At 67.1% G+C, this 57,671-nt stretch carries 16 protein-coding genes and 2 rRNA genes (2 of these 18 cut by a window edge); 13 read left to right on the top strand and 5 right to left on the bottom strand.

All coding sequences use genetic code 11. The annotated features are described in order from the left end of the window. From K5607_RS08080 to K5607_RS08055, 6 genes are all read left to right on the top strand, one after another. A protein-coding gene (locus K5607_RS08080) for an efflux RND transporter permease subunit (protein ID WP_221048757.1) crosses the window boundary here: on the top strand, window positions 1–1,991 show its 3' portion. Its footprint begins 1,159 nt before the window's first position; only the last 1,991 of its 3,150 coding nucleotides appear in the window; its start codon lies beyond the left edge, outside the window; its stop codon occupies window positions 1,989–1,991. After that, entirely contained in the window at window positions 1,992–3,419 is a 1,428-nt protein-coding gene (locus K5607_RS08075; protein WP_221048756.1) for an efflux transporter outer membrane subunit, read from the top strand. A 68-nt stretch (window positions 3,420–3,487) separates the two neighbouring features. Next, the gene (locus K5607_RS08070) at window positions 3,488–4,030 is read left to right on the top strand and encodes a YcjF family protein (RefSeq protein ID WP_082411635.1); all 543 of its coding nucleotides are present in this window, start codon (window positions 3,488–3,490) and stop codon (window positions 4,028–4,030) included. A gap of 191 nt (window positions 4,031–4,221) precedes the next feature. Further along, on the top strand, window positions 4,222–4,407 hold the full coding sequence (locus K5607_RS08065) for a hypothetical protein (protein WP_054774130.1): 186 nt from the start codon (window positions 4,222–4,224) through the stop codon (window positions 4,405–4,407). A gap of 52 nt (window positions 4,408–4,459) precedes the next feature. Beyond that, complete coding sequence (locus tag K5607_RS08060) at window positions 4,460–5,560, top strand: prohibitin family protein (RefSeq protein WP_221048755.1); 1,101 nt, start codon at window positions 4,460–4,462, stop codon at window positions 5,558–5,560. Next, on the top strand, window positions 5,557–6,336 hold the full coding sequence (locus K5607_RS08055) for a thioesterase II family protein (protein ID WP_221048754.1): 780 nt from the start codon (window positions 5,557–5,559) through the stop codon (window positions 6,334–6,336). Before K5607_RS08060 ends, K5607_RS08055 begins: the two co-directional genes overlap by 4 nt. Window positions 6,337–6,361: 25 nt before the next feature. Here K5607_RS08055 and K5607_RS08050 read toward each other — a convergent pair whose 3' ends face one another. Both K5607_RS08050 and K5607_RS08045 read right to left on the bottom strand, forming a co-directional pair. Then, window positions 6,362–8,002, bottom strand: coding sequence for a cyclic peptide export ABC transporter (locus tag K5607_RS08050; protein ID WP_054774778.1), 1,641 nt, complete (start codon window positions 8,000–8,002; stop codon window positions 6,362–6,364). Window positions 8,003–8,018: 16 nt separating this feature from the next. Next, window positions 8,019–8,999, bottom strand: coding sequence for a methyltransferase (locus K5607_RS08045; protein WP_221048753.1), 981 nt, complete (start codon window positions 8,997–8,999; stop codon window positions 8,019–8,021). A 152-nt stretch (window positions 9,000–9,151) separates the two neighbouring features. Between K5607_RS08045 and K5607_RS08040 the strand changes: the two genes are divergently transcribed. From K5607_RS08040 to K5607_RS08010, 7 genes are all read left to right on the top strand, one after another. Then, window positions 9,152–17,098 (top strand): SDR family NAD(P)-dependent oxidoreductase, encoded by a 7,947-nt coding sequence (locus K5607_RS08040; RefSeq protein WP_221048752.1) that lies wholly within the window; start codon window positions 9,152–9,154, stop codon window positions 17,096–17,098. A 91-nt stretch (window positions 17,099–17,189) separates the two neighbouring features. Next, window positions 17,190–22,697: a type I polyketide synthase gene (locus K5607_RS08035; protein WP_221048751.1), complete on the top strand. Its 5,508-nt coding sequence runs from the start codon at window positions 17,190–17,192 to the stop codon at window positions 22,695–22,697. Window positions 22,698–22,710: 13 nt separating this feature from the next. Further along, window positions 22,711–28,491, top strand: a complete 5,781-nt coding sequence (locus tag K5607_RS08030) for an SDR family NAD(P)-dependent oxidoreductase (RefSeq protein ID WP_221048750.1) — start codon at window positions 22,711–22,713, stop codon at window positions 28,489–28,491. Further along, window positions 28,488–50,333, top strand: coding sequence for a non-ribosomal peptide synthase/polyketide synthase (locus K5607_RS08025; RefSeq protein ID WP_221048749.1), 21,846 nt, complete (start codon window positions 28,488–28,490; stop codon window positions 50,331–50,333). Before K5607_RS08030 ends, K5607_RS08025 begins: the two co-directional genes overlap by 4 nt. Beyond that, a complete protein-coding gene (locus K5607_RS08020) occupies window positions 50,330–51,226 on the top strand; it encodes a YHYH protein (RefSeq protein ID WP_054774143.1) in 897 nt (298 codons plus the stop codon). Before K5607_RS08025 ends, K5607_RS08020 begins: the two co-directional genes overlap by 4 nt. Window positions 51,227–51,279: 53 nt before the next feature. Next, a complete protein-coding gene (locus K5607_RS08015) occupies window positions 51,280–52,368 on the top strand; it encodes a cupin-like domain-containing protein (protein WP_054774144.1) in 1,089 nt (362 codons plus the stop codon). 30 nt (window positions 52,369–52,398) lie between these two features. Next, complete coding sequence (locus K5607_RS08010; protein WP_221048748.1) at window positions 52,399–54,177, top strand: DUF885 domain-containing protein; 1,779 nt, start codon at window positions 52,399–52,401, stop codon at window positions 54,175–54,177. A gap of 75 nt (window positions 54,178–54,252) precedes the next feature. Here K5607_RS08010 and K5607_RS08005 read toward each other — a convergent pair whose 3' ends face one another. From K5607_RS08005 to K5607_RS07995, 3 genes are all read right to left on the bottom strand, one after another. Next, window positions 54,253–54,744, bottom strand: coding sequence for a macro domain-containing protein (locus K5607_RS08005; protein ID WP_054774145.1), 492 nt, complete (start codon window positions 54,742–54,744; stop codon window positions 54,253–54,255). Window positions 54,745–55,032: 288 nt separating this feature from the next. Continuing rightward, a 5S ribosomal RNA gene (gene rrf / locus K5607_RS08000) occupies window positions 55,033–55,147 on the bottom strand. Between the two features lie 126 nt (window positions 55,148–55,273). Beyond that, window positions 55,274–57,671 (bottom strand): 23S ribosomal RNA (locus tag K5607_RS07995); it runs 495 nt beyond the window's last position.

Raw genomic sequence — 57,671 nt, 5'->3', positions numbered from 1 at the left:
TCGGTTTTTCCGTCAACACCCTCACCCTGTTCGGCATGGTGCTGGCCATCGGCCTGGTGGTGGACGACGCCATCGTGGTGATCGAAAACGTCGAACGCAACCAGCGGGAGCTGGGCCTGAACGGTTACGACGCGGCGACCCTCGCCCTCAAGGAAGTCACCGGCCCGGTCATCGCCACCACCCTGGTGCTGATCGCGGTGTTCGTGCCCATCGCCTTCCTCGGCGGCATGACCGGCCAGCTGTACAAGCAATTCGCCATCACCATCGCCATTTCCGTCGCCCTGTCGGCCCTGGTGGCGCTGACCTTGACGCCGGCCCTGGCCGCGCGTCTGATAAAACCCGCCGACGCGTCATCCGGCACCGGACGCCTGGGGGCGGCCCGGCACAAGTTTTTCCAAGGCTTCAATCGCACGCTGGAAACCGCCACCCAGCGTTACCTGGGCGGCGCCCGCTGGCTGCTGCGGCGGGGCGCGGTCGGCTTGCTGCTGTACGTGGCCATGCTGGCCGCGGTCGCCGGCCTGTTCAAAACCACGCCCACCAGCTTCGTCCCCTCCGAAGACCAGGGCACCCTGTTCGCCGCCTTGATCCTGCCCGACGCCGCCAGTCTGGACCGCACGTCCGCCGTGGTCGAAAAGGCCGAAGCCGTCGCCAAGCAAAGCCCCGCCACCCGCGACGTGATTTCCATCGCCGGCATGAGCGTGCTGGACGGCGGCACCAAATCCAGCGCCGGCGTGTTGTTCCTGACCCTCAAGGATTGGAGCGAGCGGGTGAAGCCGGAGTTGCAGGCGGACAACGTGCTCGGCTGGATGATGCAGCGGGCGGCCGATATCAAGGAAGCCCTGGTGCTGTTCATGAATCCGCCGCCCATCCCCGGCCTGGGCCTGTCCGGCGGTTTCGAATTCTGGCTGCTGGACCAGGGCGGCGGCGACGTGCACGCCCTGGAAGCCATGACCCATAAAATCCTGGCCGCGGCCCAGAAGGATCCCCGTCTGCAAGGCGTGTCCTCCACCCTCCGCGCCGACGCCCAGCAGCTGTTCGTCAAGCTGGACCGGGAGAAGGTCTGGACCCTGGGTGTGCCTATCGGCGACGTGTTCGACACCTTGAACGGCTTGTTCAACGTCATGTACGTCAACGACTTCAACAAATTCGGCCGCACCTACCGGGTGCTGATGCAGGCGGACGCCTCTTACCGCAGCCGTCCCGAGGACATCGAAAAAGTCTTCGTGCGCAGCAGCCAGGGCGCCATGGTGCCCCTCAGCAGCCTGGTGCAGGTCAATTTCAGCAGCGGCCCCGACCTCATCAGCCGTTTCAACGGCTTCCCCGCCGCCCGCATCAACGGCGCGGCGGCGGCCGGCTACAGCTCCGGCCAGGCCATGCAGGCCATGGAGGAGATCGCCCAAAATACGCTGCCGGACAGCATGAGCTACGCCTGGGGCGGCCAGTCCTTCCAGGAAAAGAACGCCGGCAGCTCGTCGGCGACGGCCTTCGCCTACGGCATACTCATGGTGTTCCTCATCATGGCCGCCCAATACGAAAAGCTGCTGTTGCCGTTCGGCGTGATGCTGGCGGTGCCGTTCGGCCTGTTCGGCGCGTTCTTCGCCGTGTGGGCGATGCATATGCACAACGACGTGTATTTCCAGATCGGCTTGGTCACCCTGGTGGCCCTCGCCGCCAAAAACGCCATACTCATCGTCGAGTTCGCCAGCCTTAAGCGGGAGGAAGGCCTGAACGCCATGGACGCGGCCCTGGAGGCGGCGCGGCTGCGCTTTCGCCCCATTCTGATGACCTCCTTCGCCTTCATCCTTGGCGTCGTGCCCTTGGTCACCAGCACCGGCACCGGCGCCAACAGCCGCCACTCCATCGGCGTCGGGGTCATGGGCGGCATGATCAGCGCCACCCTGCTGGCGGTGTTCTTCGTGCCGCTGTTCTTCGTCTCGCTGGAAAACCTGCGCGACCGCCTGCTGGCGCGCCGGCCCGGCAAGGAAAATTAGATGCGCCGCTTATTGCTACTACCGCTTTGCCTATCCCTGGCCGCGTGCTTCAACGTGGGGCCCGATTACCAAAAGCCGGACGAGCCCGTACCGGAAAGCTGGCGCTTCGCCGAGGCCGAAGCCGCTGCCATCGCCAACACCCGCTGGTGGGAACAGTTCGGCGACCCGGTGCTGGTGCGCCTGATCGATCAATCCTTGCAGCAAAACAAGGACTTGCGCATCGCCACGGCGTCGGTGGAGGAATACCTCGGGTTATACGGCGTTTCCGCCTCCAGCCTGTTCCCTCAACTCGGCGGCACGGCCTCCGGCCAGGAGCAAAAGAGCTCCATCGAAGCCATGGGTCCGTCGCCCGCCGGCGCCGCCGTCAACCCCATCACCACCAACATACAAGCCACGCTGAACGTCTCCTGGGAAATCGACGTGTGGGGCCGCCTGCGGCGCGCCACGGAAGCGGCCCGCGCCGACTTGTTTTCGCGGGAGGAAAACCGCCGCGCGGTGGTGCTGACCCTGGTCACCAGCGTCGCCCGCTCCTATGTGCAACTGCGCGAGCTGGACCTGCGTTTGGACATCGCCCGGCAAACACTGGCGGACCGGCGGGAGGCCTATCGCATCGCCCAAGCCCGGTTCGCCGGCGAGCTCAATTCCGAATCGGAGGTCCGCCAGGCCGAATCGGAACTGCGCAACGCCGAAGCGCTGGTGCCGCAACTGGAAAAATCCGTGGCGCAGAAAGAGCACGAATTGAGCGTACTGCTGGGCCACAATCCGGCCGCCGTGGAGCGGGGCCTGGCGCTGAACGAGCTACGCCATCCCGAGGTGCCCATGGGGCTGCCTTCGGAATTGCTGCAACAGCGCCCCGATATCCGCCAGGCGGAACAGGACCTGATCGCCGCCAACGCCCGCATCGGCGTCGCCAAGGGCGAATACTTCCCCAAATTCACCATCACCGGTAGTGTGGGCAATTCCAGTATCGACCTATCCCGCCTGTTCGCCGGCCCCGCCGGCCTGTGGAGTTACGGCGCCACCCTGGCCGTGCCCCTCTTCACCGCCGGCAAAATCGCCGGCCAGGTGCAACAGGCCAACGCCAAGGAGCAACAGGCGTTGTTCGGCTACCAGCGGGTATTGCTGAACGCCTTCAAGGAAGTGGAGGACGCCCTGGTGGACAACAGCCGCACCCGCCAGCAAGTGACCGCCCAGGCCGGCCAGGTGGACGCGTTGCGCGAATACCTGCGGTTGGCTCGGCTGCGTTACGACAACGGCTACACCAATTATCTGGAAGTGCTGGACGCCCAACGCAATCTGTTCAATGTGCAGCTGGCCCTGGCCCAAGGACGGAGCAGCGCCTTGCAGGCCCTGATCAATCTTTACAAAGCGTTCGGCGGCGGCTGGGTGGAACAAGCCACGGCCGCCGCCACGCCGGAAGCAAGCTGATTTGCAACGGCAAAACGCTTGGTGTAGTCTCCAAAAGCCAGTTCTCAGCCTTTTAAGGAGGATCGCCCATGAATGCCACCACTAGCCAAGCCGGCGCTTTGCCCGAAGCCGTCGCCCCGGAAACCCCCGTCGCCTCTACGGAGGAAGCCTGCGCCTCTATCATCAAGCGCTATTGCTTGTGGTCCGCCGGCGCCGGCATCATCCCGCTGCCGCTGCTGGATATCGTGCTCATCAGCGGCATCCAGGTCAAAATGGTTTACGAGCTGGCCAAGCAATATGAACAGCCCTTCGACGAATCCCGCGCCAAAAGCTTGATCGGCGCGCTGATCGGCAGCCTGGTACCCTACGGCGTCGCCTCTTCCGGCGTCATGGGCGGCCTGGCCAGCCTGACCAAGGCCATCCCGGTGGTCGGCCCGCTGCTCACCTGGACGTTCTGCCCGGCCCTCGCCTCCGCCTCCACCTATGCGGTGGGCAAGGTGTTCGAACAGCATTTCGCCACCGGTGGCACTTTGCTGACCTTCGACGCGGAAAAAATGCGCGAATACTTCCAAAAGGAGTTCGACGCCGCCCGTCAGCCCGCCAAAGCCAAGGCAGACTCGGCGAAAGCTTGATCGATGCGGGGCGCCCCCCATACCGCCCCCTGTTTACCCGTTTCGGCTTTCTTTCTCTTTCAAGACGGAAGAAAGCCGGGGAAGCGCGAACCGGCTTTTTCCGCCTTCCTTCCCGATGCCGACGAACCGACGGGGCCTACCCTGCCCGTATCGGGAGCCGTTTTCGTCATGTTTCGGAATAGCGTTTTGCCATGACAGCCTACGTTTTCACCATTTACTACTTGATCATGGCCCTGCTGGTCGGCCTGTGCGGCATCGGCAGGAAGCCGGGATTTCTGGTGACCTTGCTGCTGTCCATCGTCATTACGCCGTTCCTGACTTTGTTCTTGCTCTACATCACCAAAAGCGCCGCCAAGGACCCCGAGTCCCCGCGCTGACCGTTCAAGGACCCCGGCAGGGACCAACAGCAACCGCCACCACAGCCACCCCATGAAATTCGAGAGTTTGCGGCGCTTCGTCCAACGCTACATGATGACCATCACGTTGGCGGCCATGATTTTCGGCCTGCTGCTGGTGTACTTCGCGCCGACGGTGCTGTTCACCATACCCGCCGGCTATCGGGGCATCATGTGGTACCGATTCGGCGGCGGCACGGACCTGAACGAGTCGCTCTCCGAAGGCACGCATTTCAAGCTGCCGTGGAACGAGGTGTACAACTACGACACGCGGCTGCAGGTGGTCAACCAGGAGTTCGACGTCATCACCAAAGACGGCCTGGCAGTCAAAGCCACCATATCCTTCCGCTTTCGCATCAGCCACCGCTGGGTCGGCCATCTGCACAAAAACGTCGGCCCCGACTACGTAAAAGTCATGCTGGTGCCGGAAATCGGCTCCACCGCCCGCGTGCTGATTTCCCAGTACACGGCGGAAGAGTTTTACACCACTTACCGGCTCCAGGTGCAAAACGAGATTCTTTCGCTGATCCGCGAGCGCCTGGTCGAGGAAAACATCTACAGCGCCGAGAATGTCAACCTGATCGACATGGACGACGTGATGATCAAGGAGATCGAACTGCCGGAGCGAGTGGCCTCGGCCATCGAGCGGAAAATCGAGCAGTACCAGCAACAGCTGGAATACGACTTCCGCCTGCAGTCGGAAGCCAAGGAAGCGCAGCGCAAGCAAATCGAAGGCAGCGGCGTGCGCGCCCTGTTCGACCAGATCGGCCCGGCCGACGTCGCCAGCTACCTGCGCCTGGCCGGCATCCACGCCACGTTGCAATTGGCCAGTTCCAACAACGCCAAGGTCGTGATCGTGGGCGGCGGCACCGTGGCGGGCGGATTGCCTTTGCTGCTGGGCAGCGACATCACCGCCGCGCCGCCGGTGGCCGCCTCGACGCCCGCGGGCAAAAACGCGCCGACCACAACCAAGTTGCCGGCCCCCGGCTCCCTGGGCGCCATGCCGTCGCCGCCGCTGTCGTCCTTGCCGGCAATCGGCACGCCGCCGCCCATACAACCGCCCAACATCCCTACGCCCCAGTCCCAACCTTTGCCTCAGCCCCAGCCCCAGCCCCAGGACACCGGCAAACCTTGAACGCGCCGCACAGCGAACCTTGGCGCAACAGCGACGACACCCGTTGGCTGGTGGGACCGCCGCGCCGTTCCGACGCCACCCTGCGCTTAGTGTGCATTCCTCATGCCGGCGGCGGTGCGTCGTTTTTCCGCCCCTGGGCGCAGCGGCTTCCGCCCCGAGTGGAGCTTTGGATAGCGCAGCTGCCGGGCCGCGAGGGCCGCTTCCGCGAACCGCTCGCCGCCAGCTTAACCGCCGTGGCCGAAGCCTTGGGACAATGCCTGGCGCGGCTGCCCGCCAAACCCACCGTGCTGTTCGGCCACAGCCTGGGCGCCCTCGCCGCTTTCGAACTGGCCCACGTGTTGCGCGACCTGGGCCAGGAGGAACCGCTATTGCTGGCGCCGTCCGGCCGCACGCCGCCCGGCGACGGCAGCGGCCCCCGGCATTTGCTGCACCTGGACGACGCCGCCTTCATCGACGCCCTGGCCGACGAATACGGCGGCATCGCCCCGGCCATTCTGGAAAACCCGGCCCTGCGCGAACTGTATGTCCCCACCCTGCGCGCCGACATGGGACTGGTGGCCGATTACCGCCCCCCGCAACGGCCGCCGCTGAGCTGTCCGATTCGCGCGTTCGGCGGCGACGGCGACCGCCACACGCCAACCCAGCGCCTGCAAGGCTGGCAGGATTGCTCCCGCGGCCCGTTCGACATGCGGCTATTTCCCGGCGGCCACTTTTACCTGGCCGACCAAATCGCGGCCGTCATCGACAGCCTGCTCGATCACCCGAGCCTGTCCTAGCCCCCTTGCCGCTGCGGCGACTGGATTAGGGAGTCCCCTCCCGCACCGAACGAATCCGGCCGTACTCCATGGTGACGACCCGGTCGGCGCAATGGAAATACTGGTCGTCGTGGGTCACGACAATGACGGTTTTGCCCTGGCGCTTCAGGTCCTGAATCATTTCCTGGTAGAAATAACGGCGGAATTCCGGATCCTGGTCTGCCGCCCATTCGTCGAACGCATAAATTTCCCGGTCTTCCAGCAGGGCGACGATCATCGCCAAACGCTTGCGCTGGCCGGTAGACAGATCCAGCGTGGTGAAACGCCCGTCCACGAACGACGTCTTCCGGTCGATCTGCATCTGCCGCAACAGCTCGCGCACGCGGGCCTCGTCCACGCCGCCCAAACCGTAGAGCTTCTTGAACAAGTGGAAATCGCCGAAGATCACCGAGAACCGCTGCCGGTAAGCCGGCGCGCTCCTCCTGTCCACGGCGCGGCCGTCCATGAGCAAATGTCCGCTGCTGGGGGAATACAACGCCGTCAACACCTTGAGCAAGGTCGATTTGCCGCTGCCGTTGCCGCCGACGATGAACAGGATTTCGCCGCTGGAAATATCCAAATCCAGCGGGCCGATTTGGAAACCGTCCTGGCTGGCGTCGTCGAAATAGTGGTAAACCAGGTCCCGTGCCTCGATTTTGCCGAAGCGGCCGGATGGCCACGGATCGTGGGCCGTTTCCGCCTCCTCCCAACCGCCGCAAGCGGCGCTCAACTTGGTTTCCAGCACCTGGATGTTTTCCGCCGCCAGATTGGCGCGGGTGAAGGCGGGTATGCCCAGAATCACGCCGGACAGCGGCCCCATGATGAAGATGATGCCCGCGATTAGCGACGTGGTGGATTCCGACTCGATGGACACATACTGCGGCACGATGAACGCCACCGCGCCGAGCAGGGCGAAAAAATTGCATTGGGCGAACAGGGTGTTGTCGTCCAGCAGATGGTGGGCTTTTTCCGTGCTGCCGCGCAGCGAATCGGCGATGGCGTGGATGTCCTGGTACAAATCCTCGCCGCGCTGGTGGTTGAACTTCACTTCCTTGGCGCCCTTGAGCAAATCGGTCAGGCCGTCGAAAAAGCTCAAGCGGGTCAGCGCCGTGTGGCGCAAATAGGCTTTGATCTGTTCGGCGTTGAGGGTGTAGATGGACAGGCCCGCCGCCACCAGGGCGAAGGTCAGGCCGAACGCCACCATGGACAGCGAAGCCATGTAGATGGCGGTGAAACCCACCATGACCGCCGATTGCACGCAGGTGGTCAGCGCCGTGGCGGAGTCGGAGATGACGGTCAGGCTTTCGGCGATGCGGTCGTAGATTTCCGCCACGCCGAGCTTTTCCAGCTCCTGGTATTCAGCGCGGCGGATTTTGTCGGCCACGCGAACCTTCACCTTGTGCAGCGCGCTTTGGAAAATCGCCGTGGTTTTGTGGAACGTGTAGCGATAACACAGGTAGTAAATCGCCATCAGCAGCAGGAAAATCAGGAACATGCGGGGATTGGCCGGCTCGCCCCCCTTGGCGCTGGTGGAAGCGTTGATCACCGCCAGCAGGCCGGCGTTGGCCAAGCCGCAAAGCGTGGCACCGATGATGATATTGCGGCGGGTGAGAGCGTCCTCCCGCTTAATCAGTTCTAACAAAGTCATGCCTTGATTCGTCCCCTCACGCCCGCGCTTCCAACAGACAGGCATCTTCTATGTCGATGGGAATGCGCCGCACCAGGCCGAAACCCGCCTCCGCAAGCAAGCCGCGGAATTCGCTTTCGGTGCGCTCGCGGCCGTGTTCCAGCACCAGCATCAGCACGTCGCTGAAAATGGTCTCGCTGCCGGCCTCGGCGCGCTCCGGCAGGCAGCGTTCCAGCACCAGCAGCCGGCCGCCCGGCGCCATGGCGGCGCGGCACAGGCGCAGGATGCGCGCCGATTCCTCGTCGTTCCAGTCGTGGATCACGGCTTTGAGCAGGTAAACGTCGCCGCCGGCCGGAACGGACTCGAAGAAATCCCCTTGGCGCACCTCGCAACGGTCGGCCACGCCCAGGGCAGCCAGGTTGTCCGCCGCGCCCTCCGGGTATTTCTCGTACAACACCCCGCGCAACCCGGCATGGGCTTGCAATACGCCGCCCACCAGCGCGCCTTGTCCGCCGCCCACGTCCACCATGCAGCGCGCGTCGCTGAAATCGTAGGCTTGCAACAGCGCCGCCACGATGCGCGCGGTGGCGGCGGCCACGTTGGCGTGGAAAATGCCGCCGGCGGTGGGATGCTGGGCGCGGTAGTCCCATACGCTCATGCCGAACACGTGATCGAACGGCGTCTCGCCGGTTTCCACCGCATGCAGCAGGCCGCCCATGGCCTTGTCGATCACCTCGCCCCACTCCATCACCGTGTACCACTGGGAGTTTTCCGCATCGCGGCGCAGCGGCTGTCCCTCGGGCGCCAGGGCGAAAACGCCGTCATCGGTTTCCCGCAAAATGCCGCAAGCGGTCCAGCCGCGCAACAAGCGGTGCAACGTGGCCGGGTGCGCGTTCAAGCGGGCCGCCAACGCGCCGCTGGACTGGGGACCGGCGGCCAACAAGTCGGCGATCTGCAGTTTGGCGGCAACATAAAGCAGGCGCGCCGCGCCAGCCTTCATAACGATTTCGCGTATCATAGAAACAAGATCGGCGTCAGGGAGTTCGTACCGTTGATTCGGCAAATCATTGGCGAAGCATAACATGGCATCCTCCCTACGGACTCGGCGAGCGCCGTCGACGGTTTCCGCGCCGACGCCCACCGCGCAACGCTCCCATCGGCAATCCCGTCATGCTCAATCTCGTTAACCGCTACGCCCACGGCTTCGTCGCCGTTCCCGTCATCCTGGCCGCGCAAGAACGCGGCCTGTTCGAGTTGCTGGAAAGCCGCGGCCCGTTGAGCGAGGACGCCATCCGACTATCCCTGGACGCCAACGGCGGTCCGCTGCGGGTGGCCTTGCGCCTGCTGCGCTCCCTGCACTGGCTGAGCCGCGACGATGAAGGACGCTACGCGCCCGCCAAGGCCGCGGCCATGCGCCGCCATATCCCGCGGGAATTGCTGGAACTGTACCGCTTCCCGGCCGGCTCGCCGCAACTGCTCAGCGATGCGGCCCAACGCTATTGCGAGTGGACGCCCCTGTCGCGGCGGCGCTGGGGGTTGGACGACGAACGCGACGCCGACCTCATCGACGGCGTATTGCTGATCCCCCTGTTGTTCGCCTTGCGCGGCCAAGGCCTGCTGGAGGAGGCGTCCCAACCGCTGCTCGCGCCCCTTCCGCAGCCGCTGCGCGGCGCCCTGCTCGACCTGTTCCGCGCCAAGGGCTGGATCGACGGCGAGAGCGACAAACCGGCATGGACCGAAGTGGGCCGCCACCTGGTGGAACGCATGCTGGTGCTGGGCGTCACCGCCTCCTACACGCCGCTGCTGGCGCGGCTGCCGCAACTGCTGTTCGGCGACCCGCGCGCCGTGTTCGAGCACACGGCAATGGACGCCGAAACCCACCTGGACCGCAGCCTCAACGTGATCGCCAGCGGCTTCCAGCACGAAAAATTCTTCCAGGATTTCGACGCCGCCATCCAGGCCATTTTCGACCGCCAGCCCTTCGAACAACAGCCGGCCTATGTGGCCGACATGGGCAGCGGCGACGGCACGCTGCTGCGGCGCATTTACCGCCACGTGGCGGAGCACACCGCCCGCGGCCAAGTGCTGGACCGCTATCCGCTCACCATGATCGGCATCGACTACAACATGGAAGCGCTGGAGGTGGCCGCCGCCAACCTGCGCGCCGACGGCGTGCCGCACCGGGTCGTGCAAGGCGACGTGGGCGATCCGCAAAAGCTGGAGCGCGACCTGCAAGCCCTGGGCATCGCCGACTGCGAAAACATCCTGCACGTGCGCTCCTTCCTGGACCACGACCGGCCCTGGCTTCCGCCCGCCGAGTCGGAACGGCTGGCGGCCCGCCGGAAGATTCCCTACCAAGGCGTGTTCGTCGCCGACGACGGTTCCGCCATCGCCCCCGCCGACGCCATCCAAGGGCTGTACGAACACTTGGAGCGCTGGGCACGGCTGTCCAGCCGCCACGGCCTGCTGATCCTGGAGGTGCACTGCCTGGACGCGATAAGCGCCGGCCGCAATCTGGACTTGGCCGAAAGCCTGCATTTCGACGCACTGCAGGCTTTTTCCAAGCAGCAATTGGTGGAAGCGGCGGATTTCCTGCTGACGGCGGCGGAAGCCGGCCTGTTCGCCAAGCCGGAATTCCAGCAGCGCTACCCGCGCACCCTGCCGTTCTGCCGCATCACCCTCAACTGGTTCGAGCAGCGCCCCTACCGCCTGCGCCTGGCCAGCGAGGCCGATCTCCCCGCCCTGCTGCAGCTGGAAAACGCCTGCTGGGCGGAACCGCTGCGCACCGCCGAAGACGGCCTGCGCCAACGCCTGCAACGCTTTCCCAAAGGCCAATGCCTGCTGGAAATGGACGGCCGCATCGTCGCCGCCATATACAGCCAGCGCATCGTCACGGCGGACGAGCTGGCCCGCAGCAGCTTCGCCCAGGCCGGCGCCTTGCACCGGGACGACGGCCCGCTGCTGCAACTCGTCACCGTCAATGTGCTGCCGGAAGCGCAGCACCTGGGCCTGGGCGACCAGTTGCTGGAGTTCATGCTGCAATACGCCGGCCTCATCAACGGCGTGGAAAAGGTGGTGGGCGTGACCCGCTGCCTCAACTTCCAGCGCGACGGCAACGGCGACATGGCCGCCTACATCCGCCGGCGCAACGAGCGCGGCCAGCCGCTGGACCCGGTGCTGGCCTTCCACCACCACCACGGCGCCAGCATCGAATACGTGCTGCCCGGCTACCGGCCGGAAGATACGGACAACCAGGACTGCGGCGTGCTCATCGGCTACGACCTGCTGCACCGCCGCCCCGGCGGGCACGCCCCGGCATCCCCAGCGGAATCGGCCGCCTCGCCAAGCGCCGCCGCCGTGGTGGAACGCTGCACCCGCGACGTGCTCGGCCCGCGCCGGGAAAGCCGCTTCGCCATGGCCGCCACCTTCAAAGACATGGGACTGGACTCCCTGGACTTGCTGGAACTGCGTACCCAGCTCAACCACGCCGCGCAACTGCAATTGGAGCCGGTGTTTTTCTTCCGTTACAGTTCGCCCAAAGCGGTGGCGGAGTACCTGCAAAACGCCGGCGGCGAAACCCTGGAACCACCACCCAAACCAGCGTTGGCACCAAGCCCCCTCTCCCCCAGGGAGAGGGCTAGGGTGGGGGATTTAAATCACATCGCCATCATCGGCATCGGCTGCCGCTTCCCCGGCGGCGCCGATAGCGCCGAAGCCTACTGGCAGTTGCTGCTGGACGGCCGCGACGCCATCGGCGAGCCGCCGCCGGGCCGGGGCAACGGCGAGCTGGACCCGGCCAACTTCCCCGCCACGGCGGAAATGCCGGCCCTGCGCCAGGGCGGCTTTATCGACGGTGCCGACCGCTTCGACGCAGCCTTCTTCGGCATCGCCCCGCGCGAAGCCCAGCGCATGGACCCGCAGCAGCGGCTGCTGCTGGAAGTGTCCTGGCAAGCGCTGGAACACGCCGGCATCGACCCGCGCGGCCTGGAAGGCAGCGCCACCGGCGTGTTCGTCGGCCTGTTCGGCCACGACTACGAAATGCTCCAGCAAAACAGCATCGCCGAGGCCGAACTGGACGCCTATTGCTCCACCGGCGTGGCCCCCTCGGTGGCGGCCGGGCGCTTGTCCTACACCCTGGGCCTGCAAGGGCCGGCGCTGACCCTGGACACCGCCTGCTCCTCCTCCCTGGTGGCCGTGCATCTGGCCTGCCGCAGCCTGCGCGACGGCGAATGCGGCTTGGCCCTGGCGGCCGGCGTCAATTTGATCCTCGCCCCGCAAGCCTCCATCGCCTTCAGCCGCGCCGGCATGTTGTCAACCGACGGCCGTTGCCGCACTTTCGACGCCCTGGCCAACGGCTACGTGCGCGGCGAAGGCTGCGGCGTGGTGGTTTTGAAGCCTTTGGAACGGGCCCTGGCCGACGGCGACGACATCTACGCCGTGGTGCGCGGCAGCGCCGTCAACCAGGACGGCCGCAGCAACGGCCTCACCGCCCCCAACGGCCAGGCCCAGGAGGCGGTCATCCGCAACGCGCTGCAAGCGGCGGACGTCGCACCCGGCGCGGTGCGCTACGTGGAAGCCCACGGCACCGGCACGCCCCTGGGCGATCCGGTGGAAGTGCATGCCCTGCAAGCGGTGTACGGCGAAAGCCGGCCGGGCAATTTTCCCTTGGTGATCGGCTCGGCCAAAACCAATATCGGCCACCTGGAAGCCGCCGCCGGCATGGCCGGCCTCATCAAAACCGCCCTGGCCCTGCACCATGGGCAGATACCCCGCCATCTGCACTTCCGGCAGGCCAATTCGCACCTGGACTTGCGTACCGTGCCAACCCTGGTGCCGACGCACACCCTGCCCTGGCCGCGCCAAGCGGATCGGCCGCGCCTGGCCGGCATCAGTTCCTTCGGCTACAGCGGCACCAACGCCCACGTGATCCTGGCGGAAGCACCGCCGACAACATCAACCGCCGCCACCCACCGCCCGGCTGCGGTGCCTCCGCGCCGCTTCCAAGGCAAACGCTATTGGCTTCCACAAAGCGCCTCCCTAGGTAAGGGAATGAAGGGTGAGCGCAATGCGGTTGAAATAAGCATCAAGGCATCGTCGCCCCGGCAGGGAATGCCGGGGCCCATGGCCCAGGACGGTGCATGGGACACCGTTTCGGCACCATCCCTGGTCATGGATGCCGGCAATCCATGCCGGCAAGACGGTATCAATACAACGCGTAATTCAACAGCCTTGCCCTGGGGGACTAACCACCCCCTGCTCGGCCACCGCCTCCCCCTCAGCGCCGCGGTGAGCGTATTCGACAGCCCCCTCGGCCAGGCAGCGCCAAGCTATCTCCTCAGCCACCGCTTGAACGGCAGCGCCGTCCTGCCCGCCGCCGCCCTGCTGGAAATGGCCCTGGCCGCTGCTCGCCAGTTGGCTACGACACCGGCAACCGGCTACAGCATCAGCGGCCTTAGCTTCGAGCGCCCCCTGCCCCTGGGAGAATCCGCGCCGCGCCGCGTGCAACTGCTGCTGCTGCCGGAACAACCCGCCGGGTCTTGGCAATTCCGCCTCGCCAGCGGCGACGGCGAAGCCGCCTGGACCCAGCACGCCCAAGGCCGCGTGGCGGCCTCGACACAAACAGCATTGCCGCTGGACTTGGCCGCCCTGCGAGCCCGCCTGACGGATGAAGTCCCTTTAGCCGCGTTCCGGGACGAGTTACACCGACGCGGCCTGCAACTGGACGACGCCCTAGCCGCCCTGCAAACCCTGTGGCGCGGCGACGGCGAGTCCCTGTGCCGCATCCGCCTGCCCCAGGCTGCGGCGAGCGAAGCGTCGGCATACCACTGCCACCCGTTGCTGCTGGACGCCGCCCTCAGCAGCGCCTTGGTAAATTTGGACAGCAGCAGCGCGCACATACTGGCGGGCATCGACAACTTCCTCTGGCTGGGAGGCATGGCGGACGAACTGTGGTGCCACTGCCGGCTGGAAAGCCAGCAGGGCACGCGCCGCAGGCTGAACCTGACGCTGTGCGACGGCCAAGGCCAAGCTATCGCCCTGGCCGAAGGCTGCACGTTTGCCGCCCTGGAAACCGCCGTCCAGCCGGAAGTTTGGACAAACTGGCTGTACCAGCTCCAATGGCGGCCCGATCCGCAAGCGGCCCGGTCCAGGCCGGCGCTGCCCGCACCGCAGGCAGTGGAAGCCGCCCTGCAATCCTTGACGACACAACTGGGCACGGACGATGCCGCCGCGCGGCTGGCCGGACTGCAACCGCAATTGGAACGGCTGAGCTTCCTATACGTCAGCACCGCCCTGCGCGGCCTGGGCTGGAATCCGGCGGCAGGCGAACGCTGCTCCGTGGAAGCACTGGCCGAGCGCCTGGGCATAACCGCCGGCCATCGCTGTCTGTTCCGCCGCCTGCTGGAAATTCTGCAGGAAGAAAACCTCGTGGCGCTGCAAGGCGAAGGGCTGGACGTTATCCGCGCCCCTGGCGAACCGGCGCCCCAATCCCTGTGCGAACAACTGCTGGCCCAATACCCGGAGGCCGGCGACGAACTGCGCCTGCTGTCCCGCTGCGGCGACCACCTGGCGCAAGTGCTGCGCGGCGACTGCGCGCCGCTGACCCTGCTGTTCCCCGACGCCGACCCGGCCACCCTGGCGCGCCTCTACCAGCACGCCCCCACTTTCGCCCCCATGCACCGGCTGCTGGACGAAACAATCCGGCGACTGCCGCACAAGCACGGCCTGCGCATCCTGGAGATCGGCGCCGGCACCGGCGGCACCAGCGCCTGGCTGCTGCCGCACCTGGGGGAAAACTGCGAATACGTGTTCACCGACGTCTCCGCCCACTTCTTCGACGCCGCCCGCCAGCGCTTTGCCGCTTATCCTTGCCTGCAATTCCGCAAGCTGGACATCGAACAGCCTCCGCAAACGCAAGGCTTCGAAGCGGGCCGTTACGACCTGGTGGTCGCCAGCAACGTGCTGCACGCCACCCGCGACCTGGCGGCCACCGTCGGCCACGCCCGCTCCCTGCTCGCCCCCGGCGGCCAATTGCTGCTGGTGGAAGGCACGGCGCCGCGCCGTTGGATCGACCTCATTTTCGGCCTGTTGGAAGGCTGGTGGGCGTTCGCCGACCATGCGCTGCGACCATACTATCCCCTGCTGTCCGCCCAACGCTGGGAGGAATTGCTCGCCGCACAGGATTTCGACGCCGTGGCAGCCATAGCGCCGGCAAACGCGGAAACCCTGCTGTTCCCGCAAGCGCTGATCCTGGCCCGCAACAGCAGCCAAACGCAAACCCGGCTGATTTTCGCCGACGCGCGAGGCGTGAGCGAACGCCTGGCCGAGCAATGCCAAGCCCAAGGCGATACCTGCCTGCTGGTGCGCCCCGGTGAGGACTACGCCAAGCTTTCCCCCGGTGAATATCGGTTGGACCCGCTGCAAGCCGAACATTATCGGCGTTTGCTGCGAGATGCCGGCGACGACATAACGTCTATCGTGCACCTGTGGAACCTGGACATAAGCGAGGCCGACGCCGGAGACGCCTGCACCAGCGCCCTGTACCTAAGCCAAGCCCTGCTGCGATCCGCCAATCCGCCCCCGCTATGGCTGGTCACCCAAGGCGCCGCCGCGATTGAAGCGGCCGAGCCTTTCCAAGCCCCCCTGTGGGGCTTCGGCCTGGTGCTGGAAAAAGAACATCCCGAACTGCGCTGCCGCCTGCTGGACTTGGACCCGGCCAAGAGAGCCGATGCGGCGGACGATCTCATCCAGGCGCTGGATAACCCCGGCACCGAACCCCGCAGCGCCGTCCGCGACGGCCGGTTCTACTTGCCGCGCCTGGCCCGCCTCGCGGCGCCGATCAACGGCTTGGCCGTCCAGCCCGACGCCGCCTACCTCATCACCGGCGGGCTGGGCGGCATGGGATTGCGCCTGGCCGCCTGGCTGGTGGAAAAAGGCGCGCGCCAACTGGTGCTGGCGGGCCGCAGCGCGCCATCGGAACAGGCACAGCGCGTCCTGGAAGCCTTGGCCGGGCAAGGCGCGCAGATCGATGTCCGCCAAGCCGATGTCGGCAGCAATGAACAAACCGCCGCGCTGGTGGCGGCCATTCCCCGGCTGCGCGGCGTCATCCACTGTGCCGGCGTGTTCAGCGACGCCTTGATCCAAAACCAGCAACGCAGCCAATTCCAGCAAGTCCTCGCCGCCAAAGCCCTGGGCGCCTGGCATCTGCACCAGGCCACGCAAGGGCTGGAGCTGGATATGTTCCTGCTGTGCTCCTCCGCCTTCTCCCTGCTGCCCAGCGCGGGCCTGGCCAACTACGCGGCGGCCAATGCCTTCCTCGACGGCCTGGCCGCCGCCCGACGCCGCCTAGGACTGCCCGGACTCAGCCTCAACTGGGGGCCTTGGGATCAAGTGGGCATGGCGCAAGCGGTGGGCGAACGGCGCGAAGCGCAATGGACCGCCGCCGGCATCCGTCCCATGGCGCCCGAGGCGGCACTGGCGGCCATGGATCGCCTACTGGGTTCCGATTTGGCGCAAGCCGCCGTGATGGACGTCGACTGGCAGCGCTTCCTCCCCCCCGGCGAAACCGCACCGGCTTACCTGGCGGAATGGCTTACCCCCGCCGCCGCACCAACCCAACCCACCGCCGCACCGATTTTGCAGCGCCTGCACAGCGCCACCGCCAGCCAGCGGCAAGCCCTGCTGCGGGACCACGTCGCCCACCTGGCGGCGCAAGTCTTGGGCTTCGGCCCCGGCGAGGAACTGGACCTAAGACGCGGCCTGTTCGACCAGGGCATGGACTCCCTGACCGCCATGGAACTGCGCAACAAACTGCAACGGGACTTGGCCCTGCCGCTGCCCGCCACCATCGCCATGGAACATCCCAGCGTTGCCGCGCTGGGGGACTACTTGGCGGGAAAGCTGTCGGATACAGCGCCCATGCAAAGCCCTACCGCCGACAGCGCCCGCATATGCGAAAGGGATAGGGAGAAGGAAATCGCCCCCCCTGCGTCTTCAGCTCCGGCAAGCGCCATCGCGCCGAACAGTCCCGCCGAACCGGCCAGCGAAGAAGCCGCCATCGCCGCCGAATTGCTGGAGCTGGAACGCTTGCTGGATGCGATCCAATGCCGATCCGATTGAGAACGCATGCGGCCCCAGCCGCCCCGCGGCGGTAAATGAATAATCGGAATCCATCTTCCCTACCACCGGCATAGTCTGGTAAAAGATTTTAATGACCGAAGACACGTCGTCGAACGAAAGGATTCTGCTCGCCCTGCGCCAAGCGCGCGCCGCGGTAGAAAGCGTGGAACGCTCCCGTTACGAGCCCATCGCCATCGTCGGCATCGGCTGCCGGCTGCCGGGCGGCATCGACGATGCCGACAGCTATTGGCTGAGGCTGTGCGACGGCCTGGACGCGGTGGGTGACGTGCCGCCGGAGCGCTGGGACAACAACGCCATATTCGACGCCGACCGGCGCGCCGCCGGCAAGACTTACACCGGCCGCGGCGCTTTCATCCCGCTGCCGGACCGGTTCGACGCGGAGTTTTTCGGCATATCCCCCCGCGAAGCCGCCCGCCTCGATCCGCAGCAGCGCCTGCTGCTGGAAACCGCCTGGGAAGCGCTGGAGGACGCCGGTCTGGCCGGCCATACCTCCGGCCTCAGCGGCGGCGTCTACATCGGCATCGGCCAAAGCCATTACGGCGATTTGCAACTGACGCCCGAGCATCTCGAATCCATCGACACTTATTCCGGCACCGGCAGCCTGCACTGCTTCGCCTCGGGACGACTGTCCCACTGGCTGGGCCTGGACGGCCCCAGCCTGTCCATCGACACCGCCTGTTCCTCCTCCCTGGTGGCGGTGCACCTGGCCTGCCAAAGCCTGCGCAGCGGCGAAACCCGCCTGGCCCTGGCCGGCGGCGTGCACCTGAACCTGGCGCCCCACGTCAGCGTGTTCCTGTCCCGCGCCGGGGTGCTGGCGCCCGACGGCCGCAGCAAGGCTTTCGACGCGGCGGCGGACGGCTTCGGCCGCGGCGAAGGCTGCGCCGTGATCGTGCTCAAGCGCCTGTCCGACGCCCTGGCCGACGGCGACCCGATCCACGCCTTGATCCGCGGCACGGCGGTCAACCACGACGGCGCCGGCGCGGGTTTGACCGTGCCCAACGAGGCGTCCCAGGCCAAAGTGATCCGCGACGCCCTGCAAAACGCCCGCGTGGCGGCGGACACGGTGGGCTTGGTGGAAACCCACGGCACCGGCACCGAATTGGGCGATCCCATCGAAGCGCGCGCCCTGGGGCAGGTATTCGCCAACCGCCCCGGCGTCGAACCCCCGCTTTACCTGGGCGCGGTGAAAAGCAGCATCGGCCACCTGGAAGCGGCGGCCGGCCTGGCCGGCCTGCTCAAGGCGGCGCTGGCGGTGAAACACGGGCAAATTCCCGTGCAAAGCCATTACCACCAGCCCAACCCGCACATTCCCTGGGCCGAGCTGCCCTTCGCCATTCCGCGCCAGACCTTGCCCTGGCCGGCGGGCTACGCGCAGCGCATCGCCGGCATCAGCGCTTTCGGCATGAGCGGCACCAACGCCCACGTGGTGCTGGAAGCGCCGCCGGCCGCCGTGGCCGAAGACATACCCAACACCATGGACCGCCCCCGCCACCTGCTGGCCCTGTCGGCGCGCAGCGAAACCGCCCTGCGGGCCCTGGCCGGCCGCTACCGCGAGTACCTGAACGCCCATCCGGACCGGTCCCTGGCCGATATGTGCTTCAGCGCGGCAACGGGACGGGGGGTGTTCGAGCACCGCTTGGCACTGGTGTGCACCGACCGTGCGGAAGCCGCATCGCAATTGCCCGCCGTGGAGCGCAGCGAATCGTCCACCATCACCATCATCGGCCGCGCGCCCCGCGACCGGGACAACGAAAAGCCGGTATTCCTGTTCACCGGCCAAGGCTCGCAATACTGGAACATGGGCCGCGAGCTGTACCAAACCCAACCCGGCTTCCGCGCTAGCCTGGAACGCTGCGCCGCGGTGCTCGATCCCCTGCTGGAAAAGCCGCTGCTGGACGTGCTGTACGGCAGCGAGGCCGACGGCGCCCTGCTCGACCGCACGGACTTCACCCAGCCGGCGCTGTTTTCCCTGCAATACGCCCTGGCCGAGCTGTGGCAAAGCTGGGGCATCAAGCCGGCGGCGGTGCTGGGCCATAGCCTGGGAGAGTACGCCGCCGCTTGCGTCGCCGGGGTGTTCGGCCTGGAAGACGGCTTAAAGCTGGTGGCGGCGCGCGGCCGGCTGATGCGGGCCCTGCCCGGCAACGGCGCCATGGCGGCGCTGCTGTGCCAGGACGCCGCCGCCTTGGCCGACTGGCTGGCGCAGTGCGGCGAAGACGTGGTGGTATCCGGCTACAACAGCCCCAGGGAACTGGTGGTTTCCGGTTCGCAAACGGCGGTACAGGCGGTGCTGCAACGGCTGGCGGAACGGGGCACGGCGGGCCGCCAACTGGCGGTGTCCCACGCGTTCCATTCGCCACTGATGGCGCCCATGCTGGACGAATTCGCCCCCATCGCCCGCAGCGTCGTTTACGCCGCTCCCCGCCTGGACATGCTGTCCGCCGTGGACGGCGGCTGGAACAACGCCGCCGATGCCGATTACTGGTGCCGGCAAATCCTAGAGCCGGTGCGCTTCAGCAAGGCCATGGCGGAACTGGCCCGCCACGGCCACCGGCTGTTCCTGGAAATCGGCCCGCGCCCCATTTTGTCCGGGCTGGGCCGCGCCAATCTGCCGGGAGAAGAACGCACCTGGCTGACCAGCCTCGACCGCAGCCAAGGGGACTGGGACTGCCTGTTGCACAGCCTGGGCCGGCTGTTTTGCAGCGGCGTGGCCTTCGACGGCACCGGCTTCGACCGCGACTATGCGCGCCGCCGCGTCCGCCTGCCTAGCTATCCCTTCCAGCGCAGCCGCCACTGGCTGGAACCGCAGGCCCGCCCGGCACCGATCCCCGCAGCGCCGGCAGAAGGGCTGCCCCTGGCCGGCCGCCGCTTAGCCCTGCCCGGCTGCCCGGACATCCGCTATGAAACCCGTCTGGAACCGGCCCATTGCGCCGCCCTGTGCGACCACCGGGTATTCGGCAGCCTGGTGGTGGCCGGCGCATACCATTTGGCGACGGTATTGGAAGCCGCCAGCCAGGCCCTGGGCACCACCAACCTGCGCCTGGAAGACATCCGCCTGCCCCGCGCCCTGGCCATCCCGGACGGAGCCGGCTGCCGCCTGCAAGTGCTGCTGGAACCGTCGGAGGGCAGCGGCTACAGTTTTCGCACCCTGAGCTGCGCCGACGGGCTTGACGCGAATGACGATGCGGCGTGGGTGACCCATGTCAGCGGCAAATTAAACACCGTAGGGTACGCACCGCGTACCGCAGCGCCGCTTGGTGCGCAATGCGCACCCTACGAAGAAGACGGCACGGATTTCTACACCCGACTGTCCACCATCGGTTTCGACCTGGGCCCCAGCTACCGCTGGACGCAGCGCATCGAGCAACACGACGGACAAATACGCTGCCGCCTGCAAGCACCGCGGCAATGGGACAAGCAGGACGCCGCCCTCCATCCCGGTCTGTTGGACACCTGCTTCCAAATCCTCAGCCGTTTCTGGCCGGCCACAGCGGAACAGATGCTGGCAAGCGGCACCCTGTACGTGCCTTTCGCCATCGCCGCGGTGGAACTGCGCCGCTTTCCCGGGGATGCCTCACAAACGCTGCTGTGCCGTGCCTTTAAGGAAACAAAGGACGCCGACAACAGCGAACTGACCGTGGCCGCCGGGCTGAGCCTTGAAACGGAAAACGGCGAACCCTTGCTGCGGGTGGAAGGCTTCCAATTCCGCCGCACCGGCCGCGACGCCTTGCTGGCCGGCCTGCGCGGACAAATGAACGAAGTGCTGGAGCTGGATTGGACACCCCTGGAAGAAACCGCCGGCCCAGCGCCGTCCACCCAGCAGCAGTGGTTGATCCTGGCCGATAAGGGCGGCCTGGGCCAGGCGCTGGCAGAACGGTTACAGCGGCTAGACCACGGCTGCCAAGTCGTTGCGGCCGATGAAGACTTGCTGCAGATAAACGCAGCGGAGTGGGACGGTGTGGCCTATCTGCGCGGCCTGGACAATCCAGAGCCATCCGATGCCACCACACTGCAAACCACCCTATTAGCCAACGTGGCCGAGGTGCAAACGTTGCTGCGGCGATTGGCCGGAGCGGCGCCACGCCTATGGCTGGTAACGCGGGGCAGCCAAGCGGTAACCGAAACGCCGTCGTGGGCCAGCCTTGCCCAAGCGCCCCTGTGGGGCCTGTTCTCCGTATTGGCCAGCGAACACGCCAATCTCAAGCCCGCCTGCATTGACCTGCCCCCCAGCGCCACGGCGGACGATGCGGCTTGGCTCGCAGAAGCCCTACTCCAAGCCGGCCGGGAAGACTGGCTCGCCATCCGTGCCGGCCGCCGCTACGCCGCCCGGCTGTGGCGGCACGACGCCGGCAATCGGACACCCACAACCATCCGCCCCGACGCCACTTACCTCATCACCGGCGGCCTGGGCGGGCTGGGCCTGAAACTGGCCGGCTGGCTGGTGCAGCAAGGCGCGCGCTGCTTGGTGCTGAACGGCCGTAGCGGCCCCGGCCCGGAAGCGCAAAGCCAACTGGAACAGCTGCGCCGGCAGGGGGCGCAGGTGCATTGCCGTGCCGCCGACATCGCCGATGCCGAGCCAGCCGCCGCGCTGTTCGCCTGGATGGACGCCGAGCTTCCGCCCTTGCGCGGCGTGTTCCACGCTGCCGGCGTGCTGCAAGACGGCCTGCTGCTACAGCAAAGCCGGGAGCAACTGGCTGCCGTGTTCGCTCCCAAGCTGGCCGGCGCCTGGAACCTGCACCAGCTCACCATGAACCGTCCCCTGGACTTCCTGGTGCTGTTCGCCTCGGCCGCGACGCTGATCGGCTCGCGCGGCCAAGCCGGCTATGCCATGGCCAATGCCTTCCTGGACGCCCTGGCCCAGTTCCGCCATACCCAAGGCCTGCCCGCTCTCAGCCTGGACTGGGGCGCCTGGGCGGAAGCGGGCATGGGCGCCCGCTTGCCGGAAAACGAACGCCGGCGCTGGGCGGAACGGGGCTTCGCCGCCATCGCGCCGCAACGGGGCCTGGATATCCTGGGTAGCCTGCTGGGCAGCCCTTCGGCGCAACTGGCCGTGCTGCCCGTGGACAAACCGGCCCTGCTGGCCGGCTGGGCGCCGCCGCGTTTCGACGGTTTGGTTCCCATGGACGCTGCTGCAGGTCATTCGACTCCCCCCCTTCCCAGCCCTGCTCCGTGGGCGCAAAACGCCGAAAACGCCCCGCCCGAACAACGCCTAGCGCTGCTGGAAAACCGCGTGCGGCTAGTCGTCGCCGACACCCTGGGCATCAAGGCGCCGGCTGCCATCGAACCCCGCGCCCGGCTGTTCGATCTGGGCTTCGACTCCATCCTGGCCCTGGAAGCGGCGGAAAAGTTGACGAAAGAGCTAGGCATTGCCCTGCACGACACGTTAATCTTCGAATACCCGACACTGGAAGCGCTGGTAAATTACCTGGCGCGCGCCTGCCGCATCGGTCCGGCCGAAGCGGAAAGCAACCGCGCGGCGGAGCCGGCCTTCGCCCCGCTGGAGGAAACGGACATCGCCGCCCTGTCGGATGAAGACGCGGAACGCCTGTTGCTCGCGCAACTCAAGGATTTAGCCGAATAGCCACGCTCGCCCCATGACCGACGCCAGCCAGCCCCTCTCCCCCGTCAAGCAGGCACTGCTCACCATCAACCGCCAACAGGAGCGCATCCGCGCCCTGGAGCAAGCGACCCGCGAACCCATCGCCATCGTCGGCCTGGGCTGCCGTTTCCCCGGCGGGGCGGACACGCCGGAAGCCTTCTGGGAGCTGCTGGCGCAAGGCCGCGACGCCATCGGCGAAGTGCCGCCCGAGCGCTGGGACATGGACGCTTACTACGACCCCGATCCCGACGCCCCCGGCAAAATCAACTGCCGCCACGGCGCTTTTTGCCGCGATGTGGACGGCTTCGACGCGGAGTTTTTCAACCTGTCGCCGCGGGAGCTGCGCGCCATGGACCCGCAGCAGCGATTGCTGCTGGAAGTGGCCTGGGAAGCACTGGAGAACGCCAACATACTGCCGGGGGATTTGTACGGCAGCCGCAGCGGCGTATTCGTCGGCATCAGCACCCTGGATTATTACGCCCGCCAGCAGGCGGAGCGGGACGCTGCCGGCATCGGCGCCTATTACGTCAGCGGCGGCGTGCTGAGCGTGGCGGCCGGGCGGCTGTCCTATTTGCTGGGCCTCAACGGCCCCAGCCTCAGCGTGGATACCGCCTGCTCCTCCTCCCTCACCGCTTTGCACCTGGCCTGCCAAAACCTGCGCCGCAAGGAATGCGACCTGGCCCTGGCCGGCGGCGTCGGCCTGCTGCTCACGCCGGAACCCAGCATCGCTTTTTCCAAGGCGCACATGCTGGCCCCCGACGGCCGTTGCAAAACTTTCGACGCCGCCGCCGACGGCTATGTGCGCGGCGAAGGTTGCGGCGTACTGGTGTTGAAGCGGCTGTCCGACGCCCAGGCCGACGGCGACCGCATCCTGGCCCTGCTGCGCGGCACCGCGGCCAACCAGAACGGCGCCAGCGGCGGCCTGACCGTGCCCAGCGGCCCGGCCCAGGAAGCGGTGATAAAACTGGCCCTGGCCGACGCCGGCGTCGCACCGGAACAGGTGGATTACCTGGAAGCCCACGGCACCGGCACCTCGTTAGGCGACCCCATCGAGCTGCGCTCCCTCGGCCAAGTGTTCGCCGGAAAGCGCGCCCAGCCTTTGCTGGTCGGTTCGGTGAAAACCAACATCGGCCACCTGGAAGCGGCCGCCGGCATCGCCGGCGTCGTCAAAGTGGTGCTGGCCCTGCAACACGGCGCCATTCCGCCCCACCTGAATTTCGCCGACCCGACGCCCCATTTCCGCTGGGACGATTTCCCCCTGCAAGTGCCCACCACGCTGACGCCCTGGCCGCGCGCCGAAGCCAGCGAACGGCTGGCCGGCATCAGTTCCTTCGGTTTCGCCGGCAGCAATGCCCATGTGCTGATCGGAGCGGCGCCAACGCCCACCGCGGAAGCCGTCGGCAACATCGGCCGACACGTGCTGGCCCTCTCCGCCCGCACCCCGGAAGCCCTGCGCCAACTGGCCCTGCGCTATGCCGATCACCTGCAGCGCCACCCGCACGCCGACTTGGCCGAAATCTGCCACAACGCCGTCCGTTACCGCAGCCGCTACCACCAACGGCTGGCCCTGGCCGCCGACAGCATCGGCGGCCTGGCCGCACAGCTGCGCCATTTCGCCGCCGGCCAATCAGTGCCGACCATTCCCGCCGACCACCCGGCGGCGCCCGCCGCCCAAGCCTTCCTGGCCGGCGGCGAGGTGGACTGGCGGGCTTTCGATGCCACGCCCCGGCGCAAAGTCCCCCTGCCCACCTACCCGTTCCAGCGCCAGCGCTACTGGTTCGACCAAGAACCGCTGCCGGCCGCAACGGACAACGGCGGCCATCCGCTGCTGGGACGGCGGCTGGCCTCGCCGTTTATGGCGGCGCTATACGAAACCCGCCTGCGGGAAGGGCAACCGGCCTTCCTGGCCGACCACCGAGTCGGCGGCGAAATCGTCGTGGCCGGCGCCCACTACCTGGCCATGATGCTGGCGGCCCTGGAAGAAAACGGTGAGGACCGTTGCTTGCAGGACGTGCAATTCCCTCGCGCCCTGGCCCTGCCGGCGGGTAGCAGCGCCACCTTGCAACTGGGCATCGCCCAGGCGGATGAAGGCCCTGCGCGAATCCACATCGCTTCCCAAGCGGGAGCAGCCGATCCGGCCGCGGCCTGGACCACCCACGCCAGCGCCACGCTGGCGCCGGGCGCCGCCGCAGCAGACGGCGAAAACTTGCCCGAACTGCAAAATCGCTGCGGCGAGGAATGCAGCCCCGATTACGTATACCAGCATGCCGCCGCCGGCGGCATACAGCTTGGCGCGAGCTTCCGGCCGATCCGCCGCCTGTTCCGCGGCCAGGGCGAAGCGCTGGGACAACTGGCGGGCCCGTTCGGGCCGGGCCTGTTGGACGGCTGTTTCCAATTGTCTATTGCCGCCCTACTGGAATTGCCGACACAAACCCTGGTGCCGTTCAACATCGCCTGCGTCCAGTGGCACGGCCGCCCCGCCACGAACGAGCTGTGGTGCCACGCCCGCATCCAGCAGGCCGAACCTATGCGGCTACTGTGCCGGCTGCGCTTGTGGGACGCGGCCGGAAAACTGTGCCTGAGCCTGGACGGCTTCGAGGCGCGCGCCGCCGATCCCGCCGCCCTAGCGGTTGCCGCCGGCGAAGCCTGGCGCGACTGGCTGTACCGCATAGAATGGCGGCCCCTGCTTCCGGCCGGTGCCAGCCCCTTAGCGAACCCGACGCTGCTGGAACAAAGCCTCAAGCAGCGCCTGCCGCAGTTGATGGACCGGCCGGCGGTGGACGCCTACGGCCACGGCCTTCAAGCCTTGGAAACCCTCAGCGCCGCCTATGCGCGGGAAGCCGTGCGGGAATTGGGCGATGCGCCGGAAATTCCCCTCCAACACCGCCGCCTCTACGCCCGCCTGCAACAAATCGCCGCCGAAACGGCCGACGAGGCTGCCGCCCCGGCCGAACAACTCGCCGCAGCCCTGGCCCATCAACACCCAAGCGTGGCCGGTGAACTGCGCGTGCTGCAACGTTGCGGCGAGCAATTGGCCGCCGTGCTGCGGGGAGCATGCGATCCGCTGCAACTGCTGTTCCCCGGCGGCGACACCGGCGAGCTGGCGGGGCTGTATGCCGACTCGACGGCGGCGCGCTGCATGAATACCCTGCTGGGCGAAACCGTGGCGGAAGCATTGCGCGGCTGGCCGGCGGAACGGCCGATCCGCATCCTGGAAATCGGCGCCGGCACCGGCGCCAGCACCGCCTATTTGTTGCAGCGCCTGCCCATGGAGCGGGTGCGGTACACCTTCAGCGACATCTCCCCCCATTTCGCCGCCAAGGCGCGGCAACGCTTCGGCGCTTATTCCAGCATCGACTACCGCACCCTGGACATCGAACACGATCCTACGGCGCAGGGCTACGACGCCCACGGCTTCGACTTGGTGGTGGCCGCCAACGTCCTACACGCCACCCGCGACCTGGCAGCCACCCTGCGGCACGCCGGCTCCCTGCTGGCGCCCGGCGGCCTGCTGGTATTGCTGGAAGGCATCGCCCCACAGCGCTGGCTGGACTTGATCTTCGGCCTGACCGGCGGCTGGTGGCGTTTCGAAGACGCCGACCTGCGGCCGGAGCATCCGCTGCTGTCGCCAACCGCTTGGTGCGAAGTGCTGCGGAACACCGGCTTCGCGGAAGCGACCGCCCTGTCGCCCGACGACGGCCGCGCTGGCCCGCCGTTGCACCAGGCGGTCATCGTCGCCCGTGCGCCGGCTAACGACGATCAAGACTTGCATAGGGACTTCGCGCCCTCTACCCAGGAACCAGAGGCGTCGCAACTCCTTCTCCCCGAGGGAAAGCCGCCGCGTAGCGGAAAAACTAAGGCTTCTGGAGAAGGCTGGGATGAGGGAAGTAAAAAGCCGCGACCTTCTTATCTCGCCCTCACCCCAACCCTCTCCCTGGGGGAGAGGGGGCCGGAAAGCACCGACGGCCGACATGCAGGCCAACGCTGGCTGATCCTGGCCGACCAAGGCGGTTGCGGCGCCGCCCTGGCGGAACGCCTGCAAGCGCGCGGTGCGCAGTGCCAGCTGGCCGCAGCGGACGCGCTGGACCCCACCGACCCGGCGGCTTTCGCCCAACTCATCGGCGAATTGACGCAAACGGCGCCCCTGCATCACATCGTGCATTTATGGAGCCTGGATGCGGACTCAATCGACGATCCGTCGACCGCCTTGGACGCCGCCTGCCAAAGCGCCCTGCATCTGGCGCAGGCACTGATAAACGCCGGCCTGTCCGCGCCGCCGGCCTTGAGTTTCGCATTAGCCGGCGCGCACGACGCCCCGCCCGGCGGCCTGCTGCCCGGCCATGGCCCGCTGTGGGGCTTGGGCAAAGTCATCGCCCTGGAGCACCCGGAACTGCGCTGCCGCCGCTTCGACTTGGGCGGCGCGCGGGGCGACGCCGCAGCGGCGGCGCTGTACCGCGCCCTGAACGACAACAACGAGCCGGAAATCAGCCTACGCGGCACGGCGGCCTTCGCACCGAGATTGGCACGCTACCGGCCGGCCAAAAGCCCAGCCGGCATCGGCCCGCAAGGCGCCTACCTCGTCACCGGCGCTTTCGGCGGCCTCGGTTTATTGCTGGCGGAATGGCTGGTGCAACAGGGCGCGCGCCACCTGCTGCTGCTGGGGCGCACGGCCCCCGGCGCGGAAGCGCACGCGCGCTTGGACGCATTGCGACAACAAGGCGCGCAATTACTGGTCCGGCAAATCGACGTGTGCGAGCTGCCGCAATTGCAAGCCGCTATCGCGGACATGGAAGCGGGCGGCACGCCGCTGCGGGGCGTGTTCCACGCCGCCGGCGTGCTGGACGACGGCCTGCTGCCCAGCCAGACTTGGCCGCGCATGGCCCAGGCCATGGCCCCCAAGGTGCAAGGCGCCTGGAACCTGCACCGGGCCAGCGCCCACTGCCAGCTGGATCATTTCGTGCTGTATTCCTCGGCCGCCGCCCTGCTGGGCTCCGCCGGCCAGGCCAGCCACGCCGCCGGCAACGCCTACCTCGACGCCCTGGCCCTGCATCGCCGCGCCGCCGGCCTGCCGGCCCTCAGCATCGCCTGGGGCGCCTGGTCGGACATCGGCGCCGCCGCCCGCGTGCAACAGGGCGAAGAGCACACCCTGGCGCGCTGGCAGCGGCAAGGCTTCGCCACCCTGCCGCCGCGGCAAGCCATGCGGGCGCTGGCCAGCCTCATGGCCGACACCGACGCCGGCCACATCGCCGTGCTGCCCATCGATTGGCCGCGCCTGCTACGCGACCGCCCGAACGACCCTTGCCTGGCGGAGTTCCGTCACCTGCGCCCCGCCGCGGTCGAAAAAACCGCTGCTCCCAGCGCCAGCCTGCGCGAACGCCTGGAGCTAGCCGCGCCGGAGCAACGCGGCCAACTCCTGGGCGATCACGTCCGCGCCCAGGTGGCGCAAATTCTCGGCTGGCCCAATGGCGACGCGGTCGATCCGCAGCGGGGCTTCCTGGAGCTGGGGCTCGACTCCCTCACCTCCATGGAACTGCGCAACCGCCTGCAAACCGCCCTGGGCCGTTCCCTGCCCACCACGCTGACTTTCGACTATCCCAACGTGGCGCGGCTGGCGGAATTCCTGGCCGGACTCGCCGCCGCAACCGATGCCGCTCCCCCGCCCCAACCGGCGCCGTCCGGTGCGGCGGCCGCCGACGCCTTGGCCCGGTTGGACGATCTGGCCGACGCCGATTTGGATCCCTTGCTGATCGCGCTGCTGAGCGATAAGTCCCCATGAACGACGCGCTGGACCTGACATTGCTGCAACAGTTGTCGCCGGAAGAAAAACGGCGGCTCACCGCGCGCCTGCTGCGCGAACGCTCCGGCGCGGCCTTCGAGCCTAACCCGCTGTCCCACAACCAACGCGCCCTCTACGTGCTGCACCGGTTGGCGCCGCACAGCCCGGCTTACCACGTCACCTTCCCCTTGCGCATCCTCGGCCGGGTGGACGCGGACGCCCTGCGCCGCGCCTGCCAGGCCCTGGTGGACCGCCACCCGCTGCTGCGCGCGCGCTTTTTCCCGGTGGACGGCGAACCGGTGCAGGCGGTGCAAAGCGGCGCGGTAGCGGCGTTCGAGCAGCTGGACCTCCGCCAGCTAAGCAAAGCCGAACGGCAACTCCGGCTGGACGCCGCCTATCGCCGGCCTATCGACCTGGCTGTGGGACCGGTGGCCCGTTTCACCTTGGCCTCGTTCGCCGACGACGACCACGTGCTGCTGCCGGTGGTGCACCACATCGCCATCGACGGCCAATCCATCCTTATCGTGCTGCGGGAGCTGGGCGCGCTGTACCGGCAATACGCCGGCGGCGAGCCGGCGCGGCTGCCGCTGCTGGCTTACGGCTACGACGACTTCGTCCAGCAACAGAAACAAAACTTGGACGCCGACGGCGAACGGCTGTGGCGCTACTGGCAAGACCGCCTGAGCGGCGAGCTGCCGGTGTTGGACATTCCCACCGATCTTCCCCGTCCCGCCGCCCGCGGCGACCGGGGGCAAACCCTGGCCGTGACGGTGGACCCAATCCTCACCGAACGGCTGAAAACCCTGGCCGCCGGCCAAGGCGTCACCCTGTTCACCCTGATGCTGGCCGCCTACCAAGTGCTGCTGCACCGCCACAGCGGCCAGGACGACATCCTGGTGGGCTGCCCCGACGGCAGCCGGCCGGGAGCGGAATACAACCCGCTGGTGGGCTATTTCGTCAACCCGGTGGTGCTGCGCGGCGATTTGTCCGGCAACCCGCCCTTCGCCGATTTCCTGAAGCAACTCGCGCGCGACGCGCTGGAAGCCTTCGCCCACCGGGAACTGCCCTTCGCGCAACTGGTGGAGCGCCTGGGCCAGGCCCGCGATCCCAGCCGCACGCCGGTGTTCCAGGCCGCTTTTAACTTCCTGCAACTGCCCAAGCAGCGGGAGCTGGAAGACCTGTTCGCCCCGCCCCTGCCCGGCCAGGCAGCCACACCCGGCGACTGGGGCGGACTCAAGGTACTGCCGTTCGAGGTCGCCCAGCAGGAAGGCCAGTTCGACCTGGTGCTGGACCTGTTCGAAGCGCGCGGCGCCCTGTTCGGCACTTTCAAGTTCAACACCGACCTGTACCTGCCGGACACCATCGAGCGCTGGTGGGGCCATTACCTCAACCTGCTGCAAGCCATCGCCGAGAATCCGCAACAACGGATCGGCCATCTGCCGCTGTTGGGCCATGACGAGCGCAAGCTGCTGCTGGAAACGTGGAACGCCACTGATACCGACTATCCGCGCGATGCTTCCATCCACCAGCTGTTCCGCCGCCAGGCGGCACGCCGACCCGACGCGGTGGCGCTGAATTTCGGCCAGGAGGCGATGACTTACGCCGAACTGGACACCCTGTCCGACCGACTGGCCCAGCGCCTGCTAGACGCCGGGCTGGCGGCGGAAACGCCGGTGGCGGTGTTCCTGGAGCGCGGTTTCGAACTGGTGGTGGCCTTGCTGGCGGTGTTGAAAGCCGGCGGCGCCTTCGTGCCGCTGCCCACCAATTACCCGGCGCCGCGCCTGCGCTACCTGCTGCAAGACAGCGGCTCCGCCTGGCTGTTGAGCCGCGACGAGCTGCTGGAGCGCCTGCCTCAACACGACGCCAAAGTCATGGCGGTAGACTGCGCCGAACTGCGCGCCGCGCCCACCGTCTCCCCGCCGGAAACCGCCGGCCGGCCGGAGCAACTGGCCTACCTGATGTACACCTCCGGCTCCACCGGCGGGCCGAAAGGCGTCATGGCCACCCACCGCAACGTGGTGCGATTGGTGCAAAACACCGACCATACCCGGCTGGACGAGAACCAGGTTTTCCTGCTGTTCGCGCCGGTGGCTTTCGACGCCTCCACCCTGGAAATCTGGGGACCGCTGCTCAACGGCGGCCGATTGGTGATCGCACCGCCCGGCCTGGCTTCGGCGGAAGAAATCGGCCGGCTGGTGGAACAGCAAGGCATCACCAGCCTGTGGCTGTCCACCGCCCTGTTCCACCAGATGGTGCAGCATCCGCCGGCTTGGTTCGCCCAGCTGAAGCAAGTGCTCACCGGCGGCGAAACGATCTCGCCGCAGGCCGTGCTGCGGGTGCTGCAAGGGCCGGCGCCGAGCCGGCTGGTGAACTGTTACGGTCCAACCGAAAACACCACGTTTTCCACGTTCTATCCCATCCCCGCCGATTACGACGCCAGCCGGCCGGTACCCATCGGCAGGCCCATCGCCAACAGCACGGTCTATATCGTCGATGCCTGGCTGAACCCAGTGCCCATCGGCATCGCCGGGGAACTGCTCACCGGCGGCGACGGCGTGGCGCGCGGTTATTGGAACCGGCCGGAGTTGACCGAGGAACGTTTCGTCGCCGATCCCTTCGACCCCAGGCCCGGTGCGCGCCTGTACCGCAGCGGCGACCGGGCGCGCTTCCTGCCGGACGGCAACATCGAGTTCCTCGGCCGCCTGGACCGCCAGGTGAAAATCCGCGGCTTCCGCATCGAACTGCCGGAAATCGAACAAGCCATCGCCGCCCAGCCCAACGTGGCCGAGTGCGCGGTGATCGCCCGCGCGGCCGGAGACAGCAAGCAACTGGTGGCCTATGTGGCGGCGCGGGACGGCGCCTTGTCCGCCCGCGAGCTGCGCCGCGCCCTGGAAGCCCTGCTGCCGGACTACATGGTGCCGGCCGCCTTCGTGTTCCTGGACCAGCTGCCCATCACCGCCAACGGCAAGCTGGACAGCGCCGCCCTGCCCGTCCCCGACGGGTTGGAAGCGGCGCAGGACTATGCGGCGCCGTCCACGCCCACGGAAGAAATCCTCTGCGGCATCTGGGCGGAACTGCTGGGCCGCGAGCGCATCGGCGTGCACGACAACTTCTTCGAGCTGGGCGGCCATTCCCTGCTTTCCATGCGGCTGGCGGCGCGGCTGCGCGACGCTTTCCAGGTGGACATCCCCCTGGCACGGCTGTTCGAATGCGCCAGCCCGGCCAGCCAGGCCGCCCTGTTGGCGCAAGCCGAACCCAGCGACAACGCCCCCATCGCCGCGCTGACGCCGGCCCCGCAGCAAAGCCAGCCGTCCTTCGAACAAAGCCGGCTGTGGTTCCTGGATAGGTTGGAAGGCGCTTCGCCCCTCTACAACATCCCGCTGGCGTTCCGCTTGTCCGGCCCGCTGGATGCCGACGCCCTGCGGGAAGCGTTGCAGCACATCGTCGATCGCCACGCCGCCCTGCGCACGGTGTTTCCGGAACAAAACGGCGCCGCCGTGGCCCTGTGCCGCGATCGAGTGGAATTGGAATTGCCGCTGATCGAGCTGGGCCGTGCCGAGGCAACCGATACCGATACGGAACTGGCCGAACGCTTGCAACAGGAAGCCCTGCGGCCCTTCGACCTCAGCCAAGAACTGCTGCTGCGCGCCAGCCTGTTCCGCCTGCGCGAACACGAGCACGCCCTGCTGCTGGTGATCCACCACATCGTCGCCGACGGCTGGTCGCTGACGGTGCTGTGCCGGGAGCTGCAAGCCCTGTACGACGGCCGGCTCAAGGGCGAAAGCGCGGAACCCGCGCCCCTGCCCATCCAGTACGCCGACTACGCCCGCTGGCAGCGCCGCCTGCTGGCCGGCGATGGGCTGGCGCCCCGCCTGGCCTACTGGCGGCAACACCTGCAAGGCGCGCCGGCCCTGCTGGACCTGCCCACCGACCGGCCGCGCCCGGCGGTGCAAAGCAACCAGGGCGCCAGCCTGGCCTTCCATTTCCCTCGCGTCCTGCACGAGGAATTGCGCCGTCTGGCGCGCTGCCACGATGCCACCCTGTTCATGGCCCTGCACGCTGCCTTCGTCTGCTTGCTGGCGCGCCACACCGGTGCAGAAGACATCGTGGTGGGCACACCAGTGGCCAACCGCCCGCGCGCCGAACTGGAAGGCTTGGTCGGCCTGTTCGTCGATCTGTTGGTGCTGCGCACCCGGTTGGATTTGCAGTGGAGCTTCAACCGATTGCTGGCCCAAGTGCGCCGCGACGCCCTGGCCGCCTATGCCCACCAGCAAGTGCCTTTCGAGCGCATCGTCGATGCCCTACGCCTGGAACGCAGCCTCAGCCACGCGCCGCTGGTGCAGGTGGTGTTCCAACTGGAAAACGCCCCCCCGGCCCCCCTGGCACTGGCGGATTTGGCGGTGGACGCTATCCCCCTACCCAGCGCCACCGCCAAATTCGATCTCACCTTCAGCCTGGTGGAGACCGCTGACGGCCTGGACGGCCGGGTGGAATACCGCAGCGCTCTGTTCGACCCAGCCAGCATCCAGCGCCTGGTGGAGCAATACCACACCCTGCTGCACAGCGTAGTGGAGGACGCCGACCTACCCCTGGCGGCCTTGAACCTGCTGGGCGAAGCGGAGCGGCAGCTGCTGCGGCAGTGGAGCGACGGGCGGTGGGGGCTTCCCAATGTAGGTTGGGCTGAGTCCGCGAAGCCCAACCATCGCGGCGACGGGGAAACGTTGGGGTTCGCCGACTCACCCCAACCTACGCTTCACCAAGCTTTTCAACAACAAGCCGTCCGCACGCCCGACGCCATCGCCGCCAGCTACGAAGGCCGACACCTCAGCTACCGCGAGCTGAACCGCCGCGCCAACCGGCTGGCTTGGCGCTTGCGCCACCTGGGCATAGGCGCGGAAAGCCTGGTGGGGCTGTACGTGGAGCGCGGCCTGGAACTGGTGGTGGGCATCGTCGGCATCCTCAAGTCCGGCGGCGCCTACGTGCCGCTGGACCCGGCCTATCCGCCCGATCGGCTCGCTTTCATGGCGGAAGACGCCCGGCTGGCGGTGGTAGTCGCCGGCTCCGGCGGCCCGACCAACCCCGATAGCCCGGATGAAACACCGTGGAATCGGGGCTGCACCCTGCTGTACTTGGATGCCGGCGAAGCGGATTTAAGCGAGACCGACGACCAAGCGCCGCCGGAACTGGCCGGCCCGGCCAACCTGGCTTACGCCATCTACACCTCCGGCTCCACCGGCCGGCCCAAAGGCGTGCTGGTGGAACACCGCCAGGTGCTACGCCTGTTCACTTCCTGCACCCCCTGGTTCCGCTTCGGAAGCGACGATGTATGGACGCTATTCCATTCCTACGCCTTCGACTTTTCCGTGTGGGAGTTCTGGGGAGCGCTGCTGTTCGGCGGCCGGCTGGTGGTGGTACCCCACGCCACCAGCCGCAGCCCGGCGGCGTTCTTCCAATTACTACGCCAGGAAGGCGTCACCATGCTCAACCAGACGCCGTCCGCCTTCCGCCAATTGGTCGCGGTGCTACCGGATGGCAAAGAGGCCGAACTGCCGGCCCTACGCTGGATCGTATTCGCCGGCGAAGCCATCGACCTGCCCAGCGTGCGCGCCTGGATGGAGCGCTATGGCGACAGCCAACCCCTGCTGGTGAACATGTACGGCATCACCGAAACCACCGTGCATTCCACCTACCGGGCCATGCGCCGCGAGGATCTGGAATCGGCCTCCGTCAGCCCCATCGGCCGCCCCCTGGCGGATTTGACCATCCACCTGCTGGACAGCCGGCTCAAGCCGGTGCCCATCGGCGTACAGGGGGAAATTTACGTGGGCGGCGACGGCGTGACGCGCGGCTATCTGAACCGGCCCGAGTTGACCGACCAGCGCTTCATCGCCGATCCCTTCGAGCCCACGCCCGGCGCGCGCCTCTACAAATCCGGCGACCTGGCGCGCTGGCGCAGCGACGGCGAGCTGGAATACCTGGGCCGCGGCGACCACCAAGTCAAAATCCGCGGCTTCCGTATCGAGCTGGGGGAAATCGAAGCGCTGCTGAACCAGCATCCCGGCCTGGCGGCGTCCTTGGTGACCGTGTTCCACACCGACGGCGATGCGCGCCTGGCCGCCTACGTGGTGGCCAAGCCGGGGGAAAGCGTCTCGGTAGATGCCCTGCGCGACCTTTGCCGCCAATGCTTGCCCCAATACATGGTGCCGGCCGCTTTCGTGGTCTTGGACAGTTTCCCCCTCACCCCCAGCGGCAAAATCGACCGCCGCGCCTTGCCGGCGCCGGGCGCGGAGCGGCCGGAGCTGGGCCGCACCTACACCCCGCCGGAAACCCCGGCGGAAACCCTGCTGGCGGAAGTATGGGCGGAAGCACTGAAGCTGGAGCGGGTCGGCATCGACGACAACTTCTTCGACCTGGGCGGCGACTCCATCCTCAGCATCCAGGTGGTGTCCAAGGCCGCCCAGCGCGGCTTGGCCTTCGGCCTGACGGAGCTGTTCCAACATCAATCCGTACGGCAACTGGCGGCGGTGGCGCGCACCGCCCAGCTCGAAATCGCCCCGGCCTACCAGCCCTACTCCCTGCTGAGCCCAGAACAGCGCGCCCGGCTGCCGGAGGACGTGGAGGACGCCTATCCCCTGGCGGCCCTGCAAGCGGGCATGATCTTCCACTCCGAGCTGGACGAGCAGAGCGTGTCCTACCACGACCTGCTCAGCCTCTACCTGCAAGCGCCCTACGACCCGGCCGCCCTGGCCGCCGCCCTGGCCCGGCTGGCGGCGCGCCACCCCCTGCTGCGCACCTCGTTCGACCTGTCCGCGGCCGGCGAGCCGATCCAACGGGTACACCGCCGGGCGGAAATTCCGCTGATCGAGGAAGACTGGCGTGCGCTGGACGAAGACGCCCAGGAACAAGCTCTAGCCCAATGGATCGGCGAAGAACAACGCCGGCCTTTCGACTGGAAGACGGCGCCGTTGGCGCGGGTATTCCTGCGCCGCCGCGGCGAAGACCGCTTCGAACTGAGCCTGAGCGTGCACCACGCCGTACTGGACGGCTGGAGCGCGGCGACGTTTTACACCGGCATGCTGCGCGATTACCTATCCCGCTGTAGCCCGGACGCAACGCAGCGGGATCCGGACCATGCCGATGCCGCCGCTCCCGCCCCCTACGCCGAATTCATCGCCCTGGAACGGCAAACCCTGGCCGACGAGGCCGCGTGGGCCTATTGGCAACGGCAACTGGACGGCGCGCTGTTCACCCCTCTGCCGCGCTTGGCCGCGCCCGGCAGCAACCCGGACTTGGACCGCGCCTGGCCGGTGCCCATCGGCGCGGACATTTCCGACGCCCTCAAGCAACTGGCCAAGCAGGCCGGCGTGCCGCTGAAAAGCTTGTTGCTGACGGCCCACGTGTACGCCCTGGGCCGCTTGACCGGCCACAGCGACATCACCACCGGCCTGGTGGCCAACGGCCGGCCGGAAACCCCCGGCGGCGAAAAGACGCTCGGCCTGTTCCTCAACACCGTGCCGTTCCGCCATCGCCTGGCGGCCGTGCCCTGGCTGGAAGGGGTGCGCGCGGTGGCCGCCCAGGAACGGGAATTGCTGCCGCAACGGCGTTTCCCCCTGGCGGAAATGCAACGCCGCCACGGCGGCGAGCTGTTCGAAACCGCCTTCAACTTCATCCACTTCCACGTGCTGAAGGACGCCATCGCCGACCCGGCCCTGCACGTGCTGCGGGAACGCGGTTTCGCCCGCACCAACCTGCCGCTGGCCGCCGAATTCAGCCTGGACGTGAACCGCAACGACGCCGTCACCCTGCGCCTGTCGGTGCACAGCGACGCCATCGACGACCGGCAACTGGCCACCATGGCGGACATCTACCGCCGCACCCTGGAAAGCCTGGCGCTGGCTCCGCAGGTCGTGCCTGACGCCCGCCACATCCTGCCGCCACGGGAATGGCAGCGGGTGACGCGGGATTTCGCGCTGGGCGAATCGCGGCCGGTGCCGGAACTACCCGCCCACGCCATGGTGGCCGCCCAGGCCGCCAGCCAACCGGACGCCGTCGCGCTGATTGCCGGCGGCGAAGAAGTGAGCTACGCCGAACTGGAAACCCGTGCCGAGCGTTTAGCTAAGCACTTGGCCGACCACGACATCCAAGCGGAATCCCTGGTGGGCGTGGCGCTGCCGCGAGGCATCGACGCCGTGGTGGCGGTGTTGGCGGTGCTCAAAGCCGGCGGCGCGTATCTGCCGTTGGACATTTCCTATCCGGCGGAGCGGCTGGCCTATATGCTGGAGGACGCCCGGCCGGCCTTGCTGCTGAGCCATAGCGGGGTGGAATTGCCGGAGTGGGATGGGCCGGTAGTGTATGTGGATGCCCACATAGGGTGGGCGAGAGCCAGCTTGCCCGCCACAGCGCATGATAGACAGCCAGCGGATGGTGGGCAGCCTATCGGCCGCCCACCCTACTTGCCTGAGGACTCGCCCGAAGCACACGGCGCCCGTGCCGCCGCCCAACAATTTGCCGAAAACGCCGCAGAACTCCCTCTCCCTCAGGGAGAGGGTTGGGGTGAGGGGAAATCAAAAGCCACGGCCTTAAAATTCCTTCACCCTGAGGGAGAGGAAACCGAAGCCGCCGCTTTCGGTCAACCACCCTGCGCGTCTCCCGTAGCCCCAAACCAACTGGCCTACGTCATCTACACCTCCGGCTCCACCGGCAAACCCAAAGGCGTGCTGGTGGAACACCGTGGTCTCAGCAACCTGGTGCAGGCCCAAGGCGAAGCCTTCGACGTCCACCCCGGCGACCGGGTGCTGCAATTCGCCCGGCTGGGTTTCGACGCCTCGGTGTCGGAAATTTTCGTCACCTTGGGACGCGGCGCCACCCTGGTGCTGGCACCGCCCGGTGAACTGCTGGCGGGGGCTGAATTGTCCCGGCTGCTAAGGGAACAGCGCATCTCGGTAGCCACCCTGCCGCCGTCGGCCCTGGCGACGCTGCCGGACACGGATTTACCCGAACTGCACACCCTGGTGGTGGCCGGCGAGGCCTGCCCGGCCCCGCTGGTACAGCGCTGGGCTCGGGGACGGCGCTTCCTCAACGCCTACGGCCCCACCGAAGGCACGGTGTGCGCCAGCATCGCCGCCTGCAACGGCGATAGCGCCGCGCCGCCCATCGGCCGGCCCATGGCCAACACCCAGGTTTATGTGCTGGACGAACAAGGCCAGCCCCTGCCGGTGGGCGCGGCGGGAGAAATCCACATCGGCGGCGTGGGCCTGGCACGGGGTTATCTGAACCGGCCGGAATTGACCGAGGAACGGTTTGTATCAGCTGCCTTCGAAGCCCATCTAGAGCCCCTCTCCCCTCAGGGGAGAGGGGTTGGGGAGAGGGGCGGAGTTGGCGAGAAGGCCGCCGCCCGCCTCTATCGCAGCGGCGACCTAGGCCGCTGGCGGGCCGACGGCCAGTTGGAATTCCTCGGCCGCCTGGACGAACAGGTCAAGTTGCGCGGCTACCGCATCGAGCTGGGGGAAATCGAAGCGCGACTGCTGGAACACCCGGCCATCCGCGAATGCCTGGTGCTGCTGCGGGAGGATAGCGGCGCGGCGCGCCTGGCGGCCTATGTGAGCGGCAACGGCCCCCTGCCGGAACTGTCCGAGCTGCACCGCCACCTGCGCGCCTTCCTGCCCGACTACATGGTGCCGGCGGAATTCCAGGTGTTGGACGCCCTGCCCCGCGACGCCCACGGCAAATTCGACCGCCGCGCCCTGGCCGGCATGGGCGGACGCAGCTTGCAAGGGGGGGCGTACCTGGCGCCGGTCACGCCGACGCAAACCGCCCTGGCGGCTATCTGGAGCGAAGTGCTGCGGGTGGAACGGGTCGGCCTGCGCGACAATTTCTTCGAACTGGGCGGCGATTCCATCCTCAGCATCCAACTGGTGTCGAAAGTCCGCGACGCCGGCTTCAAGCTGTCGGCCAAGCAGCTTTTCGAGCACCCGAACATCGAAAGCCTGTCCGCCGCCATCGACGCCGGCGGCGACGAACAGCCGCAGCAGGCCGGCACGGCGGAGGCGCTACTGCCGCCGGCCCTGGCGGCCCAATTGGCGCGGCGCTACCCCGGCTACCAGGACGCCTACCCCCTGGCCCCCTTGCAGCAAGGCCTGCTGTTCGAAAGCCTGTACGCCGAACAAGACGAAGCCGTGTATTTCGAACAGCCGCGCCTGTTCCTGCGGGGCGAGCTGGACGGCGAGCGGCTGCGGCAGGCCTTCCGGCAAGTGCTGCAACGCCACGACGCCCTGCGCGCCGCCGTGGTCCACCAGGGGCTGGACGCGCCGTTGCAGGTGATTTGCCGGGAAATCGAACTGCCCTGGCGGGAGCTGGACTGGCGCGACGCGGCGGATTTCGAGGCGCGGTTGGAGCGCTTCCTGGCGGAAGACCGCGCCGACCGTTTCGATTTCGAGCAAGCGCCCTTGCTGCGCCTGGCGCTGCTGCGCCGCACCGACTCGGATTGGGTGCTGGTGTTCAGCAACCACCACCTGCTGCTGGACGGCTGGTCCCTGCCCATCGTGCTGGGGGAAGCCTTCGCCCTGTACCGCGACGCCAAGGCCGCGCTGCCGCCGGTGCGGCCCTATCGCGACTACCTGGGCTGGCTGGCCGGCCGCGACCGCGAAGCAGCGGAAAACTACTGGCGCGCCCAGTTGGCCGGCTGCGACGCGCCCGCCGGCCCGGACCTGCCGCAACCGCGGCAGCCGCAACCCGGCCACAGCGACGTCCGCGCGGTGCTGGACGCGCCGCTATATGCCGACCTGCAAGCCTACGCCCGCCGCCGGGGCCTGACCCTCAGCAGCCTGTGCCTGGGCGCCTGGGCGCTGTTGCTGGCCCGTTACAGCCGCAGCGAGGAAGTGCTGTTCGGCGTCACCGTGTCCGGCCGGCCGCCGGAACTGGCCGGCGTGGAACGCATGGTCGGCCTGTTCATCAACACCGTGCCGGTGCGGCTGGCGGTGGACGAGGAGCAGCCCCTGTCCGCTTGGCTGGCCGCCCTGCAAGCGCAGCAAGCCGAGGCGCGCGAGCACGCTTACCTGCCCCTGTCCGACATCCGCCGCCTGGGTGGAGCGAGCGCCGGGCAAGCCTGGTTCGACAGCCTGCTGATTTTCGAAAATTATCCGGTGGATTCCAGCATCGCGGGCGACGACGGCCTGGCATTGACGGGCGCCGCCGCCGACGAGCGCACCCATTACCCGCTGACCCTGCTGTTCATGCCGGGTGAGGCGCTGGAGCTGCGGCTGACTTACGACCGCTCGCGCTTCGAAAGCGACGCCATGGCCCGGCTGGCCGACCATCTGCGTTGCCTGTTGCAAGCCATGGCGGCAACGCCGGAAGCCCGTTTGCGCGACCTGGACCACCTGCCGGCGCTGGAACGGCGCCAAGTTTGCGTGGACTTCAACGCCACCGCCGCGCCGTTGCCGCAAACGTCCTGCTTGCACCAGGGCTTCGAGCGCCAGGCGCAAGCCGCGCCGGACGCCGTCGCCTTCATCGACGGCACTCGGCGCATCACCTATCGGGAATTGGACGAACGCGCCAATCAACTGGCCCGCCATCTGCAAACCCTGGGCGTCGGACCGGAAGTGCCGGTGGGGTTGTACAGCCGCCGCTGCGCCGACCTGGCGCTGGCCATCCTCGGCATCCTCAAGGCCGGCGGCGCCTACGTGCCGCTGGACCCGGAATATCCCAAGGCGCGCATCCGATACATCCTGGAACAGGCCAAACCGGCCCTGGTGCTGACCCAGGCGGCCCTGGCGGGCGAACTGCCGGACGATGCGCGGATTTTGCGCCTGGACGGCGATTGGCCTTCCGTGGCCGAATATTCCGCCGAGCCGCTCCCCAGCCGCGTAACGGGCGACAACCTGGCCTACGTGCTGTACACCTCCGGCTCCACCGGCCAGCCCAAGGGCGTGGCGGTGGAACACCGCAGCGGCGCAGCGTTCATGGGCTGGATCGGCAGCGCCTTCCGCGCCGAGGAATTGGCCGGCGTGCTGTTTTCCACCTCCGTGTGTTTCGACCTGTCGGTGTTCGAGCTGTTCGCGCCGTGGTGGCACGGCGGCGCGGCAATCCTGGCCAACCATGCCCTGGAGTTCTTCGACCTGCCGGCCAGGGACGAGGTCAGCCTCATCAACACCGTGCCCTCGGCCATGGCCGGCCTGCTCAACCTGGGCGAACTGCCGGCCGGCGTCCTCACCATCGGCATGGGCGGCGAAGCCCTGCCCGACGAGCTGGCGCGGCGCATCTATCGCCAGCCGCACCGTCCGCGGTTGTTGAACCTGTACGGTCCCACCGAGGACACGGTCTATTCCGCCTGGGGCATCGGCGACCCGGCCAGCGGGCGGGCGCCGGACATCGGCCGTCCCATCGCCAACAGCCGCGCCTACGTGCTGGACGCGTTGCTGCGCCCGCAAGCCCTCGGCGTGCCGGGCGAGCTGTATCTGGGCGGCGCCGGCTTGGCGCGGGGCTATTTGCATCGGCAGGATTTGACCGACGAGCGATTTGTCGCCGATCCCTTCGACGCCGGCGCCCGCCTCTACCGCACCGGCGACCTGTGCCGGTGGCGGCCGGACGGCCAGCTGGAATACCTCGGCCGCCTGGACCATCAGGTGAAACTACGCGGCTTCCGCATCGAGCTGGGGGAAATCGAAGCCGTGCTGCGCGCCCATCCGCAAGTGCGGGACGGCGCGGTAATAGCGCGCAGCGACGCCGGCAGCCCGCGCCTGGTGGCCTATGTGGTGGCCCAGACAGGCAGCGCGCCGCTTCCCCATGAGTTGCACGAACACTTGGCCGCCAGCCTGCCGGAATACATGCTGCCGGCCGCCTGGGTGTTCCTCGACGCGCTGCCGCTCACGCCCAACGGCAAGCTGGACCGCCGCGCCCTGCCCACCCCGGCCATGGACACGGCTGATAGCCAAGCCGATGCCGCGCCGCGCAACGCCTGCGAGGACATCCTCTGCGCCATCTGGGCGGCGGCCCTGGCGCGGCCCAGCGTCGGCATCCACGACGACTTTTTCGCCCTGGGCGGCGACTCCATCCTGGCCATCCAGGTGGTGGGCAAGGCGCGCCAGGCCGGCTGGCAGTTTTCCGTACGGCAATTGTTCCAGCACCCCACCGTGGCCGGCCTGGCGCAACAGGCCGCGCCCGTGGCGGCTCACGCCTCCGTTCTATCGGCCGACGCCCCGCCCAGCCTGACGCCGATCCAACACTGGTTCTTCGCCCAGCGGCAGCCCGAACCCCACCACTTCAACCAGGCGCTGCTGCTGGAAACCCGCGAACCGCTGGCGACGGAACGGCTGGAACGGGCCATGCGCCATCTGCTGCATCACCACGACGCGCTGCGCCAGCGCTTCCGCTTCGAAGGCGAGACGGTACACGTCGAATACGCCGCCGACGACGCGCCGCTGTGCGCCGGCCTGGATTTGTCCGCCGTGGCCGACGCGGACCTGCCCGCCGCCATCGAAACGGCGGCCAACCAAGCGCAGCGCGAGCTGGATTTGTCCAACGGCCCCTTGCTGCGCCTGCTGCACATGGACTTGGGGGCGGATCGGCCGGGACGCTTGCTGCTGGTCGTCCACCACTTGGCGGTGGACTGGGTGTCCTGGTGGATACTGCTGGACGACCTGGTTCGGGTTTACGACCAGCTGCAACAGGCGCTGACGCCGCAATTGCCGGCCAAGACCCTGGCTTACCGCGATTGGGCCGCCTATCTCGCCCAGCAGGCCAGGGCGGCGGAAAACGAACTGGACTTCTGGCGCGACCGCGCCGTTTCACCGTCGCCGCCGCCGCTGGACTTCCCCGGCGGCGACAACAGCGTGGCCTCTTCCCACGAGTTGGAGATCAGCCTGTCGGAAGAGGAAACCCGGTCGTTGCTGCAAGCGGTGCCGGAAGCTTACCGCACCCACATCGACGACGTGCTGCTCACGGCCTTGGCTCAAGCCTACGCCGCCTGGAGCGGCCAGCCGGCCCTGCAGCTGGACCTGGAAAGCCACGGCCGCGAGGATTTCGACGGCGCGCTGGACTTGTCCCGCAGCGTCGGCTGGTTCACCTGCCTGTATCCGGTGCGCCTGGAATTGCCGGGCGGCGACGCCGGCGAGGCGCTGAAATCGGTGAAAGAGCAACTGCGGCGCATTCCCCGCCGCGGCCTGGGCTGGGGCCTGCTGCGCTATCTGCACCCGGACCCGGCGCTGCGCGCCGAACTGGCCGCCTTGCCAGCGTCACCCATCAGCTTCAACTACCTGGGCCAATCCGACCAGAGCCTGCCCAGCTCCAGCCTGTTCGCCTATGCGAAAGAGTCCGTCGGGCTCAGCCACAGCCCGCTGCGGCGCCGCGCCTGCCCCATCGAAGTAAACGGCTACGTGGCCGGCGGCCGGTTCCATTGCCGCTTCATGTACAGCGACAACCTCCATCGCGAGGCCACGGTACTGGCCTTGGCCGAACGTTTCATCGCGGCTTTGCGCGGGTTGCTCGCCCATTGCACGGCGGAGGGCGCCGGCGGCCGCACGCCCTCGGACTTCCCCCTGGCGCGCCTTAGCCAAGCGGAAGTGGACCGGCTGGCCGGCAACGGCGCGGAGGTGGAGGACATCTATCCCTTGTCGCCCATGCAGCAAGGCCTGCTGTTCCACAGCCTGGGCCAACCGGGCGGCGGCTTGTACCTGGAGCAATTGGTGCTGGAACTGGAAGGCGAGTTGGACAGGCGTAAGCTGCACGCCGCCTGGCAAACCCTGTTGCAACGCCATCCGGCGCTGCGCAGCGCCTTGGCCTGGGAAGCCCTAAGCCAACCGCTGCAAATCGTCCAGCGCCGGCCGGTGTTGCCTTGGCGGGAAGTGGATTGGCGCGATGCAGCGGCGGAAGAACAATCGGCCAGGTTGGAAGCCTTGCTGCGGGAAGACCGGAAAGCGGGTTTTCACCTCTCTTCCTGTCGTGCCCACGGGGAGCGAGGGAACGATGTGATGCTGCGCCTCACCCTCATCCGCCTCAGCCAACAGCGCTGGCAGCTGCTGTGGACCCACCACCACCTGCTGCTGGACGGCTGGTCGCGGTCCATTCTGCTCAAGGAGCTGTTCGAGCTATACGGCGGCGGCTCCCCGCCCCCCGCTCCCCGGCCGTTCCGCGATTACCTGGCCTGGCTGCAAAGCCGGGACGCCGCCCAGGCGGAAAACCATTGGCGCCAAGTGTTGGCCGGGGTGGACGCGGCCACGCCGCTGCCCCTGGCCGACGCCGCCGCGGCGGCGCCCGACGACGGCGCGCCCTCGGCCATCGCCGAACGCTGCCTGTCGCCCCAGAACGCCGCCGCGCTAGAGCGCTTCGCCCGCGGCCACGGCCTCACCTGGAGCACCCTGGCGCGAGGCGCTTGGGCGCTGCTGCTGGGCAGCCACGCGGGAGCGGACGAGGTCCTGTTCGGCGCCACCGTGTCCGGCCGGCCGGCGGCGTTGGCCGGCGTGGAAAACATGGTCGGCATGTTCGTCAACACCTTGCCGGTGCGCATCGGCCTGCCCGCCGACGGCGTCGTGCTGCCCTGGCTGCAAAACCTTCAGGCACAACAGGCGGAGGACGGCGCCTTCGAATACGCCTCCCTGGCGGAAATCCAGGCTTGGAGCGGTCTGGAGGCCGGCCGGGCATTGTTCGAAACGCTGCTGGTGGTGGAAAACTACCCGGTCGACGCGCTCGACGAGGCCGACCTGCCGCTGCGCATCGCCGGCCTGCAAAGCCGCGAACGCTCCAACCTGCCGCTGGTGGCGCTGTTGCTGCCCGGCGCTTCGCCCAGCCTGCACCTGAGCTACGACCCGGCCCGTTACAGTAACGCCGACGCGGCCCGCTTGCTGGAACAGTGGGAGCACCGGCTGCTGAGCCTGATCGCCCGGCCAGACGCGCGTCTGGGCGAGCTGGACCCGCTCACCGCCGCCGAAAAGCAAACGCTGCTGCGGGACTGGAACCACACCGCCGCCGCCTACCCCGACGACTGCTGCGTGCACGATCTGATCCAACGCCAGGCGGCGCTGACGCCGGCAGCGGAGGCGCTGCGCTTCCGGGGCGAGTCCATGAGCTACGCCGAACTGGAGGCCCGCGCCGGGGGGCTGGCGCAGCGGCTGCACGCCCTGGGCATCGGCCCGGAATCGCGGGTGGGATTGTGCGCGGCCCGATCCATGGAAATGGTGGTGGGCCTGCTCGCCATCCTCAAAGCCGGCGGCGCCTATGTGCCGCTGGACCCGGCCTATCCGGCCGAACGGCTGCGCTACATGATCGAAGACGCCGACCTGGCCCTCCTGCTGGTGCAGCCGGAACTGCGCGAGGCATTGCCGGATACCGCCACGCTGCGGCTCGACCTGGCGATGCCGGCCCCGGCGGAAACAGCGGCCCTGCCCGCCCCCGCCGTTGGGCCGGCCAACGCCGCCTACGTCATCTACACCTCCGGCACCACCGGCCGGCCCAAGGGGGTGGTGCTGGAGCATCGCGGCGCGTGTAACCTGGCGCTGGCGCAGCAACGGGCTTTCGGCGTGACCGTCGGCACGCGGGTGCTGCAATTCGCCAGCTTGAGCTTCGACGCCGCCACCTGGGAAATCCTCATGGCCCTGTGCGCCGGCGGCACGCTGTGCCTGGCCCCGGCCGAGGACTTGCTGCCCGGCCTGGAGCTGGCGCGCTTCCTGCGCGAACAGGACATCCATATCGCCACCCTGCCGCCCTCCGCCCTGGCCGCCATGGCGGCGGAAGCGCTGCCGGCCCTGGCCACCCTCATCGTCGCCGGCGAAGCCTGCCCGGCGGAGCTGGTGGATCGCTGGGCGGTAGGAAGGCGCTTCTTCAACGCCTACGGCCCCACGGAAACCACGGTCTGCGCCGCCTGGAGCGAATGCGAAGCCGGCCAAGGCCGTCCCTCCATCGGCCGCCCCATCGCCAACACCCGCCTCTACCTGCTGGACGGCCGGCGGCGGCCGGTGCCGCAAGGCGCGGTGGGCGAACTGTACGTCGGCGGCGCGGGCGTGGCGCGCGGCTACCTCAATCAGCCGGAGCTGACCGCCGAGCGCTATGTCGACGATCCGTTTTCCGACCGGCCCGGCGCCCGCCTGTACCGCACCGGCGACTTGTGCCGCTGGCGCGCCGACGGCCGGCTGGACTTCCTCGGCCGGGCCGACCACCAGGTCAAAATCCGCGGCTACCGCATCGAGCCGGGGGAAATCGAAAGCCAACTGCTCCGCCAATCCGGCGTGGCGGAAGCGGCGGTGATCGGCCGGGACGAGCCCGGCGGCACCCGGCTGGTGGCCTACGTGGCGCCGGAACCGGGCACGCACTTGAACGTCGAGAAGCTGCGCGACGCCCTGCGGGAAACCCTGCCGGCCTATATGCTGCCGTCGGCCTGGGTGCTGGTGCCCGCCCTGCCTTTGACGCCCAACGGCAAGCTGGACCGCCGCGCCCTGCCGGCGCCTGAGCGCTTGGCGGAAGCGCCCGCCACGGCGTTCGACCCCGCCGCCGCCCTCATCGCCGACGTGTTCGCCAGCGTGCTGGGCCTGGAGCGGGCGGCGGCCACGGACGACTTTTTCGAGCTGGGCGGCCATTCGCTGCTGGCGACCCAGGTGCAGTGGCGCTTGCGGGAGCTGTTCCAGGTGGAGCTGCCGCTGCGCGCTTTGTTCGAATACCCCACCCCGGCGGCGCTGGCCCAGCATCTGGAAGCCTTGCGCCGGGACGGCGCCGACGCGCCGCCACCCTTGCTGCCGCGCGACGGGGAACAGCGGCGCGTGCCCCTGTCTTTCGCCCAGGAGCGGCTGTATTTCCTCGACCGCCTGGAGCCGGGCAGCGCGTTCTACAACAGCGCCGTGGCGTTGCGCCTGCACGGTCCGCTCGAGCGGACCGCCTTGCTGGGCGCGCTACGGCGCATTCTGGAGCGCCACGAGGTGCTGCGCACCTGCTTCCCCGCACCCCAGGGCGAGCCGTGCCAGGCCATCGCCGCCGAGGCGGCCGTCGCCTGGGAGGAAATCGACCTGGGCGACTGGCCGGATGCCGATCGAGCGCAGGAACTGCACCGGCGATTGCAAGCGGCCAGCCAGCGGCCTTTCGATTTGGCGCAAGGGCCTTTGGCCCGTTTCAGCCTGATCCGGCTCGACGATCGGCAACACGCCCTGCTGGCGGCTTTCCACCACAGCGTGTTCGACGGCTGGTCGGTGGGCGTGTTGTTGCGCGAGCTGGCGCAGGGCTACCAGTCCCATCGCCACGATGCTTCCCTCCCCGCGGCATTGCCGCTGCAATACGCCGATTTCGCCCTGTGGCAGCGCGACTGGCTGCAAGGCGCGGTGCTGGAAAGGGAACTGGGCTACTGGCGCGGCCGGCTGGCCGGCGCCGAGCCGTTGCAGCTGCCCACCGACCGCCCGCGTCCGGCGTTGCAAACCTACAACGGCGACCGCGTGGCGCTGGCCTTGCCGCCCGACTTGATGCGGGCCTTGACCGCCCTGGGCCGCGAGCGGGGCGCCACCCTGTTCATGACGCTGCTGGCCGCCTTCAAGGTGCTGCTGTACCGCTACAGCGGCCAGGACGACATCGTCGTCGGCACGCCCGTCGCCGGCCGCAACCGGGCGGAACTGGAAAACCTCATCGGCTGCTTCATCAACCTGCTGCCCCTGCGCACCGACTTGTCCGACGCCCCGGATTTCCGCACGCTGCTGGCGCGCATCCGCCACGCCACCCTGGAGGCCTTCGCCCACCAAGCGGTACCGTTCGAAAAGCTGGTGGAAAGCCTGGCGCCGGCCCGCGACCCCAGCCGCTCGCCACTGTTCCAAGTGCTGTTCACCCTGCAAAACCTGCCGGCGCCGACCGCCGAATTCGGCGGCCTGCGGCTGGAACCCATCGCCCTGGAGAGCGAGCACGCCCAGTACGACCTGTCCTTGACCCTGAACGAAACGCCGGACGGCTGGCAGGGCGAGCTGGAATACAATGCCGACCTGTTCCTCCCGGCCACCGCTCAGCGCTTGGCTCGGCACTGGCTACACCTGCTGCAAGCCATCGCCGCCGATCCGGGCTGCGCCGTCGACCGCTTGCCTTTGCTGGACGAAGGGGAGCGGCGGCGAATGCTGGAACTAGGCAAAGGCCCGGCGTTTCCCAGTCACTCGGACTCTGCATCCCCTCTCCCTGGGGGAGAGCGAAGCGAGGGGTTGGAGGCAGGAACACTCGGGCGCCTCGAATCCTCACCGATTGCCTTGCACCGCCTTTTCGAAGCCCAGGCCCAACGCACGCCGAACGCCGTCGCCGTCACGGACGGCCGGCAAAGCTGGCGCTACGCCGAACTGGACGCCCGCGCCGACCAGCTGGCCCAGCGCCTGGCCGCCCTCGGCTTGGAACCGGGCGCCACCGTCGCCCTGCGCCTGGAACGCTCGCCGGAACTGGTCATGGCCATGCTGGCGGTGCTCAAAGCCGGCGGCGCCTACCTGCCGCTGGATCCCGCCTACCCGCCCCAGCGCTTGGCCTGGATGCTGGAGGACAGCGGCGCCGCCATCCTGATCGAAGCGGAATCCCCGGAATCGCCGGCCTCCCGCCCGCCGGCGAACCTCGCGCTAACCGTGCGCCGGCTTGCGGCTAACGGTGAGGCGACCACGTCTTCGGCAGGCGGACAAGATGCCAGCGCTCCCGGCCTGGCCCGGCAACCCGCCTACCTCATTTACACCTCCGGCTCCACCGGCACGCCCAAAGCGGTGCAGGTCCCCCACGCCGCCTTGCTCAACCATGCCGGCTGGGCGGTGCGTTGCTATCAATTGCGGCCGGACGACAAAGTCCTGCAATTCGCTTCCGCCAGCTTCGACGTGGCGGCCGAGGAAATCTTCCCCACCCTGCTGGCCGGTGCCACGCTGGTGCTGCGCGACGACGACGCCCTGGCGCCGGATCGCTTCGGCGCGTGGGTGGAAAGCCGGGGCATCACCCTGCTCAACCTGCCCACCGCCTTTTGGCACACCTGGACCCGTTGGCTGGCGACCAGCGGCGCGACCTTGCCGCGAACCCTGCGCCTGCTGGTGGTGGGCGGCGAGAAGGCGTCGAAAAGCGCCTACGCCGACTGGCGCCGGGTGGCCGGGGCGGAACGGGTGCGCTGGCTGAACGCCTACGGCCCCACGGAAACCACCGTCACCGCCACGGTGTACGACCCCGCCGCCAGCCCGCCCCTGCACGAGGACGACGAACTGCCCATCGGCCTGCCGGTGGACAACGCGACGGCCTACGTCCTCGATAGCCACCGGCAACCGCTGCCCAAGGGCGCGCCCGGCGAGCTGTATATCGGCGGCAGCGGCGTGGCGCTGGGTTATCTCCGGCGGCCGGAGCTGACCGCGGCGGCCTTCGTCGCCGATCCCCACGTCGGCGATCCGGCCGCCCGCATGTTCAAAACCGGCGACCGCTGCCGCTGGCGCGCCGACGGCCAGCTGGAATACCTGGGCCGCTGCGACCAGCAGGTGAAAATCCGCGGCTACCGCATCGAGCCGGGCGAAATCGAAGCGGTGCTCGCCCGCCATCCCGCCGTGGCCGCCGCCGTTGTGACGGCGCGGGCCGACGACGGCGGCGAAGCGGGGCTGGTGGCTTATCTGGTTGCCTCGCAACGACAGCCGGCGGATTTCGACCCGCGACTTTACCTGCAAGGCCAGTTGCCGGACTACATGCTTCCCGCCGCCTTCGTCTGGCTGGAGACGCTGCCGCACACGCCCAGCGGCAAAATCGACCGCAAGGCCCTGCCCGCCCCCGATCTCGCCGCCGGCCGCGACGCCGCAACGTTCCTGCCGCCGCGGGACGCCGTCGAACAGGGCCTGGCCGAGATCTGGTCCGAGCTGCTGGGCGTCGAAACCGTCGGCATCCGCGACGATTTCTTCGCCCTGGGCGGCCACTCCCTGCTCGCCATGCGGGCGGTGGCGCTGATCGCCCAGCGCTTCGGCCGCTCCCTACCCCTGGCGAGCTTGTTCCAGACGGCCACGGTGGAAGCGGTGGCCCGACAGCTGCGCTCGCCCCAGCCAACCGCCGCCCAGCAGGAACAGCGGTCCCGGCCGGCCTTGTTCTGCGTCGCCCCGCCCCCCGCCGACGGCCTGTGCTATGCCGCGCTGGCCCGGCATTTAGGCCCGGACCGGCCGTTCCACGCGCTGGCGAGCATCGACCAAAATAATGAACCGGCCGACGCGACGGACCTTGCCGCCATCGCCGCCGGCCAGCTGTCCGCCTTGCGCGCGGCGCAGCCCAAGGGGCCGTACCTGCTGGGCGGCTGGTCCCTGGGCGGCCTGATCACCTTCGAAATGGCGCGCCAGCTGCGAGCCGCCGGCGAGGAAGTCCGGCAATTGATTTTGCTCGACTGTTTGGCGCCGGGCGCGGATCCCAATCCTTACCGGCCGCCGCAGGATGCCGCCGAGCTGCTGGCGCAGTTCTGCGCCGGCCTGGGTTTGCCGGCCGGGCCGGCCCGCTGGTCCGGCGTGGACCAAGCCGAACGCCTGCAAGGCGCCGCCGAAGCCTTGCTGCAGGCCGGCCTGGTGCCGCCCGATTTCGACGCGGCCCAATTGCAGCGCCGCTTGTCCGGCTACGCCGCCCTGCTGGACGCCGCCTGGCGCTATGCGCCCGAGCCCTGCGCCCTGGACATAACCCTGCTGCGCGCGGAAGCCGTGCCCGAAGGCCCCGGCTTGCCCGACCTGCTGCGGGACGAGGCCATGGGCTGGAACCGTTACTGCCTGCGGCCGGTTGCGGTGCAACGAGTTCCCGGCGACCATTTGTCCATGCTGCGGGAGCCGCTCGCGGCGCAGCTTGCCGAGCGCTTGCGGGCGTTGCTGGAGCGCGAAACAACGGCCGACCAGGCCTATCCCGGTACTGCCAGGGGGACGGAATGAAACGATACTGGCTGTGGCTGGCTCTGCTGGCGTGTAAGCCCTGCGCGGCCGACTCCCCCTTGCCTTTGGGGGACGGAAAAATCGCGTCGGAACCCCGCGTGGGTTACGTCTACTCCTGTCGAACGCGCTTTGAAGCCGGGGGCGGCGCATTTCGCAGCGGCCCGTGGCTGTCCGGGCAAAACTGGCGGCCGGAATTGAAAATCGCCGTGTCCGGCGAGGTCGACTGGCCGGAGGCGCGCGTGGACATACGCTTGAGCGGCGGCGAAAGGATTATTTCCGGCAACGGCCTGCCGCTCCACGCCAGCGGCGAGTTTCCCGTGCGACGCGACGATGCCGCCTTCGACTACGACAGGAACCCCAACGCGATCGCCCCCCTGCGCGTGGAACTGCGTTTGCCCGCCTTGCCGCGTCCGACCGATTCCCCCGCCTGCCTCGGCATGGGCATGATCGGCATCGCCAGCAGCGGCGCCGCGATTTTCAATGCGCTGGACGCCATGGGAAGAGACGCGCCGGCCTATGAAATCCAGGACCGTTGCGACGGCCATCCGGAACGACGCGGCCGCTACCACTACCACACCGCCAGCCGCTGCATCGGGGACAGCGCGCAGGACCGGCACAGCGACTTGGCCGGCTACGCCTTGGACGGCTTCGGCATTTACGGCAGGCGGGGCGAAAACGGCCAGCCGCTAAGCAACGCCGACCTGGACGTCTGCCACGGCCATACCCACGCCATCCTCTGGGACGGCGTCCCCGTCCGGCTCTACCATTACCACTTGACCGCAGAATTTCCCTATAGCCTCGGTTGCTATCGCGGCACGCCGGTGGCCACGGGAGAAGGCCCGCCGGAACCAGGCTGGCCGCCCCCTAGGCGTCACAGGCCGCCGCCCTGGTAAAGCCGCTGATCGACGCTACGAAAAACCCGCCAGCCAACCAACAAGGATTGCCCATGAGCACCGTCGAACGCATCGCCGTCCCCAATTGCGCCGAGTTCCGCGCCCGTTACCGGGACCGGCGCCAACCGGTGGTCATCCAAGGGCTGTTCGCCGGCCATCCCCTTGCGCAAATCAACACGGTGGAACGCGCGCGCGAACGCATCGGCGCCATGCCGATCCGCATGGCGCGCAATTACATGGACATGAACGTGCGCAACATCGGCGATTTCGTGGCCGGTCGGCCGGTGAACCTGGAACCGGAAACCCGCGACATCACCCTGGCGGAATACCTGGACCTGGCGTCCGCAGCGCCGGACGAGCGCTGGATCGCCACGGAAAACGTGCCGCCGGCCGAACTGGTGGCCGGACTGGACCTGAGCCCGGTGGGCGTCGGCGCCATCGAGCCGGGCTACGGCAAGCCGACCGACCCTTACGAAGCCGGCAAAAGCTATTCCCTCATGTTCGTCGGCAGCCCCGGCAACGCCTCCGACCTGCACACCGACTGGGACGGCCGCCACGTGGTGCTGTACCAGATGTTCGGCCGCAAAAGGGCCACGGTGTTCCCCACCGAGGTGGCCGAGCAGTTGCTGCCCATCGACATCTATTCCATGGTGCGCCTGCGCGGCATGGCCGAGGACCGGCGCCGCGCCTTCACCGAATCCCTGGGCGGCATCGACGTGGTGCTGGAACCGGGCGACGCGCTGTACATGCCGGCTTTCTGCTGGCACCACCTGGAATACCTCGACACCGGCATGTCGGTGAATTTCCGCTTCGACGGCCCGCGCGACGCCGACTTGCGCTTCCTCATCAACAACCTGCACCGGGACACCTACACGCAAAACCTGTTTACCGCCCTGCTGGACGAAAAACGCTGCCGGGAGCACCAAGCCACCCTAGCCCAGCTGCGCACGGAATGCTGCCGCGACTATGCCACCGGCTTGGACAAATACCACGCCTTGCGCGAGTCGTGCCGCCAAGCCTACCGGGAAGTGTGCCTGCGCGGCGCGGCGGAATCGCCCTTCGCTTGGATCAACCACAGCGATTTCCTCGACAGCATTTTGTGCTACCGCTACAACCGCCCGCCCATGGACGTGGCGCCTTAAACCATTGCACCGACCGAGAGTAACCGCACCATGAACCACCGCTACCCGCGCGTCGCACTACTGAGCCTGCTGTTCATCGCCCCCGGCCTAGCGTGGGCCGATGCCGCCACCGTGGAACAGCGCGTCGAGCGCCTGCACGGCCTGTTGAGCCAACAGTGGGAATACACCCTGCGCACCCAGCCGGAACTGGCCTCCATCCTCGGCGACAAACGCTACAACGACCGTTTGCGCTCGGTTTCGGCCGCGGCCATCCAAAGCGATTTGCGACAAACGCGGCACTTCCTGAAGCAATTCGAAGCCATCGATACCCAGGACTTCCCGGAACAAGAACGGCTCAACCGCGATCTGATGGCGCACAGCCTACGGCAGCAATTGGAAGGCGCGCGCTTCAAGGACTGGGAAATGCCGGTGGACCAGTTCGACGGCCTGCACATCGACCTGCCGCTGCTGGTCGCCTCCCTGCCCTTCACCGACGTCAAGGACTACGAGGACTACGCCAGCCGCTTAGGACAAGTGCCGCGGCTGTTCAAGGAAACCATGGCGCAAATGCGGCAAGGCATGAAAGACGGCTTGATGCCGCCGAAACGCCTGCTGACCGAGGTGGACCAACAAGCGGAAGGCATCGCCGCGCAAAAACCCGAAGAAACCTCGCTGGCGCAACCGCTGCAGCATTTCCCTGCCGCTGTCGGCGAGCAAGATCGGCAACGCTTGCGCGCCCGCATCCTGGCGATTCTGGGCAAGCAAGTGCTGCCGGCCTACCGCGAATTTGCCCGCTTCGTGCGCGAAGAATACGCACCGAAAGGCCGCGACAGCATCGGTCTATGGGCGCTGCCCGACGGCGATGCCCGCTATGCCCGCGCGGTGCGCATCCAGACCACCACCGATAAAACGCCGGAGGAAATCCATCGGCTGGGCCTGAGCGAAGTGGCGCGCATCGAAGCCGAACAAATGGAGATCGTCAAAAAACTCGGCTACGACGACTTGAAGCGCTTCAACGAATCCCTCAAGCACAATCCCCAGGTGCATCCGGTCTCGGCCGAGCAAATCCTCGACCAATTCCGCCGATACATCGGCCAAATGCAGGACCAACTGCCCAAGCTGTTCGGCCGCCTGCCCCAGGCCAAACTGGTGGTTGTGCCGGTGGAAGCGTTCCGCGAAAAGCAGGCGCCGGCCGCGGCTTACAGTGTCGGCAGCCCGGACGGCTCGCGGCCCGGCCAGGTGTTCGTCAATACCTACGATTACGCCCAGCAACTGACCATCACCAACGAATCCACCGCTTACCATGAAGGCGTGCCCGGCCACCATTTGCAACGATCCATCGCCGAAGAACTGCCGCAGCTGCCGCCGTTCCGCCAGCAAGCCAACTACACCGCTTTCGTCGAAGGCTGGGCGGTTTACACGGAACACCTGGGCAAGGAAGTGGGCTACTACCAGAACCCCTACAACGATTACGGCCGGCTGGAAGACGAGAAATGGCGCGCCATCCGCCTGGTGGTGGACACCGGCATCCACTCCCAGCGCTGGCCCCGCGAGCAAGTGGTGCAATACATGCGCGACCACTCCAGCGCCAACGAAGACAGCATCCAGGCGGAAACCGACCGCTACATCGCCCTACCGGCCCAAGCCTTGGCCTATAAGGTAGGTCAGCTGTCCATCCTGCATCTGCGGGAAAAGGCGCGGCAGGCGCTGGGCGACAAATTCGACATCCGCGCCTACCACGACATCGTGCTTAGCGCCGGCGCCCTGCCTTTGCATGTGCTGCAACAGCGAGTAGAGGAATGGGTGCAGAACGGCGGCGTTAGCCGTTAATTTTTTTGAATTCCCTGCGACGAGACCCTACCGACGGTCTCGTCCGGCGAACAAAAGCACGGCACGGAACAGGGCTCACAGCCCCGGCTCGTTCGCCTTTTGCTTAGGCAAGTACTCCACGTAGACGAAAACAGGAATCTCCATTTCCCCTAACTGCTCTTGAATCACCGGCCACACCTCCAACCAATCCAGCCCGCCCACGCCGGTAGCCAAGCGCGGCACGGCAATTGAAGCGATTTTTTCTTTCTCGGCGGCTTTGCGTAAAGCGCGCAACGCATGACGGAGATTGCTGACCGAGGCCTTGCCGAGACGCTGGCCGTGGCCGTATCCGCCTTCCTGAGTAATCAAGGTGGCGATTTTCTTGCCCATGCCGGTGTCCCACATCCACGCTTCGCCGGGCTTCGGGTGCTTCTGATGGCACCAATGGTGATAATCCTTGTGCATGGACGGAAAGAGCGAATGCAACGCCAGCGCCAACCCCTGATCCATGGGATCGTTGGCGGCAGCGCCATGGACGATCGCTTGCGCTCTGGTCAACAGAATATCGCCGGCTACTTCGTGAATCATGTGTCTCCCGATCGGTGAAGTGACTATAAATTCTTACATCCTGAGTTCGATCGATACGGCTCAATCAGGCTAAGGATAGCCCATCCGCCCGCATTGCAGGCATCGGCTAGACGACTTCTCGGCGGCAACATCGGCTGGCGCGCGGTAAGGCGGGAACAGGCGGTCTGAGGGGCTGGCCCGTCGGAGTTTTTGGGCTCCGGCGGGTTACGCGGGGGAGTGCGGCGATGCCGGGTTGAACGCGGCGCATAAAAAAACCCGACCTTGAGGGGTCGGGTTTAGGGTTTAAGAGCCTGGCGGTGTCCTACTTTCACATGGATTTAACCACACTATCATCGGCGCTAAGCGGTTTCACTTCCGAGGTCGGGATGGGATCGGGTGGTTCCCGCTTGCTATGGCCACCAGGCAAAAGGGTTTAGGCCTTTAGCCTGAATTCTTTGGAAAGCCACCGGCTTGGCCGGACTATTTAGGGCTTCCAATTCTGGAAAGTTGTACGTTGTTCGCGACATGTCCCAAACGCATTGGGTGTTATATGGTCAAGCCTCACGGGCAATTAGTACACGTTAGCTGCATGCATTACTGCACTTCCACATCGTGCCTATCAACGTCGTGGTCTTCGACGGCCCTTCAGGGGGGTCAAGCCCCCAGGGAGATCTCATCTTGGGAGGGGCTTCCCGCTTAGATGCTTTCAGCGGTTATCCCGTCCGAACTTAGCTACCCGGCAGTGCCACTGGCGTGACAACCGGAACACCAGAGGTTCGTCCACTCCGGTCCTCTCGTACTAGGAGCAGCTTCCCTCAAATCTCCAACGCCCACGGCAGATAGGGACCGAACTGTCTCACGACGTTCTGAACCCAGCTCGCGTACCACTTTAAATGGCGAACAGCCATACCCTTGGGACCGGCTACAGCCCCAGGATGTGATGAGCCGACATCGAGGTGCCAAACACCGCCGTCGATATGAACTCTTGGGCGGTATCAGCCTGTTATCCCCGGAGTACCTTTTATCCGTTGAGCGATGGCCCTTCCATACAGAACCACCGGATCACTAAGACCTACTTTCGTACCTGCTCGTCGTGTCTGACTCGCAGTCAAGCGTGCTTTTGCCTTTACACTCATTGCATGATTTCCGACCATGCTGAGCACACCTTCGTGCTCCTCCGTTACTCTTTGGGAGGAGACCGCCCCAGTCAAACTACCCACCATGCACTGTCCCCAACCCGGATTACGGGTCTAGGTTAGAACTTCAAATAGGCCAGGGTGGTATTTCAAGGTTGGCTCCACGCAAACTGGCGTTCACGCTTCAAAGCCTCCCACCTATCCTACACAGGCCGATTCAAAGTCCAGTGCAAAGCTATAGTAAAGGTTCACGGGGTCTTTCCGTCTTGCCGCGGGTACACTGCATCTTCACAGCGATTTCAATTTCACTGAGTCTCGGGTGGAGACAGCGCCGCCATCGTTACGCCATTCGTGCAGGTCGGAACTTACCCGACAAGGAATTTCGCTACCTTAGGACCGTTATAGTTACGGCCGCCGTTTACCGGGGCTTCGATCAAGAGCTTCGCCTTGCGGCTGACCCCATCAATTAACCTTCCGGCACCGGGCAGGCGTCACACCCTATACGTCCACTTTCGTGTTTGCAGAGTGCTGTGTTTTTGTTAAACAGTCGCAGCGGCCTGGTCACTGCAACCCTCTTCCGCTTCAGGAGCAAGTCCTTACACGTACATGAGGGCACACCTTCTCCCGAAGTTACGGTGCTATTTTGCCTAGTTCCTTCACCCGAGTTCTCTCAAACGCCTTGGGATTCTCTCCCCGCCCACCTGAGTCGGTTTGGGGTACGGCCAACGATGACCTGAAGCTTAGAGGCTTTTCTTGGAAGCATGGCATCAATCACTTCGTCTCTTAAAAGAGACTCGTCGTCACGTCTCAGAATTATGTCCCCGGATTTGCCTAAGAACACTCCCTACACGCTTAAACCGGGACAACCAACGCCCGGCCGACCTAGCCTTCTCCGTCACCCCATCGCAGTCACCGCCGGTACGGGAATATTAACCCGTTTTCCATCGACTACGCCTTTCGGCCTCGCCTTAGGTGCCGACTAACCCTGCGCCGATTAACGTTGCGCAGGAAACCTTGGGCTTTCGGCGGATAGGTTTTTCACCTATCTTGTCGTTACTCATGTCAGCATTCGCACTTCTGATACCTCCAGCAGACTTTACAATCCACCTTCACAGGCTTACAGAACGCTCCTCTACCGCGCATACCAAAGGTATGCACCCGCAGCTTCGGTACATGGCTTAGCCCCGTTGAATCTTCCGCGCAGGCCGACTCGACCAGTGAGCTATTACGCTTTCTTTAAAGGATGGCTGCTTCTAAGCCAACCTCCTGGCTGTCTGTGCCTTCCCACATCGTTTTCCACTTAGCCATGATTTTGGGACCTTAGCTGGCGGTCTGGGCTCTTTCCCTTTTCACGACGGACCTTATCACCCGCCGTGTGTCTCCCGTGATTGCACTTCTCGGTATTCGGAGTTTGCATCGGTTTGGTAGATCTAGACGACCCCCTAGCCGAAACAGTGCTCTACCCCCGAGAGTGAGACACGAGGCGCTACCTAAATAGCTTTCGAGGAGAACCAGCTATCTCCGAGCTTGATTAGCCTTTCACTCCGATCCACAGTTCATCCGAATCTTTTTCAACAGATTACGGTTCGGACCTCCAGTCAGTTTTACCTAACCTTCATCCTGACCATGGATAGATCGCCCGGTTTCGGGTCTACTCCCAGCGACTAGTCGCCCTATTCAGACTCGGTTTCCCTTCGGCTCCCCTATTCGGTTAACCTTGCCACTGAAAGTAACTCGCTGACCCATTATACAAAAGGTACGCAGTCACCCCACGAGGGGGCTCCCACTGCTTGTACGCATACGGTTTCAGGT

The organism is Methylogaea oryzae, from assembly GCF_019669985.1.
In the GTDB taxonomy this organism is placed as follows: domain Bacteria; phylum Pseudomonadota; class Gammaproteobacteria; order Methylococcales; family Methylococcaceae; genus Methylogaea; species Methylogaea oryzae.
Note: the sequence above shows the minus strand (reverse complement) of the source record. Positions and strands in the feature narration are given on the sequence as shown.

Bases quoted from the DNA above. Each gene is read 5' to 3' on its own strand.
- K5607_RS08075 (WP_221048756.1), top strand. From the start codon at position 1,992: ATGCGCCGCTTATTGCTACTACCGCTTTGCCTATCCCTGGCCGCGTGC.
- K5607_RS08070 (WP_082411635.1), top strand. From the start codon at position 3,488: ATGAATGCCACCACTAGCCAAGCCGGCGCTTTGCCCGAAGCCGTCGCC.
- K5607_RS08065 (WP_054774130.1), top strand. From the start codon at position 4,222: ATGACAGCCTACGTTTTCACCATTTACTACTTGATCATGGCCCTGCTG.
- K5607_RS08060 (WP_221048755.1), top strand. From the start codon at position 4,460: ATGAAATTCGAGAGTTTGCGGCGCTTCGTCCAACGCTACATGATGACC.
- K5607_RS08050 (WP_054774778.1), bottom strand. From the start codon at position 8,002: ATGACTTTGTTAGAACTGATTAAGCGGGAGGACGCTCTCACCCGCCGC.
- K5607_RS08045 (WP_221048753.1), bottom strand. From the start codon at position 8,999: ATGATACGCGAAATCGTTATGAAGGCTGGCGCGGCGCGCCTGCTTTAT.
- K5607_RS08040 (WP_221048752.1), top strand. From the start codon at position 9,152: ATGCTCAATCTCGTTAACCGCTACGCCCACGGCTTCGTCGCCGTTCCC.
- K5607_RS08035 (WP_221048751.1), top strand. From the start codon at position 17,190: ATGACCGAAGACACGTCGTCGAACGAAAGGATTCTGCTCGCCCTGCGC.
- K5607_RS08030 (WP_221048750.1), top strand. From the start codon at position 22,711: ATGACCGACGCCAGCCAGCCCCTCTCCCCCGTCAAGCAGGCACTGCTC.
- K5607_RS08025 (WP_221048749.1), top strand. From the start codon at position 28,488: ATGAACGACGCGCTGGACCTGACATTGCTGCAACAGTTGTCGCCGGAA.
- K5607_RS08020 (WP_054774143.1), top strand. From the start codon at position 50,330: ATGAAACGATACTGGCTGTGGCTGGCTCTGCTGGCGTGTAAGCCCTGC.
- K5607_RS08015 (WP_054774144.1), top strand. From the start codon at position 51,280: ATGAGCACCGTCGAACGCATCGCCGTCCCCAATTGCGCCGAGTTCCGC.
- K5607_RS08010 (WP_221048748.1), top strand. From the start codon at position 52,399: ATGAACCACCGCTACCCGCGCGTCGCACTACTGAGCCTGCTGTTCATC.
- K5607_RS08005 (WP_054774145.1), bottom strand. From the start codon at position 54,744: ATGATTCACGAAGTAGCCGGCGATATTCTGTTGACCAGAGCGCAAGCG.